Annotated in this window: 62 protein-coding genes, 1 tRNA gene and 1 pseudogene (1 of these 64 running past the window's edge); 21 read left to right on the forward strand and 43 right to left on the reverse strand. The window is 59.4% G+C overall.

Features of this window, described 5'->3' with window-relative positions; translation table 11 throughout:
* Positions 1-185: 185 nt before the first annotated feature.
* On the reverse strand, positions 186-803 hold the full coding sequence (gene thrH / locus HU767_RS18495; protein ID WP_186730177.1) for a bifunctional phosphoserine phosphatase/homoserine phosphotransferase ThrH: 618 nt from the start codon (positions 801-803) through the stop codon (positions 186-188).
* Positions 804-976: 173 nt separating this feature from the next.
* Here thrH and HU767_RS18500 point away from each other — a divergent pair, with 173 nt between their 5' ends.
* From HU767_RS18500 to HU767_RS18510, 3 genes are all read left to right on the forward strand, one after another.
* On the forward strand, positions 977-1,720 hold the full coding sequence (locus tag HU767_RS18500) for a phosphoadenylyl-sulfate reductase (RefSeq protein WP_186709680.1): 744 nt from the start codon (positions 977-979) through the stop codon (positions 1,718-1,720).
* A gap of 452 nt (positions 1,721-2,172) precedes the next feature.
* Complete coding sequence (locus tag HU767_RS18505) at positions 2,173-3,699, forward strand: NCS1 family nucleobase:cation symporter-1 (protein WP_186730178.1); 1,527 nt, start codon at positions 2,173-2,175, stop codon at positions 3,697-3,699.
* Between the two features lie 60 nt (positions 3,700-3,759).
* Positions 3,760-4,488, forward strand: a complete 729-nt coding sequence (locus HU767_RS18510; RefSeq protein ID WP_060741345.1) for an aspartate/glutamate racemase family protein — start codon at positions 3,760-3,762, stop codon at positions 4,486-4,488.
* Positions 4,489-4,634: 146 nt separating this feature from the next.
* On the opposite strand, the gene HU767_RS18515 is transcribed toward HU767_RS18510, so the two are convergent.
* On the reverse strand, positions 4,635-5,558 hold the full coding sequence (locus HU767_RS18515) for a LysR family transcriptional regulator (protein WP_186730179.1): 924 nt from the start codon (positions 5,556-5,558) through the stop codon (positions 4,635-4,637).
* 125 nt (positions 5,559-5,683) lie between these two features.
* On the opposite strand from HU767_RS18515, the gene HU767_RS18520 reads away from it, so the two are divergent.
* Positions 5,684-6,430, forward strand: coding sequence for a 3-oxoacyl-ACP reductase family protein (locus HU767_RS18520; RefSeq protein WP_186730180.1), 747 nt, complete (start codon positions 5,684-5,686; stop codon positions 6,428-6,430).
* Positions 6,431-6,516: 86 nt separating this feature from the next.
* Here HU767_RS18520 and HU767_RS18525 read toward each other — a convergent pair whose 3' ends face one another.
* From HU767_RS18525 to HU767_RS18555, 7 genes are all read right to left on the reverse strand, one after another.
* Positions 6,517-7,212: an HAD-IA family hydrolase gene (locus HU767_RS18525; RefSeq protein WP_186709688.1), complete on the reverse strand. Its 696-nt coding sequence runs from the start codon at positions 7,210-7,212 to the stop codon at positions 6,517-6,519.
* A 260-nt stretch (positions 7,213-7,472) separates the two neighbouring features.
* A complete protein-coding gene (locus HU767_RS18530; RefSeq protein ID WP_186709690.1) occupies positions 7,473-7,856 on the reverse strand; it encodes a hypothetical protein in 384 nt (127 codons plus the stop codon).
* 87 nt (positions 7,857-7,943) lie between these two features.
* Positions 7,944-8,147, reverse strand: a complete 204-nt coding sequence (locus HU767_RS18535) for a hypothetical protein (RefSeq protein WP_186730181.1) — start codon at positions 8,145-8,147, stop codon at positions 7,944-7,946.
* Between the two features lie 70 nt (positions 8,148-8,217).
* On the reverse strand, positions 8,218-8,391 hold the full coding sequence (locus HU767_RS18540; protein ID WP_162893857.1) for a hypothetical protein: 174 nt from the start codon (positions 8,389-8,391) through the stop codon (positions 8,218-8,220).
* Between the two features lie 390 nt (positions 8,392-8,781).
* On the reverse strand, positions 8,782-9,192 hold the full coding sequence (locus tag HU767_RS18545; protein ID WP_186709693.1) for a glycine zipper domain-containing protein: 411 nt from the start codon (positions 9,190-9,192) through the stop codon (positions 8,782-8,784).
* Between the two features lie 413 nt (positions 9,193-9,605).
* A complete protein-coding gene (locus HU767_RS18550) occupies positions 9,606-9,857 on the reverse strand; it encodes a hypothetical protein (protein ID WP_225917600.1) in 252 nt (83 codons plus the stop codon).
* 90 nt (positions 9,858-9,947) lie between these two features.
* Positions 9,948-12,137 carry a response regulator gene (locus HU767_RS18555; protein WP_186730182.1) on the reverse strand — a complete coding sequence of 730 codons (2,190 nt, stop codon included), beginning with the start codon at positions 12,135-12,137 and terminating at the stop codon, positions 9,948-9,950.
* 563 nt (positions 12,138-12,700) lie between these two features.
* Here HU767_RS18555 and HU767_RS18560 point away from each other — a divergent pair.
* Positions 12,701-12,979, forward strand: coding sequence for a short-chain dehydrogenase (locus HU767_RS18560; RefSeq protein WP_186709697.1), 279 nt, complete (start codon positions 12,701-12,703; stop codon positions 12,977-12,979).
* 174 nt (positions 12,980-13,153) lie between these two features.
* Positions 13,154-13,414, forward strand: a complete 261-nt coding sequence (locus HU767_RS18565; protein ID WP_186709699.1) for a hypothetical protein — start codon at positions 13,154-13,156, stop codon at positions 13,412-13,414.
* A 92-nt stretch (positions 13,415-13,506) separates the two neighbouring features.
* Here the strand turns inward: HU767_RS18565 and HU767_RS18570 are convergent, their stop codons facing one another.
* Positions 13,507-14,106, reverse strand: coding sequence for an ATP phosphoribosyltransferase regulatory subunit (locus HU767_RS18570; protein WP_186709723.1), 600 nt, complete (start codon positions 14,104-14,106; stop codon positions 13,507-13,509).
* Positions 14,107-14,444: 338 nt separating this feature from the next.
* Between HU767_RS18570 and HU767_RS18575 the strand changes: the two genes are divergently transcribed.
* The 3 genes from HU767_RS18575 (at position 14,445) to HU767_RS18585 (ending at position 16,915) form a co-directional block, all read left to right on the forward strand.
* Positions 14,445-15,122 carry a phytanoyl-CoA dioxygenase family protein gene (locus HU767_RS18575; protein WP_186709701.1) on the forward strand — a complete coding sequence of 226 codons (678 nt, stop codon included), beginning with the start codon at positions 14,445-14,447 and terminating at the stop codon, positions 15,120-15,122.
* 100 nt (positions 15,123-15,222) lie between these two features.
* A complete protein-coding gene (locus HU767_RS18580; RefSeq protein WP_186730205.1) occupies positions 15,223-16,281 on the forward strand; it encodes an alpha/beta fold hydrolase in 1,059 nt (352 codons plus the stop codon).
* 49 nt (positions 16,282-16,330) lie between these two features.
* Entirely contained in the window at positions 16,331-16,915 is a 585-nt protein-coding gene (locus HU767_RS18585) for an AAA family ATPase (protein WP_186709705.1), read from the forward strand.
* An 8-nt stretch (positions 16,916-16,923) separates the two neighbouring features.
* Here the strand turns inward: HU767_RS18585 and HU767_RS18590 are convergent, their stop codons facing one another.
* Positions 16,924-17,427: an Lrp/AsnC family transcriptional regulator gene (locus tag HU767_RS18590; protein WP_186730183.1), complete on the reverse strand. Its 504-nt coding sequence runs from the start codon at positions 17,425-17,427 to the stop codon at positions 16,924-16,926.
* A 131-nt stretch (positions 17,428-17,558) separates the two neighbouring features.
* On the opposite strand from HU767_RS18590, the gene HU767_RS18595 reads away from it, so the two are divergent.
* The 3 genes from HU767_RS18595 to HU767_RS18605 all read left to right on the forward strand — a co-directional run bounded on the left by HU767_RS18595 (position 17,559) and on the right by HU767_RS18605 (position 20,227).
* Positions 17,559-19,019 carry an L-lactate permease gene (locus HU767_RS18595; protein ID WP_186730184.1) on the forward strand — a complete coding sequence of 487 codons (1,461 nt, stop codon included), beginning with the start codon at positions 17,559-17,561 and terminating at the stop codon, positions 19,017-19,019.
* 119 nt (positions 19,020-19,138) lie between these two features.
* A complete protein-coding gene (locus HU767_RS18600; RefSeq protein WP_186730185.1) occupies positions 19,139-19,531 on the forward strand; it encodes a hypothetical protein in 393 nt (130 codons plus the stop codon).
* Between the two features lie 15 nt (positions 19,532-19,546).
* Positions 19,547-20,227: a hypothetical protein gene (locus tag HU767_RS18605; RefSeq protein ID WP_186730186.1), complete on the forward strand. Its 681-nt coding sequence runs from the start codon at positions 19,547-19,549 to the stop codon at positions 20,225-20,227.
* Between the two features lie 144 nt (positions 20,228-20,371).
* Here the strand turns inward: HU767_RS18605 and HU767_RS18610 are convergent, their stop codons facing one another.
* The 3 genes from HU767_RS18610 to HU767_RS18620 form a co-directional block, all read right to left on the reverse strand.
* Positions 20,372-20,809, reverse strand: a complete 438-nt coding sequence (locus HU767_RS18610) for a GNAT family N-acetyltransferase (protein ID WP_186730187.1) — start codon at positions 20,807-20,809, stop codon at positions 20,372-20,374.
* Positions 20,810-20,931: 122 nt separating this feature from the next.
* Complete coding sequence (locus tag HU767_RS18615; protein ID WP_186709712.1) at positions 20,932-21,333, reverse strand: GFA family protein; 402 nt, start codon at positions 21,331-21,333, stop codon at positions 20,932-20,934.
* Between the two features lie 241 nt (positions 21,334-21,574).
* On the reverse strand, positions 21,575-22,198 hold the full coding sequence (locus HU767_RS18620) for an SMI1/KNR4 family protein (RefSeq protein ID WP_186730188.1): 624 nt from the start codon (positions 22,196-22,198) through the stop codon (positions 21,575-21,577).
* A gap of 72 nt (positions 22,199-22,270) precedes the next feature.
* Here HU767_RS18620 and HU767_RS18625 point away from each other — a divergent pair, with 72 nt between their 5' ends.
* Positions 22,271-22,726 (forward strand): GNAT family N-acetyltransferase, encoded by a 456-nt coding sequence (locus tag HU767_RS18625; protein WP_186730189.1) that lies wholly within the window; start codon positions 22,271-22,273, stop codon positions 22,724-22,726.
* A gap of 33 nt (positions 22,727-22,759) precedes the next feature.
* On the opposite strand, the gene HU767_RS18630 is transcribed toward HU767_RS18625, so the two are convergent.
* A complete protein-coding gene (locus HU767_RS18630; RefSeq protein WP_186709717.1) occupies positions 22,760-23,575 on the reverse strand; it encodes a suppressor of fused domain protein in 816 nt (271 codons plus the stop codon).
* Between the two features lie 75 nt (positions 23,576-23,650).
* Here HU767_RS18630 and HU767_RS18635 point away from each other — a divergent pair, with 75 nt between their 5' ends.
* Positions 23,651-24,211: a nucleotidyltransferase family protein gene (locus HU767_RS18635; RefSeq protein WP_186709719.1), complete on the forward strand. Its 561-nt coding sequence runs from the start codon at positions 23,651-23,653 to the stop codon at positions 24,209-24,211.
* 235 nt (positions 24,212-24,446) lie between these two features.
* Here the strand turns inward: HU767_RS18635 and dapF are convergent, their stop codons facing one another.
* Together dapF and HU767_RS18645 are read right to left on the reverse strand one after the other, a co-directional pair.
* Positions 24,447-25,250, reverse strand: a complete 804-nt coding sequence (dapF, locus tag HU767_RS18640) for a diaminopimelate epimerase (RefSeq protein ID WP_186730190.1) — start codon at positions 25,248-25,250, stop codon at positions 24,447-24,449.
* Positions 25,251-25,362: 112 nt separating this feature from the next.
* On the reverse strand, positions 25,363-26,172 hold the full coding sequence (locus tag HU767_RS18645) for a helix-turn-helix transcriptional regulator (RefSeq protein ID WP_238349498.1): 810 nt from the start codon (positions 26,170-26,172) through the stop codon (positions 25,363-25,365).
* Positions 26,173-26,288: 116 nt separating this feature from the next.
* On the opposite strand from HU767_RS18645, the gene HU767_RS18650 reads away from it, so the two are divergent.
* Positions 26,289-26,618 (forward strand): DUF2834 domain-containing protein, encoded by a 330-nt coding sequence (locus tag HU767_RS18650; RefSeq protein ID WP_186707242.1) that lies wholly within the window; start codon positions 26,289-26,291, stop codon positions 26,616-26,618.
* A gap of 40 nt (positions 26,619-26,658) precedes the next feature.
* Here the strand turns inward: HU767_RS18650 and HU767_RS18655 are convergent, their stop codons facing one another.
* Complete coding sequence (locus HU767_RS18655) at positions 26,659-27,819, reverse strand: PDZ domain-containing protein (RefSeq protein ID WP_186707241.1); 1,161 nt, start codon at positions 27,817-27,819, stop codon at positions 26,659-26,661.
* A 202-nt stretch (positions 27,820-28,021) separates the two neighbouring features.
* Between HU767_RS18655 and HU767_RS18660 the strand changes: the two genes are divergently transcribed.
* Positions 28,022-29,137 carry a PDZ domain-containing protein gene (locus tag HU767_RS18660; protein WP_186707240.1) on the forward strand — a complete coding sequence of 372 codons (1,116 nt, stop codon included), beginning with the start codon at positions 28,022-28,024 and terminating at the stop codon, positions 29,135-29,137.
* A 34-nt stretch (positions 29,138-29,171) separates the two neighbouring features.
* Here HU767_RS18660 and HU767_RS18665 read toward each other — a convergent pair whose 3' ends face one another.
* On the reverse strand, positions 29,172-29,732 hold the full coding sequence (locus HU767_RS18665; protein WP_186730191.1) for a GNAT family N-acetyltransferase: 561 nt from the start codon (positions 29,730-29,732) through the stop codon (positions 29,172-29,174).
* A gap of 49 nt (positions 29,733-29,781) precedes the next feature.
* On the reverse strand, positions 29,782-30,363 hold the full coding sequence (locus HU767_RS18670) for a hypothetical protein (protein WP_186707238.1): 582 nt from the start codon (positions 30,361-30,363) through the stop codon (positions 29,782-29,784).
* A gap of 169 nt (positions 30,364-30,532) precedes the next feature.
* On the opposite strand from HU767_RS18670, the pseudogene HU767_RS28885 reads away from it, so the two are divergent.
* Positions 30,533-30,687, forward strand: a pseudogene (locus HU767_RS28885) (EamA/RhaT family transporter); the annotation flags it as partial.
* Between the two features lie 16 nt (positions 30,688-30,703).
* Here the strand turns inward: HU767_RS28885 and HU767_RS18675 are convergent.
* From HU767_RS18675 to HU767_RS18700, 6 genes are all read right to left on the reverse strand, one after another.
* Entirely contained in the window at positions 30,704-31,345 is a 642-nt protein-coding gene (locus HU767_RS18675; RefSeq protein WP_186707237.1) for an XRE family transcriptional regulator, read from the reverse strand.
* The gene (locus HU767_RS18680; protein ID WP_186707236.1) at positions 31,342-31,674 is read right to left on the reverse strand and encodes a type II toxin-antitoxin system HigB family toxin; all 333 of its coding nucleotides are present in this window, start codon (positions 31,672-31,674) and stop codon (positions 31,342-31,344) included. The genes HU767_RS18675 and HU767_RS18680 overlap by 4 nt, the downstream gene beginning before the upstream one ends.
* Positions 31,675-31,832: 158 nt before the next feature.
* The gene (locus HU767_RS18685; protein ID WP_186707235.1) at positions 31,833-32,060 is read right to left on the reverse strand and encodes a zinc ribbon domain-containing protein; all 228 of its coding nucleotides are present in this window, start codon (positions 32,058-32,060) and stop codon (positions 31,833-31,835) included.
* A 160-nt stretch (positions 32,061-32,220) separates the two neighbouring features.
* On the reverse strand, positions 32,221-32,715 hold the full coding sequence (locus HU767_RS18690; protein WP_238349497.1) for a nuclear transport factor 2 family protein: 495 nt from the start codon (positions 32,713-32,715) through the stop codon (positions 32,221-32,223).
* Positions 32,716-32,951: 236 nt separating this feature from the next.
* Positions 32,952-34,154, reverse strand: coding sequence for an MFS transporter (locus HU767_RS18695; RefSeq protein ID WP_186730192.1), 1,203 nt, complete (start codon positions 34,152-34,154; stop codon positions 32,952-32,954).
* 214 nt (positions 34,155-34,368) lie between these two features.
* Positions 34,369-34,458 (reverse strand) — tRNA-Ser (locus HU767_RS18700).
* Positions 34,459-34,765: 307 nt separating this feature from the next.
* Here HU767_RS18700 and HU767_RS18705 point away from each other — a divergent pair.
* From HU767_RS18705 to HU767_RS18715, 3 genes are all read left to right on the forward strand, one after another.
* Positions 34,766-35,455 carry a crotonase/enoyl-CoA hydratase family protein gene (locus HU767_RS18705; RefSeq protein ID WP_053180884.1) on the forward strand — a complete coding sequence of 230 codons (690 nt, stop codon included), beginning with the start codon at positions 34,766-34,768 and terminating at the stop codon, positions 35,453-35,455.
* Positions 35,456-35,812: 357 nt separating this feature from the next.
* A complete protein-coding gene (locus HU767_RS18710; protein ID WP_186730193.1) occupies positions 35,813-36,535 on the forward strand; it encodes a 1-acylglycerol-3-phosphate O-acyltransferase in 723 nt (240 codons plus the stop codon).
* A gap of 135 nt (positions 36,536-36,670) precedes the next feature.
* Positions 36,671-37,642 (forward strand): magnesium and cobalt transport protein CorA, encoded by a 972-nt coding sequence (locus HU767_RS18715; RefSeq protein ID WP_186707231.1) that lies wholly within the window; start codon positions 36,671-36,673, stop codon positions 37,640-37,642.
* Between the two features lie 83 nt (positions 37,643-37,725).
* Here the strand turns inward: HU767_RS18715 and HU767_RS18720 are convergent, their stop codons facing one another.
* The 3 genes from HU767_RS18720 to HU767_RS18730 form a co-directional block, all read right to left on the reverse strand.
* Positions 37,726-38,460: an amidotransferase gene (locus HU767_RS18720; RefSeq protein WP_186707230.1), complete on the reverse strand. Its 735-nt coding sequence runs from the start codon at positions 38,458-38,460 to the stop codon at positions 37,726-37,728.
* Positions 38,461-38,548: 88 nt separating this feature from the next.
* Positions 38,549-40,693 carry a 3-hydroxyacyl-CoA dehydrogenase NAD-binding domain-containing protein gene (locus HU767_RS18725; RefSeq protein ID WP_186730194.1) on the reverse strand — a complete coding sequence of 715 codons (2,145 nt, stop codon included), beginning with the start codon at positions 40,691-40,693 and terminating at the stop codon, positions 38,549-38,551.
* Positions 40,694-40,717: 24 nt separating this feature from the next.
* Positions 40,718-41,923, reverse strand: coding sequence for an acetyl-CoA C-acetyltransferase (locus tag HU767_RS18730; protein WP_186730195.1), 1,206 nt, complete (start codon positions 41,921-41,923; stop codon positions 40,718-40,720).
* A gap of 611 nt (positions 41,924-42,534) precedes the next feature.
* On the opposite strand from HU767_RS18730, the gene HU767_RS18735 reads away from it, so the two are divergent.
* Complete coding sequence (locus HU767_RS18735; protein WP_186730196.1) at positions 42,535-43,347, forward strand: cytochrome c; 813 nt, start codon at positions 42,535-42,537, stop codon at positions 43,345-43,347.
* Positions 43,348-43,475: 128 nt separating this feature from the next.
* Here HU767_RS18735 and HU767_RS18740 read toward each other — a convergent pair whose 3' ends face one another.
* The 14 genes from HU767_RS18740 to HU767_RS18805 form a co-directional block, all read right to left on the reverse strand.
* Complete coding sequence (locus HU767_RS18740; RefSeq protein WP_186730197.1) at positions 43,476-44,279, reverse strand: transglutaminase family protein; 804 nt, start codon at positions 44,277-44,279, stop codon at positions 43,476-43,478.
* Positions 44,276-45,226: an alpha-E domain-containing protein gene (locus HU767_RS18745; RefSeq protein ID WP_186707225.1), complete on the reverse strand. Its 951-nt coding sequence runs from the start codon at positions 45,224-45,226 to the stop codon at positions 44,276-44,278. Before HU767_RS18745 ends, HU767_RS18740 begins: the two co-directional genes overlap by 4 nt.
* Positions 45,227-45,235: 9 nt before the next feature.
* The gene (locus tag HU767_RS18750) at positions 45,236-46,645 is read right to left on the reverse strand and encodes a circularly permuted type 2 ATP-grasp protein (protein ID WP_186730198.1); all 1,410 of its coding nucleotides are present in this window, start codon (positions 46,643-46,645) and stop codon (positions 45,236-45,238) included.
* Positions 46,646-47,031: 386 nt separating this feature from the next.
* On the reverse strand, positions 47,032-47,373 hold the full coding sequence (locus HU767_RS18755) for a ribonuclease E inhibitor RraB (protein ID WP_003179463.1): 342 nt from the start codon (positions 47,371-47,373) through the stop codon (positions 47,032-47,034).
* Between the two features lie 201 nt (positions 47,374-47,574).
* Entirely contained in the window at positions 47,575-47,811 is a 237-nt protein-coding gene (locus tag HU767_RS18760) for a hypothetical protein (RefSeq protein ID WP_186730199.1), read from the reverse strand.
* A gap of 138 nt (positions 47,812-47,949) precedes the next feature.
* Positions 47,950-48,558 (reverse strand): START domain-containing protein, encoded by a 609-nt coding sequence (locus HU767_RS18765; protein ID WP_186730200.1) that lies wholly within the window; start codon positions 48,556-48,558, stop codon positions 47,950-47,952.
* Positions 48,559-48,611: 53 nt separating this feature from the next.
* On the reverse strand, positions 48,612-48,866 hold the full coding sequence (locus HU767_RS18770) for a YkgJ family cysteine cluster protein (RefSeq protein WP_186707222.1): 255 nt from the start codon (positions 48,864-48,866) through the stop codon (positions 48,612-48,614).
* A 148-nt stretch (positions 48,867-49,014) separates the two neighbouring features.
* A complete protein-coding gene (locus HU767_RS18775; protein WP_186707221.1) occupies positions 49,015-49,491 on the reverse strand; it encodes a translation initiation factor 2 in 477 nt (158 codons plus the stop codon).
* Between the two features lie 85 nt (positions 49,492-49,576).
* Positions 49,577-51,019, reverse strand: coding sequence for a PLP-dependent aminotransferase family protein (locus tag HU767_RS18780; protein WP_014339472.1), 1,443 nt, complete (start codon positions 51,017-51,019; stop codon positions 49,577-49,579).
* A 200-nt stretch (positions 51,020-51,219) separates the two neighbouring features.
* A complete protein-coding gene (locus tag HU767_RS18785; protein WP_186707220.1) occupies positions 51,220-52,029 on the reverse strand; it encodes an OmpA family protein in 810 nt (269 codons plus the stop codon).
* The gene (locus HU767_RS18790; protein ID WP_186707219.1) at positions 52,026-52,385 is read right to left on the reverse strand and encodes a DUF4398 domain-containing protein; all 360 of its coding nucleotides are present in this window, start codon (positions 52,383-52,385) and stop codon (positions 52,026-52,028) included. The genes HU767_RS18785 and HU767_RS18790 overlap by 4 nt, the downstream gene beginning before the upstream one ends.
* A 9-nt stretch (positions 52,386-52,394) precedes the next feature.
* Entirely contained in the window at positions 52,395-53,219 is an 825-nt protein-coding gene (locus HU767_RS18795; RefSeq protein ID WP_186730201.1) for a transporter substrate-binding domain-containing protein, read from the reverse strand.
* A gap of 76 nt (positions 53,220-53,295) precedes the next feature.
* A complete protein-coding gene (locus HU767_RS18800) occupies positions 53,296-54,225 on the reverse strand; it encodes an FAD-binding protein (RefSeq protein ID WP_053123770.1) in 930 nt (309 codons plus the stop codon).
* A 2-nt stretch (positions 54,226-54,227) separates the two neighbouring features.
* On the reverse strand, positions 54,228-54,677 hold the 3' portion of the coding sequence (locus HU767_RS18805; RefSeq protein ID WP_003179445.1) for an electron transfer flavoprotein subunit beta/FixA family protein. 300 nt of this gene lie beyond the right edge of the window; the window shows 450 of its 750 coding nt (coding positions 301-750); the start codon falls outside the window, past its right edge; it ends in the stop codon at positions 54,228-54,230.

The raw sequence follows: 54,677 nt of genomic DNA on the forward strand, positions 1-54,677 counted from the left end.
GAAACCTTGCAGAACCTCTAAAGCACCGCGGGCAAGCCTTGCTCCCACAGGTTGACCCTATACCCCCTGTGGGAGCGAGCCTGCTCGCGATGGCGTCGCATCAGTCAACATCAATGCTGGCTGAACCACCGCTATCGCGAGCAGGCTCGCTCCCACAGGTACGTGCCTGTCCAGGTCTAACTGGTTTACAGGCTCAGATTGCGGTTCGAAGCCTTGAGGAATTCCTGCTTCAACTCGGCAAACGTATGCACCGCCGGGAATTGCGGGAATTCACGAATCACATTCTCCGGCGCATGGAACAGAATCCCGGCATCGGCTTCGCCCAGCATCGTGGTGTCGTTGTAGGAATCCCCCGCCGCAATCACCCGGTAGTACAGGCTCTTGAAGGCCAGGACCGACTGGCGCTTGGGATCTTTCTGACGCAACTGGTAGCCGGTCACCCGCCCGCCGTCATCGGTAATCAGGCGATGGCAGAGCAAGGTCGGGAAGCCCAGCTGGCGCATCAGCGGTTGGGAAAACTCATAGAACGTGTCGGACAGAATCACCACCTGGAAGCGCTCGCGCAGCCAGTCGACGAACTCGATGGCACCGTCCAGCGGCTTGAGGGTGGCGATGACTTCCTGGATATCGGAGAGCTTGAGGCCATGCTCGTCGAGGATGCGCAACCGTTGCTTCATCAGCACATCGTAGTCGGGAATGTCCCGAGTGGTTGCCCTGAGGGATTCAATCCCGGTTTTTTCAGCGAAGGCGATCCAGATCTCCGGGACCAGCACACCTTCCAGGTCGAGACAGGCAATTTCCACAAGACACTCCCATTTTTTTGATGTTTATCGGTTGAGCGAACAAAAGGCCTGCCGACTCTAGCCATTCGTCGAAGCCCGCGCAACGCACAGGGACGCGCCAGCCCCGACAGCTTTTGTTACCATCAGCCCCATATAGAGCGCCCAGCGCCACCGACCTGTAGGAAACCGCCCTGATGAGCCCATCGTTTGACGTCGTGGAACTCGCCACGACCTATGCCAACAAGTCCCCGCAGGACATCCTCAAGCTGGCTTTCGCCGAATTCGGCGATGACCTGTGGTTGTCCTTCAGCGGCGCCGAAGACGTGGTGCTGGTGGACATGGCCTGGAAACTGAACAAGAACGTCAAGGTGTTCAGCCTCGACACCGGTCGCCTGCACCCGGAGACCTATCGGTTCATCGACCAAGTGCGCGAGCACTACAAGATCGACATCGAACTGGTGTCGCCGGACCACACGAAACTTGAACCCTTCGTGAAGGAAAAAGGCTTGTTCAGTTTCTACAAGGACGGTCATGGCGAGTGCTGCGGCATCCGCAAGATCGAGCCGCTGCGGCGCAAACTGACCGATGTCCGCGCCTGGGCCACCGGCCAGCGCCGCGACCAGAGCCCCGGCACCCGCAGCCAGGTGGCGGTGCTGGAAATCGACACGGCGTTCTCTACCCCCGAGCGCACCCTGTACAAATTCAACCCCCTGTCGCAGATGACCAGCGAAGAAGTCTGGGGCTACATCCGCATGCTCGAACTGCCTTACAACAGCCTGCATGAACGCGGCTTCATCAGCATTGGCTGCGAACCTTGCACCCGCCCGGTGCTGCCGAACCAACACGAGCGCGAAGGCCGCTGGTGGTGGGAAGAAGCCACGCAGAAAGAATGCGGGCTGCACGCCGGCAACATCATTGCCAAATCCAAGAGCGTCTAAGCGAGCGCCAGACTCTGTACACAAAAATGTCACCACAAGTGCCATTTTTGTGTGCACTTACTTCGTAACTGCCCCGAAAGGTTACACCTTCCCTCCCGCGTTATCTGTTCTCCCTTCTTCACTGGCGTTCGCCAAAAAATAAATACCTGTTTAAACGGTCAGTTTTAAATCACGGTATTTCAGCTAGTTATTTAAAACCCATAACAAAACGAAATTAGTGCTGCAACGGATAGATCCGTAAGTGGCATAAATATGGCTTGAGTCGATAAGTGTTTTGTATACAACATCTATAAAACATACACACACTTTAGATCCGCAAGCCTGAAGCGCCCTATCCCGTACAGGCTGCAGATGCCCCGTAACCAATGATGCTCGCCCGCCGCGACGAAGATTTGTCGAGCCTCGCGCTCATGCACAGTCATCGCAGCGCCGAGAATCAGGAGCCTGCCGGAATGCGTACAAGTCTCTCCAATAACATCGCGCTGGATCTGCCCTCCTCCACCCCCGCCCTCGAAGACCACACCGCGTCCCTGGCACTGAGCCCGAGGCTGCACAACAAGGACCTGGCGCCGACCAAGGCCGAAGGCCGCCGCTGGGGCCGCTACAGCATCTTTGCCCTATGGACCAACGACGTGCACAACATCGCCAATTACTCCTTCGCCATCGGCCTCTATGCCTTGGGCCTGGGCGGCTGGCAGATCTTGCTGTCCCTGGGGATCGGCGCGGCGCTGGTGTATGGTTTCATGAACCTGTCCGGCTACATGGGCCAGAAAACCGGGGTGCCGTTCCCGGTGATCAGCCGGATCAGCTTCGGCATCCACGGCGCGCAGATTCCTGCGCTGATCCGCGCGGTCATCGCCATCGCCTGGTTCGGGATCCAGACCTACCTGGCGTCCGTGGTGTTCCGCGTGTTGCTGGTGGCGATCCACCCGGGATTCGCCGACTACGACCGCGACTCGATCCTAGGCCTGTCGAGCCTGGGCTGGGTGTGTTTCGTGGCGATCTGGTTCGTGCAACTGGTGATCCTGGCCTACGGCATGGAGATGGTGCGCCGCTATGAAGGCTTTGCTGGCCCGGTGATCCTGGTGACCGTCGCGGCCCTCGCCGGGTGGATGTACACCCAGGCCGACGCCACCATTGCCTGGTCAATTCGCGAGCCGCTGACCGGAGGCGAAATGTGGCGCAATATTTTTGCCGGTGGCGCGCTGTGGCTGTCGATCTACGGCACCTTGATTCTCAATTTCTGCGATTTCGCCCGCTCCTCGCCGTGCCGTCGGACCATCATCGTCGGCAATTTCTGGGGCCTGCCGGTGAACATCCTGGTGTTTGCCGGGATCACCATCCTGCTCTGCGGCGCGCAGTTCCAAATCAACGGGCAAATCATCGAAAGCCCGACCCAGGTCATTGCCTCGATTCCCAACACGTTTTTCCTCGTGCTTGGCTGCCTGGCCTTCCTGATCGTCACCGTGGCGGTGAACATCATGGCCAACTTCGTCGCCCCGGCCTTTGTCCTCAGCAACCTGGCGCCCAAGTACCTGACCTTCCGCCGCGCCGGGCTGATCAGCGCCGCGATCGCCGTGCTGATTCTGCCGTGGAACCTCTACAACAGCCCGCTGGTGATCGTGTACTTCCTGTCCGGCCTCGGCGCCCTGCTCGGGCCGTTGTACGGGGTGATCATGGTCGACTACTGGCTGCTGCGAAAAGGCCGCATCAACGTGCCGCAACTGTACAGCGAGGACCCAAACGGTGCGTATTTCTACAGCAACGGGGTCAACCTGCGTGCCGTGGCGGCATTCATTCCGGCCGCGCTGATCGCCATCATCCTGGCCCTGGTGCCCGGTTTTGACGCAGTATCACCGTTTTCCTGGCTGATTGGCGCTTCGATTGCAGGGTTGTTGTACCTGATCATCGCCAAGCGCCAGCCGTATTACGAGGACGTCAGCGGTGAGTCCATCGCTGTGGATAACGTTCATCATTGATCGCCCGAACGGCCCGCCCGGTTCGGGCCGCTTACTTTTGTGTGTTAAGGAGGACAGCTCATGCGAATTCTCGTGGTCAACGTCAACACCACCGAATCCATCACCCAAGCCATCGCCCGCCAGGCCCAGGCCGTCGCCGCGCCGGGCACCGAGATCGTCGGGCTCACGCCACATTTCGGCGCCGATTCCATCGAAGGCAATTTTGAAAGCTACCTGGCGGCCATCGCGGTGATGGACCGGGTGATGTCCTACGACCAGCCGTTCGATGCGGTGATCCAGGCCGGCTATGGCGAACACGGTCGTGAAGGCCTGCAGGAACTGCTGAACGTGCCGGTGGTGGACATCACCGATGCGGGCGCCAGCACGGCCATGTTCCTCGGCCATGCCTATTCGGTGGTCACCACCCTGGACCGCACCGTGCCGCTGATCGAAGACCGGCTCAAGCTGTCCGGCCTTTTCGACCGCTGCGCTTCGGTAAGGGCCAGTGGCCTGGCGGTGCTGGAGCTTGAGCAGGATCCGCAGCGGGCGGTTGAAGCCATCGTCCGGCAGGCCGAGCTGGCAGTCAGCCAGGACAAGGCCGAGGTGATCTGCCTGGGCTGTGGCGGCATGGCCGGGCTTGATGAGCAGATCCGCCAGCGCACCGGGGTGCCGGTGGTCGATGGGGTGACGGCGGCGGTGACCATTGCCGAATCGCTGGTGCGGTTGGGGTTGTCGACGTCGAAAGTGCGCACCTATGCCACGCCGCGGCCCAAGACCATTATTGGCTGGCCGGGGCGGTTTGGGCGGTGAGTGCATGACTTTAGACCGAGGCGCCCCCTTCGCGAGCAAGCCCGCTCCCACAGAAGATCTGTGTCGTACACAAATCTTTTGATCAATACAATCAAATGTGGGAGCGGGCTTGCTCGCGAAGGGGGCGACTCGGTCCGAAGCCTGGCTCAAACCGCACTAAACCGCCGCGCCAACCCCTGCTCGGCAAACTGCTCGATGATGAAATCCACGAACGCCCGGGTCTTGCCCGGCAGCAACTTGTGCTCGGCGTAGTAGATGGAGATGTTGCCATCATCGACGTACCAGTCCGGCAATACCCGCTGCAGCGCCCCGGATTCCAGAAAAGGCATGGCGATCGGCATGCTCACCAGGCCGATACCAAGGCCTTGGGCCGCGGCCGCGCAGTCGGCTTCCGAATCGCTCATGGTCATGCGCGTCTTGAGCGTCAGCGGGCTGTGTTCGCGGCTGCGGCTGGTCAACTGCCAGGAACGCACGCGCCCGGTTTGTGGCGAACGAATCAGAATGCCCTGATGCTGCGCCAGATCTTCCGGCTCTTTCACCACGGCATGGGTTTGCAGGTAGTCCGTAGCGGCAACCAGCACCCGATGGGCCACCGTCAACTTGCGCGCCACCACGCCTTGGGGCAGCTCGAAACCGCCGCCGATGGCGGCATCGAAGCCCTGGCCGATCAGGTCCACTTGGCGATTATCGAAATGCCAATCCGGGTTGATCGCCGGGTAGCGTCGCAGAAACGCCCCCAGCAATGGCACGACATACAATCGACCGAACGCCGTGCCCATGCTCACCTTCAGCGTCCCCGCCGGTTGCCCACCAGCGCTGGCCAGGTTGGCGACAGCGTTCTGGATGGTGTTGAAGCTGCTGCCGACCTCCGTCAAGAACAACTGGCCGGCTTCGGTCAGCCGCAGGCTGCGGGTGCTGCGCTGGAACAGGCGTACGCCCATTCGCGCCTCCAGCTTGGCGACGCTTTTACCCACCGCCGCCGGGGTCACGCTCAAGCGTCGCGCCGCCTCGGCAAAGCTGCCGACTTCGGCGCTGCGCACAAAGCATTCGATACTGTTAAAGGTCTCCATGGGCGCCACTCTAAACTTTTGGTTTAGACAGACTATAGCAACGACGGTCTACACAGCCCATGACCGCTTCTTGATACTCGCTCCATCACCGCGGCATCTCGCCCCGGCACACTTTGGAGAACATCATGAGTAACCCAGCACTGAACGGTAAAGTCGCCTTGGTCCAAGGCGGTTCGCGCGGCATCGGCGCCGCCATCGTCAAACGCCTCGCGGCAGAAGGCGCCGCCGTGGCCTTCACCTATGTCAGCTCCGGCGCGAAATCTGAAGAACTGCAGAACAGCATCACCGCAGCGGGCGGCAAGGCCCTGGCAATCAAGGCCGACAGCGCCGACGCCGACGCCGTGCGTAACGCCGTCGCCGCCACGGTCGAGGCGTTTGGTCGGTTGGACATCCTGGTCAACAATGCGGGCGTGCTGGCCATGGGACCGCTGGAGGAATTCACACTCGAAGATTTCGACCAGACCCTGGCCATCAACGTGCGCAGCGTGTTCGTCGCCACCCAGGCGGCGGCGCGGCACATGACCGAAGGCGGTCGCGTCATCAACATCGGCAGTACCAATGCCGACCGCATGCCCTTCGCTGGCGGCGCCACGTACGCCATGAGTAAATCGGCACTGGTCGGCCTGACCAAAGGCCTGGCCCGTGACCTGGGCCCGCGCGGCATCACCGTCAATAACGTGCAGCCCGGCCCGGTGGACACCGACATGAACCCGGCCGACAGCGACTTCGCCTTGAGCCTGATGTCGCTGATGGCCGTCGGTCGCTACGGCAACGTCGATGAAATTGCCAGTTTCGTCGCCTACCTGGCCGGGCCGGAAGCCGGTTACATCACCGGTGCCAGCCTGACCATAGACGGTGGTTTCGGCGCCTGATCCAGGCATGGAAAAACGCCGGTCATGGCTTCATCCCATGGGGCGAGGGAGCTTGCTCCCGCTGGGCCGCGCAGCGGCCCTCTTTTTCAGGCCCATTCCAACTCCGGCAAACCACAAAGGCTTGGCTGGAACATCCTCAAGGAGCGGATGATCCCGTCGGCATGGGCGTATTTTTCGTCCGCCATGGCCGAATCCGGAATGGCAATGGCGGTCATGCCAGCCGCTTTCGCGGCCGTCACGCCGAACGGGGAATCCTCGAACACCAGACAATCGCGCGGCTCGACACCCAGGCGCCGGGCGGCGGTGAGGAAGATATCCGGTGCCGGTTTTGCCGCGCCGACTTCGGGGTCATCCGCCGTCACGATGCAATCGAACAGCGCGAACCAGTCCCGGTGCAAGGTGGTTTTCAGCTCGAACGTAGGGCTCGACGAACTGGTCCCCACCGCTATCGGAATGTTGTGGGCCTTCAGATGCCGCACCAGTTCCTCGGCGCCAGGCATGCCCAGGGCGTGAGGAAAACGCTCGCGCATCAAGGGCTCGCGAATGGCCAGGAATTCCTGGGGCGTGATCGGTAATTCCAGCGCCTGGACGACGTAATTGGCCAAGTCCACAGCCCCGCGTCCGATGATGTTCTGTTTGACGCTCCAATCGAACGTGCGCCCATAGCGCTCGGCGATGATGGAAGTCACCTCGGTGTAGATCCCCTCGGTGTCCAACAACAGCCCGTCCATGTCGAAAATCACAGCCTTGATCGGGCCAAACTCTTTCAGCGGTGCATTCATCGCATCTGATCCGTTATCAACACAACATTCCAGGGATGGCTCAGGTGCGCCAGGGTAGCGTGTTCGCCTTAAAGGATTCAGCAGGATAACGAAGGGGGCTTGGAACCGGCAATGGGAAATCCATGGACGGGTTTTGTGGCGAGGGCGCTTGCTCCCGCTCGGTTGCGCAGCGACCGTAATATCGTGGGGCTGCTTCGCACCCCAGCGGGAGCAAGCTCCCTCGCCACAAAAGCGGATCGGTTTGGATGACGATGCAGCGGTTATTGACCCGAGCTGCCGGAGCCGCCCGATCCCGAGCCGCTGCCGCCCGAGCTGCCACCGCTGTCGCTGGTACCGGTTCCTCCGCTGGTGCCACCGCCGGCGTCGGCGCCGCCCATCGTGCTGCCGCCACTCATCGAACCGCTGCCGGTGCCGGGGCTGGTGCTGCTGCCGCTGGCATCGCCGCCATTGCCACCACCGACGGAGCCTGGGGGCAAGGCGTTACCGCTGGCACCGGACGTTGAGCCAGCCTCCATTTCCGAAGAAGGTGGCATCCCGCCCTTGTCCACGGGAGGCGTGCCGCTGGAAGATTGTGCGAAAGCGGCCAACGAACTGACCGAAAGAATCCCGGCGAGTGTCAGCGCTGTCATGTTGGACTTCATCATGGTGAGTCTCCTTTTCAAGGTACTTACCTGATGTGTGGCATGCGTGAAGGGTCGATGGTGCCACTGGATCGACGGGCGGGCTGTCGATCAGCTCGGCTTGCCGGAGGCATCATCACCAGCGATATCCGGGTCATCCGGGGTCGCCTCGACATCCTCGTCGTCGCTGGGCACTTGCTCGACGCCCGCTTCGTCATCGGGCGGCAGCTGGTCGCGGCTCAGCGGGTTGGTGGGCGACGGCAGCGGGTATTCGGGGGTTTCTTCGTCGTCGCGGGCGGGCGAATGGGCAGTCATATATAACCTCCTGGCAGGTGAACGCACCTGTTCTGCAGCTTAAAGAACCGGGCGATCCGTTTGAGCGCTTTCACTTGTAGGATTCGTCCTCAAGTTCAGCGTCCTCATCGTCGAGCAAGGGCACTTGTGCGTCGTCCATCAGCGAACCGGGGTCTTCATTGCCTGGGTCGTTGGGGCCTGGGTCATTGATGAAGGGAACGCCCGTCGGGCCTTTTTCTTCCTTGCCTTCAGTTTCCGGCGTCATGACACACCTCGCGATTGCTGATGGATGTATGAATTTGAGGCGGGGGGGCGGCAATCGTTCCCCTGTGTGGGAGCGGGCTTGCTCGCGATGGCGGTGTCACAGTCGATGACGATGTTGGATGTGCTGGCCTCTTCGCGAGCAAGCTCGCTCCCACAGTTTTTTTGTGTCGTACGCAGATGTTACGAACACCCCAAATCCCCTGTGGGAGCGAGCCTGCTCGCGATGGCGGTGCCGCTGTTACATAGCGGCTGGCGCTGTTTGTTGCCCTTGCTTTAGGCATCAAAAGAAGCCCCAAAAAAAACGGCGCTTTTCATTTCTGAAAGAAGCGCCGTTTTTTCCAGTTGAACAGCATCACGGCATGAGGCCGGATCCATTCATCCAAGCATCCGCTTAGCGGTGCTTTCTCTTGTGCTTGTGCTTCTTGCCACCGGAGTGACCGTCGTTGTCATTGGACAGGTTGCTGCCCAACGCGCCGCCCGCCGCGCCGCCGATGCCTGCGCCGATAGTGGAGCCGGTGGAGCCGCCCAGGCGGTTACCGACAATCGAGCCACCGGCCGAGCCCAGGCCACCGCCGATGGCGGCTTCCGTGCGGCTGCCTTTGCGCGCGCCCACGGCGCTACCGGCTGCGCCGCCGACACCGGCGCCAATCGCGGCGCCTGTGCTGCCGCCCATCTGCTGGCCGACCACGTTGCCCAACACACCGCCCAGACCACCGCCGACCGCGGCGGTACCGTCGCCGGCAGCCATCGCGCCCTGGGCAACCACTAACCCCAGTAACAAGGTGGACAAAGTCAAACGCATGATAGAAACCTCAAGAATGCCGCATCGGGGAGAAATGGCCGATGCGTGCGGGCGCGAGTTTACGCCACACAACGTCAGCCATGACGGTTGGACAACGAAACGGCGGATTATTTTATGACAGGCAAAAAAAAGCCCGCTGGGGAAACGGGCAGGTACTGCTTTCTAACGGATGAGCTCAGAGTACGTACCTGCTTGTGAAAGAAACGTGAAAGAAACCGCGGTTTGAGAAAAGATGAAAAATATTTATGTAAAGACCGGGATATCCCTGTAGGAGCTGCCGAAGGCTGCGATCTTTTGATCTTTCGCTTGAGACTCAATTGTCAGAGGAAAGATCGCAGCCTCGTTGCACTCGACAGCTCCTACACAGCTCCTGCGCAGCCCCGGCGGGAACGATCTCTGGCAACGACTCGTCGTCATTTCTTGACCGGAACCCTGGGCAAAAACTTGGCCTTCTCCCCTCGCTCCACCTTGGCCACCTTCGTCCTGATGGACTTGATCGGCTCATCGCCAAAGTCTGCATGGTAGGTCGACTGGCCACACTGCAACCCTTCATTGATCGGATATGCGGCTCCGTGCTCCTCGCTGTACGGTGTTCCCATTGCCTTTCCCCTTTCATTGAGGTCCATACCGGCAACAACCGGTTGCCTGACAATATCGACCTTCACGACAGTGAGACTAGTCGGTCATCAACAGACTGTTGATTCAACAGCGCCCTTCGCCGACGAATGGAACTCACTGTTTCAAAAAGGAAACACTCATTCAGCACCCAGCATCGTCCGGTTCAAAACCCGGGAAACCTGATCGGCGGAATAGGGTTTGGACAAGAACTCGAAGCCCTCATGACCGCTGTGGGCCAACTCTTCGCTGTAACCAGAAGTCAGCACCACCGGCAGGTCCGGGCGACGCTGGCGCAGTTCTCTCGCCAGGGCAATCCCGCTGATGCCGGGCATCACCACGTCAGAAAATATCGCGTCGAACGCCATCGCATCCGGGCCGACCATCTCCAGCGCTTCTTCGGCGTTGGTCGCCCAGGCGGTTTCGTAGCCCAGGTCCTGGAGGATCTGATTGGCAAAACGCCCCACCTCCAAATTGTCTTCCACGACCAACACCCGACGCTTGCCCTTTTCCAGCACCAGGGGCGTGTGTTCTTCCTTGACCGGCTCGTGGTTTTTCTCGGGCTCCACTTCCGGAAGGTACAAGGTAAACACCGTCCCTTCGCCCACCACGGTGGAAACATCGACGTTGCCACCGGACTGCTTGGCGAAGCCAAACACCTGGGACAAGCCCAACCCCGTGCCCTTGCCCACTTCCTTGGTGGTGAAGAAGGGTTCGAAGATGTGCTCGAGCACTTGCGCGTCTATACCCGTACCCGTATCGGCCAAGGCGATGGCGGCAAAGGATTGCCCGGCCCCGGCATGACCACGGATCGGCGGCATGCCACCGCCACAGCTGAGCCGCAGCCACAGCGTGCCCTGGCCATTCATGGCATCCCGCGCATTGAGCGCCATATTGATCAGCGCCGTCTCGAACTGGCTCAAATCCGCACGGATGTAACAGGGCCGATCGCACAACTCGACGTTGACCTGGATCCGCGCCCCCGTGACGGTTTGCAGCATGTCCCCCAGGCTCTGCACTAGCTTGCCCACGTCAATGACTTGCGGCTTCAAGGGCTGGCGCCGGGCAAACGCAAGCAACTGGCTGGTCAACTTGGAGGCGCGCTCCACCGTTTCGGACACCGCCGTCATGTAGCGTTGCCGGCGATCGTCGGACAGGTTGGGCATGCGCAGGAAATCGACCGAAGAACGGATGATTGTCAGCAAATTGTTGAAGTCATGAGCCACGCCGCCAGTGAGCTGGCCGATGGCTTCGAGCTTTTGCGACTGGCGCAGCGCCGCTTCGGTCTGTTTCAACCGCGTGGTGCGTTCCTCGACCCGTTCCTCCAACGTCGCGTTCAACTCGGCCAGGGCCGCCAGGCCTTCGCGCACAGCGGCGTCGGCACGGGCGCGCTCAATGTGGGCCCAGGAGCGCTCGGTGACTTCCATCAGCAGCGCCAGATCGTTGGACGACCAGATCCGCGGCGTCTTGTCGTGAATAGCCATCAGCGCGGTCAATCGCCCGCCCTTGATCAACGGCACGCAAATGGTCGCCGCGATGCCAAGGGCCTGGAACGCCGCCGCTTCCTCCGGCGGCAGCTCCTTGAGATTATCGTTGAGCACCAGCGGCTTGCCGGCCCGCAGATTCGTGACCGCCAGTCGGCCAAAATCAGCCAGCCGATAGTGCCCAAGAATATGCGGCGAGCCCACCCGGGCCCAATCGCCGCGAATGGTGAAACCGTCCTCGTCCTCATCCATGTCGGCGTAGGCACAATTGGACAGGTTCAAGTGCGCCGCCAGGATCCGCGTGGTGGTCGCCATGATGGCCTGCGGGTCGGTGGCGTTTGCCACGGCGGTGCCGATGGCATCCAACACCGCCAGCCGCTGGGTCATGAACACCGTGGAAGTGGTCTCGGTGACCGTGTCCAGCATGCCCACCACCTTGCCGAACTGGTCACGGATGGGGCTGTAGCAGAACGTGAAATAGGCCTGCTCAGGACCGCCGCCGCGCTCGATGATCAGGGGGAAGTTCTCTATATAAGTGGCTTGCCCCTCGAAGGCGGCCTGCACGATTGGCCCGATATCGCGCCAGACCTCCTGCCACACCTCATCGAACCCTCGCCCCAGCGCCTCGGGCTTGCTGCCAAGGATCGGCAGGAACGCATCGTTGTACACCGTGATCAGGTCCGGGCCCCAGACGATGGCCTGGGGAAAATGCGAGGCCAGGCTCAGCGCCACGGTGGTCTTCAACACATCGGGCCACTGGCCTGGCGGCCCCAACGACGTGCCCTCCCAAGGATGGCGGCGGACCCGTTCAGCCATTTCTCCGTAGCTCTGGAGCCAATCTGTCATGCGTTCGATCCTTCTGAGACGCCAATACCAACGAGGGGAAAGCTTGTGACCCCAGGCAGGGCCGTATTATCCCGCGCGGGGTGGGAATGCGCGATTGGAATGTGGGATGCGTCGGGGGGTAAATGGGGGGTAACGGGCAGATATGGGCGATGAGGCTACAGAAATATCCTACAAATCGTTGTGTTTTGGCCGGATGTACGTGAGGGGCTTGCCTGGTTGTAAGACATACAGCTCAGATACTCAGGGCTATGGCAACGTCCTACATATGATTGGGAATCCCCTTCCCTATCAATCCCTTGCGTATTTTTTGCGGTGGCGACTATAGTCTTGGCGTCGCCCAAATGGCGGCCGGGTTTGGCGACTCGATTGACACAAGTGCAACGGTGCTTTCTGCTGTGGCAGAAGCACACTCGTGCTCACAGAAACTGCTTTATGGCAGCTGTGCGCGGGAGACCTTCGGGTCTGCCGGCTCCTTGTGTCACCGGTTCGCCAACCTGCGTACAGCTGTCACCCTTTGTTTGGCGACAAAGTGTGGCAGTTCATTCATGACACAAGGAATTGATATGAACCGATATATGGGCCTCACCAGCAACGCCGACGACCAACCCCTCTACGTCGATACCACCGCCCCACTACACATCCTGCTCGACTCAGCCGCCTACCGAATCCGTGCCGCCACCCAGTTCCTGGAGAACTTGGCGATGCGTGATGAACTGACCATCGACCCCGCAACCCTTCAGGACCTGGCACAACTGTGCTGCATCCCACTGCGTGATGGGTGTGACGTGATGGATGTGATTGCCCGACGATTGGATGCAGCACCGGCCGGTTCCACTCTATAAGCCTGCCCGCCGAATAAGCCTGCTATCCGACAACCTGTGGCGAGGGAGCTTGCTCCCGCTGGGCTGCGCAGCGGCCCCTTTTGTGAGCGCTGCGCACTCAAGCGGGAGCAAGCTCCCTCGCCACAAAAGAAAACAGCTCCATGTCATGGTTTGGCTGTAGTAGAGGACTCCCCAATGACGCACACCGCTACCGACAGTGTCGCAACTCAGGTCCGCAGGCTTGCTGAAACCCACAATGTTACTGCTGAGCTTGACGCCATCAGTCGTATGGCCGCGACCATTACCCGTCTGACCGGCGACGTCGTCGAACTGGATAACGTCGAACAGTTGCTCGTCAATCTCAAGAGAAAAGGCATTCTGAGCAAGTCTGAGATCCTGACGCTCCAAGGTGAGTACCTTCAAGAAAGAAGACGCGCCAAGAAACGTAGCGCATGAGTGTTGATCCGCTCAGTGATTCCGAAACCGCAGGTTATCTTCAAAATTTACTAGTTGGTTTGAAAAACGCCTCCTGACGGAGGCGCCTTGAGTCAAGAACTCCGAGTCATCTCAGAAGCAAGCACTAACCGCTCAAGACCGATGCCGAATCCTGCCCCCTCTCGATAGGCTCCACCGCCGACAACCTGCTGCTGTGCCCCTAACACCGGACAACGCACCTCAAACCCATTCCCTTCAAGGTAATAACTTAATCCACGCTTCACTGATAGATTGAGTTCGTATTCGAGCCCCAGCGAGTCAAGAAAACCGATGCAAATTGCTTGGCTACGCTGTAATGCCAGATTCGGCGTGGGGCTAAGAATTTCCAGTCCCAGTTGAGTGAACTCGCGATACCGACCCGCTTGAGGTCGCTCATACCGGTAACAACGCGCCACGTAAAAAAACATCGCTTCTTCTCGTGATCCGAGAAGTAAATCATTGCGCTCCTGAAAAAGCGCGGTGGCCTCTGGGATGAGGCAACAAGAACGTCCGGCCTTGTCGTCAAAAGCCCACATTTGCCCGATTATTTCACTCCCGCCGGCTTTCTCTATAAACGTGTCCTGGCCCCACAACGCAGGAACTATGGCCTCCTCAGCCCCTGCATCGATGAAGATAGCTCCGAAAGCGCCCCTCCAGCTCTCGCATGAGTACAGCTTCTTTTCCAGTCACTATTCGGGTTCCGCGAAGCATAGTCATTTTTCCGATCTCACTTTTTACAACCAATAAAAAAGGCGCCGTCGGCGCCTTGGTTTGTTTCATTGATGGGTCAGAATGGATGTTTCGAATTCTGATCAATCGATGAGTATGAGCAACCGCGGCACTCTGGGTGAGGTCCGTGATGATGGTGATTGCTTGGAATAAATTGAGTCATAGCCGATCCTTGCACAATTCAGGGGGCGCTTACAAGGTACGGCTCTTCGTGCTGATTCGTTGCCCGTCAATCGCTCGGGACTAGCCTTCCAGATATCTACACAAGAACGTCGAGAAAACCATGCCTGACCGCAAACAACTCCATCAGGACGGTTACGCCCTGCTACGCCAAGCGATCCCGGCCGAGTGGCTGGCTGACTTGCGCAGCGTGTTCGATGCCGGCGTGAAACCGTCGGACCAATGGCCAGTGCCCCGCGGCATGGACTGGCGCTATTCGATGCTGGACGACGATGCAACAATTCAAGCCGTGTGCCGCCTACCCCAGCTACTGGCGGTGGCAGGAGAATTGATCGGCGAGCGGTTCTTCCTCTCCCAAGTGGAAGGACGTGAACCCCTTGCCGGTAACGGCCACCAACAATTGCACCGCGACTTGTCAGCCCAACGACCAGGCGACATCGCTGTCGCCTTGGCTTTCTTCGACGATTACGGCCCTGAGAACGGCGCGACACGGATCGTCCCCGGCAGCCACCGCCCCGAGCCGGGCGCCCCACCTTTCGACTTCAATGACGAGTCACGCGCCGTGCAGCTTTCAGGCAGCGCCGGTGACATCCTGGTGTTCGATGTCGATCTGGTGCACGCGGGCAGCCTGAACGTGATCGGCGCACGCCGTCGCTCCACCCTGATCAGCTATTTCTCGGAATCGCTCTACGCCTCACACCTGGAAACCGTGGCGCTGCGCAATATTCGGATGGACACCCGCGACCGATTCGCTCCCTCGGATTTTGCTTTTGGGGATTAGATTTCCGGGTCGATAAAAGTTATGCACTGCGGTTCGAATCTGAGCTTTAATGCCGGGGGTTATCAACAGCCCCCCTCGTCTAATCAAGGAAGAAACGACATTGAAAACAGCTCTCGGCGCTCTGCTGTTGGCCTGCCTGACAACCACCGCATTCGCTGACGAAAACCCCATCGGCTTCCAATCCTCCACCCTGCCGGATCCGCACAATGGCCGCGCTCTGGAGATGGTCGTTTGGTACCCCAGCGCAACCACCGCAACCGCGCAACTGATCGCCGATAACGCGGTATTTGTCGGCGCCTCCGCCGTGCGTAACGCGCCGCCAACGGACGGCGAACATCCACTGGTGGTGCTCTCCCACGGCTACAGGGGCAACTGGAGCAACCAGATCTGGCTGGCCAGCGCCTTGGCCCAGAAGGGTTACATCGTCGCCGCCATCAACCACCCCGGCAGCACCACCCATGACCGCAGCCCGCAAGCAGCGGCGCAGCTATGGCAGCGGCCCGTTGACCTGCGCCGGGCCATCGATGCGGTCACGGCTCAACCGGAAAAATTTGGTCGGGTCGCCAACGGCCGAATTGCAGCCGTGGGCCATTCACTCGGCGGCTGGACTGCCCTGGAAATCGCCGGCGCGCGCTTCGACCCAGAGCGCTTCGCCCAAGACTGTAAGGCTCATTCGCAGCTAGCCAGTTGCACCGTTTACGAACAGATGAACCCCGCCAGTACCGCTGAAGCGAAGGCCGAGCTGGCCGCTGATTGGCGCGACAAACGCGTCACTGCGGTGGTGACATTGGACCTGGGGCTTTCGCGGGGCCTGACCGATGAGAGCCTGGCCGCCCTTCCTGTACCCGCCCTGGTGATTGCGGCTGGCGTACCGTCGCGAGAGCTTCCCGCCGAGTTGGAGTCCGCCAACCTGGCGAAACGCCTACCCCCAGCGACAAGCCGTTACGTCGGGATCAGCGACGCGAGCCATTTCAGCTTCATGTCGATGTGCAAGCCTGGTGCGCAGAAGATCCTCGAAGAGCACGTGCCGGGGGATGGCATTATTTGTCAGGATGGGGATGGCGGTCGTGCTCGGGGGGTGGTTCAGCAGCAGGTTGTGTCGCTGGTCGCGGAGTTTCTGGCGCAATCCACTGGAGAGCTTGAGAAGGAGGCTAGATGACGATCACACGCCCAGGATTATCGGGATATTTAACGAGTAGGGGCGCCTAATGCAGCGCGTCATGATTATCGGTCAGCCTGGCTCAGGAAAAAGCACGCTGGCTCGGGAAATGGGCAAACATACCGGATTGCCAGTCATTCATATTGACACTATTCATTGGCAGCCCGGTTGGATCGAGCGAAACCCGGACGAGAAGACGCGGCTTTGTCACGAGGTCGAGGCACGCGAACAATGGATTTTTGAAGGCGGTCATTCTGCCACTTGGGACAACCGAATTGCGCGAGCCGATCTTTTGATATGGATTGATCGCTCATCGGTACTTCGGTTCTGGCGTGTGCTTCTCAGAACGTTAACCCAGCGAGGCCGCCCACGCCCCGATCTTCCAGAGAATTGCCCAGAGCAGCTAGGGAACCTTCCGGAGTTTTTCAGATTTATGTGGGCGACCCGTAAATCGGCGCGTGCAAAGATGAAGCAACTTGTAGCAACGGCCCCATCGACATGTCGCGTTATCTGTCTGCGGTCCAACCGCCAGATCCAACTGTTTCTGTCGAATATCGGAGAGGAGGCACCTAGCGTAGAACCGCCGCAAAAAGTCGAAAAAAACGACAACGTCGTTTTATGGAAGCAAGAATAAATCCCCCTCTATTCCATCCCTTTTCCCACCGGCGTGCTCGGCACATCAAGCCCGACTTTCACCCGGTCCAGCGCCACGATTGTCTTGAACCAGGTCACATTGGAATTTTCGGCAAACAATCGCCGCGCCAAAGCCTGGTATTCGTTCATGCTGGCAACGGTTAACACCAGGACGAAATCCACTTCGCCGGTGACGTAATAACACTGCTGAACTTCGGGCACCGCGAAGTGTGCCTTCATCGCCTCCAGCGCCTCGATGCTGGTGCGCTCTGCCATCACTTCCACAATGATCGTGATCGGCCGTCCTACGGCGATGGGATCCACGATGGCGACGTTGCCCGTGATGACGCCCCCCGCTTCCATCCGCTTGATACGGCGCTGAACGGCGGCCGTGGAAAGATTGACCTGCTCGGCCATGAGGCGCAGCGGCATCGTGTTGTCGCGCTGGACGAGGTCCAGGATGGCACGGTCGAATTTGTCCAACGATTCAAGTGCGGCGTCGCTTTTTGCCATGGTAAACCTGTGAGAAATTTTCTCGAAAACTAACAGAAAACTGCGCCCCTTTATCTACCCTGGAGAAATATTATCTTGCCAGCAGTCTGCGTACGCAGCCTTGGTCGCAACACACACAGGATATTATTGGCATGCTCGCACTGTTCCATCTCTCCCCTGTCCTGTTGGTGACAGCCATTCTCGTCGTGCTGCGCCGGCCACCCGTGCACGCCGCCATTGCAGGTACTGTATGGGTCATGGTGCTCTGGCTCGCCGGCGCTGCCGACGCGTGGCGCCTGGGCAGCATGGTGGCCGCTGCTCAAGATACGGCCGTGCTGTTTGCAAGTACGGCTTTCGTGATCGTTCCAGGCCTGGTTTTTGTGATTTTTATCGAGCGCATGGGTGTCAACCTGGCGCTTAGCCAATGGGTGCGGTCACTGGGGCTTGGGCGCGGCGATCAAGTCGTGTTTATCGTTCTTGGACTGGCACCGTTGCTCGAAGCGATGACCGGCTTCGGCGTGTCGTTGATCGCCACGGTGCCCCTGCTGCTCAGTCTCTTCGAACGTCGGGTCGCGCTACGGATAGCACTGACCGGCATGGCAATCATGCCTTGGGGAACGCTGGGCCTGGCATCGGTCATTGGTGCTTCGTTGGTTCACCTGGACGCAACCGCGCTGGCAGCGACCTCGGCATTGACCAGCGCACCGGTTTTTTTGGTCCTCAGTGCAATCGCGCTATCGCTTGCAGGCGTTCGTGATTCGCGGGAATGGAGGGCGTTGGGCGCTTTCTGGCTGCTGTTCGTGGGCGTGCTTTACGGTGCCAGTCGGTGGCTGGGGCCGGAAGTGGCCGGCGTGGCAGCAGGCCTGGTGACGGCTGCTGCGGTACTCTCTGCTGGGCTGTGGCGCCTGCGCCGCAACGACAGCGAGCGCGGTGCGGTGCAATGGCCGCGTCAGGCATGGCCATATCTGGTACTGATCGTCTGCATTGTCGCGTTGAAGACGGTGTGGACGATCACCGCTTGGCCAGATCACTGGGTTGTACAGGGCGCCCAGGTCACCTGGAAACCACTCGCCTCACCCGGCCTGGCACTGGTTCTGGTGCTGATCGGGATAGGGTTTCACACGCGCCGCACACAACGCCAGACAGCACTCGACGTCAACTTGCCTGCTGCGCTGGTGGCGCGGGCGAAGCGGCCACTGTTGACCATTTTCTTCTTCCTGGCGATGTCGCAGATGATGGTGAAGGCCGGCTTCCTCGCGGGTTTGATGCAACTGCTGGCGGGCCTGTCACCCGCCGCCGCGACGTCGCTGGTGGCCCTGTTTGGCGCGCTGTCAGGCTACATGACCGGGTCGAATGTTGGCGGCAACGCGATTTTCATGCCGGCCATCGCGATGTTGCCGGAATCCTCTCGCCTGTTGCTGGCTGCCGTCCAGAACAGCTCGGCAGGGCATGCTGCGCTGGGCTCGCTGTCGGTTGTCATGCTGATCCTGGGACTTGCCAAGACCCAGGCCAAGGAAGAAGGCGAACTGGTAAGGTTTGGCTTCACGCTGGTCTGTCTCAATACCGCGTTAGTCGCGTTGGGCGCGGCGTTGCTGAGTGGGTGGTTTGGATAGTGGAGTGTTGGCAAGTGGAGCCCCTTTTGCACTTTTTCCAACCCCTTGGGTTCATGTCTCTTTCCCAATAGTTTCTGACTTAACTATCCTACGCCTCCACCCCAAACGGATTCGCCACGATGTATCTGCGTTCAAGCATCTTGTTGTGCCTGTGCCTTTTCAGCAGCCTGAGCCAGGCCGCTGTTAACTGTTCGGCCCTGGCGGAAAAGATCTCCGGGACGGTGCCGGAGTTTCATCCGTCGGTGCAAGGCAAAGTCATTGGCACCGGACGCCTGCATTTCCACGAAGCGCCCGATGAAGCCTGTTCCAATAAGAAGATTTTTGTCATACCCGGCGACTCCCTCACCGTTTACTCCAGCCTTGAAGACGAATCATGGCTGGAAGTGAACTTCATCGCCAAGAGCGGCGACGACTTTACCGGTTGGGTAAAGGCTGATCGGGTCGAGATTGGCGCACCTTACGGAGCGCCAGCAGACGATACCGACGACGCGCCAGCGAGTGATGCTCAATAAAGGGGAGAAGAAACGATGACGAGTCCACCAGACGGGAACGGTCTATTCCCGGCCACTACACACGACAATGTGGCTGATGGCATCGGTTTCGCCGCCTGGGCTCGCGCCTGGGAGGCGCTTGGCGTCAGAGACGCGTCACGAGAAACGTACGAAGAACTCCTTCGACACTACGGCGAGCCGCACCGCGCCTACCACAATCTCCAACATCTGAAGGAATGCCTTCAGGTGCGCCGATACATCAACGCGGCCTGCCAGGCCTCCGCTGAAGTCGACCTCGCGTTATGGTTCCATGACGCGATCTACGATCCCCTTCGCAGCGACAACGAGTTGCGCAGTGCGCAATGGTTGGACGACGTGGCACACGATAGCGGCCTGGACGATGAAACGCGACGCAGGCTTTACGACTTGGTGATGGTGACGCGACACGACGGTGCCCCGGCAACGGCAGACGAAGCGGTCTTGGTGGACACGGATCTGGCGATCCTTGGAGCATCGTTCGAGCGGTTCGAGGAATACGACCAACACATTCGCCGCGAGTACTCGTTTGTGCCTCTGCCTGTGTACCGCCAGAAACGGCGCCAGGTCCTTGAAGGCTTCCTGGCGCGTGGACGGATCTATACGACCGCAGCGTACTTCGATGCATTTGAGCAGCAGGCGCGCGCCAATCTTGCACGCGCCATCGAACGTCTCGACTGAAGGCTGGATTCAAGCGGCGGAGGGATATTCAAATTCGCTGGCGCTCGATCACGGTGACCGTCGTCGTTCGGGAAATCGGGACTCAGCCATCTAATCAAGCTGCGAATCTTGATCAAGGTGACGTGCTCGTCGAATTTAAACTTACTATGCCCCGGAAGAATCATACCGTTTGACAAACCGACGCTCGTCGACCGCGTAACCTTGCTGCTGATAAAAAATGTGAGCCTGCATTCGGTGGTCGCTGCTAGTCACCTCAGCCCGGACGCAAAGTTGTTCTATAAAAAATGCATCAGCAGCGGAAACTAGCATTGCCCCTACTCCTTGTCCTCGGGAGTCTTCATCGATGACAAGCGAGGTAATGCGTCCGAGCCTACCCGGCTGATGAAACAGCTCAAGTACATGTAAGCTTATGACACCGATAATATTTTTACCGTCTTGTGCCAACAGCACGGTATCGCGAGCGCTAAGTTCTAATGCTTCAAGCTTATCTCGGATTAACTTCGGCGAGGCTTGGTAGCCTAACTGGCCCAGGAGTCTGGACACAGATTCTGCATCGGTTAGTAAGGCTTTTCGAACTTTCATGTTGTTCTCAACTGGGTATTGCACAGGCTTGTCCACCCTTTGAATTCGACTTGACCTATCGTTTGCATCGGACTTAACCAACACGCTGGGTGACTGAGACCGGCAGAAAGCGATCAGAGCCGTCAGTCGACCTGAGAACACAGGTTAGATGACTTGAACCAGAGGACTGCGGAGTCGACATGAACATGCTTCTGCTTTTGAGGCAGGAAGGGTGTATCAAGCGTGCCCAACGCTATCGAGACCCAGTCGGAGAATTTACCTTCAGATCGAGACCAAAACAGAGTCGAACCGCAATCGATGCAGAACTCACGTAATACGGCCTCTGACGAAGCATAGCTTTTGATGTTGGTGGAACCGCGAAGTACTCGAAGCGCGCTACGGGGAATGCTGCCGTACGATGCGAATGCTGCCCCGTGCCCCTTGCGACACTGGCTACAATGACAATGACTCACTGCTTTTGGTGAGACGAGTAGCTCGTAACTGACGGCAGCGCATAAGCAGCTTCCTTGGTATAGCTGTGTCATAGGCCTTTCCGTACAGATAAGAAACCCCAGCGTAACTGTCCCAGTCCAATCAGTCGACCGACCGTTATTTGCCGTCTGCTGCCTGCTACGACGCAGCTATCGAGCCAAGACCCCGAAGCATCGGGGACAGACCGATATGGATAACGCTGAGAGTCCATAAAGAGTCGGCTGCAGCCCCTTCAGGCATAGTCGACCCAAAGGAGCCTGTATACATCCAAGGATGTCACTCACCGGCAAGTCATCAAATCAACCGATCCAAAACCCGCGCATTCCACAACTCCCGATACCGCTCCCGCCACCCCGGGCTCCCCTTATCCAACCACTCCAACGTTGCCTCAACACTCTCAGGGCTGATCATGAAGTGATTGATATGCTCCTCGATCCGCTCTTCCGATAGATGCAGCAAGTCCAGATAACCATTGAAAGAATCCGCCAACACCACGTACTCATCGCCCTGCTGACGACGCCCGGTCCAGGCCGGTAAACCCGCCACCAGCGCCGCCACGTCCTGGCGCCCTTCCCGCACATCAAGCAGCAAGATACTCGCGCCGCCGTCGCGACCGATCGGCAGCAATCCCGTTGCGGGGAAGCCGGGCTGCGCCCGCAGTTGCTCCAGTTCATAGGGGTTTGATTCATACTCTTTGTCCGGGTCCAACCCGTACAGTGAAAAACTAAGTAGCTCCTCGTCGCCATTGGCGAGCGTGGCCAACACATCGTATTCCACGTAGGCGCCGTTGCAGGTCTTGAGGAACTGGCGATAGTCGTCCGGCAGGCGGGCACCCAGGCTGGCTTCCAATTGTGCGATGGCACGGTCGGTGGCGCCTTCACGGGTGTCTTCGAGAATGAGTCCGCGGTAATCAGTCATTGCGCCTTCCGTTTTGGTCAGTGAAGCCGAATCCTTCTATGCTCAAGCGACTATGCGCAAGGAGCTACCTTGATGGATTACCTGATTCGAAACGCTATGGCCACCGATGCCCCGGCCATCAGTCAAACGATCATCAATGCCTTGCGCCAGTCCAATGCCCAAGACTACTTACCCGAAATTATCGATCAAGTGGCGCAAAATTTTTCCCCGCCGGCAATTCTTCAATTGTTGGCTCAACGCCAGATACTTGTAGCAACAGTCGACAATCATATCGTTGCAACGGCGAGTCTCGATCAGGACGTGGTCCGAAGCGTGTTTGTCGACCCGAGCTATCAAGGGAAGGGTCTCGGGAGACACCTGATGGCGAGGATTCAATCGATCGCCATCAACGCAGGCCTGAAGCTGCTGCGGGTTCCCTCTTCAATCACCGCAGAAGGCTTTTATGCTTCGCTTGGCTTTGAAAAAGTCCGGGATGAGTTCCACAAATCAGAGCGCACGATCATCATGACGAAAACCTTGGACCTGTAGCACTGCAGCGTCCAAGAAGGTACCCCTGCGCCATCACACCACGCTCGCCCGATGCAGACTGCTCAAATGCCCAACCCCCGCCGCCTGCAAACGACTCACCAGATCCTCCCGCGCCGCTCGCCCACCCGAACGCACGTACTCCAGCTCCGCCGCGGTGATCAATACCACCGGCACCAATCTGACCGGCGACAACGGCATGTCATCCAGTAGGGTCGGGAAATCCGGCGCCGGGGCACCGAGCAGAACGCCGGTGGAGTCGTCATCGGTCACGAAGTGTTTGGGCAATTGGTCGCTCATGTGGTGCGATTGGCTGAGCCCGGGAAGTTCAAGGGACAGCGCCCCATACTGGTCGAGTTGGTGGGTAATGCCGCCCGCGTCGGCCACCGTCTTGGCGACGTGTTCCACCAGTTCGAATGCCCAACTACCCTTGAAAGGATCGACCTCGCCCACGGGGCCATGGGCGTGTTCGGGGATGTCCGCGGTTTCGACGAACAACTCCATTTCGAAACCGTTGCCCATGCCTTCCGTATCATCGAATGGATCGGACAGGCCTTCGGTGGCGAGGATGATCGTGTCGCCACGGCGAACCACGCGATAGGCCTGGCGAGTCGAAGGCCAGTACGGGCCACCGGAAAAGGTCGGGCTGATCAAGTAGGCAAGGACATCCCGCTCGACCGTGCCGACAGCACTCCAATGACGATCCAGGCACGCTGCGCCGGCTTCCCGGACGGCCAGACTGGCGGCTTCAGCCTCAGTCAGGTCGACAAGCTCAGGGGATTGCGGCGCGGGCTGGTCGTGTTGGGTTTCAGGGGCTTTTGATGAACCGAAGAGCTTCTTGAAGAAATTCATGGGCGTTCCTATTCGAAAACTGCAGTTGATGTATCGTTCAGTTACTGCGCCTGGACCGATTTCCAAAGGATGAACATGACATTGACGGTCGAAAGTTTGGTCAGGATAGCAATGACTAATCCAATCAACGCACAAATCACTCCGCGCTTGCCTGCACTCGGTTTAAATCAATGCATGCTCACGGCTGGCTGCCTGTTCCAAGCCGTCTGGAATCATCAAACGCAGCAACCGTCCTCTTGGGGCGTTAAGGATTACGATGTTTTTTACTTTGACCCGGACCTGTCTTGGGAAGCCGAGAACGAAGTGATCAACGCCGCCCAGCGACTCTTCCAGGACCTCGGCGTCAACATCGAGGTCAAGAATCAGGCCCGCGTCCACCTTTGGTACGGTCAGCGGTTTGGCAAGCCTTATCCTCAGCTTCAGTCGGCCAAGGATGGCATTGATCGTTACCTGATTGCGGGCACGTGTGTTGGGCTGGATGTTGAAACCGGCGAGGTCTATGCGCCCTTTGGCCTGGACGATATCGAACAAGGCTTTCTGCGTATCAATCCAAATAATCCTCAGCCGGATTTGTTCGATGAGAAGGCGAAGAGTTATCAGGCTCGCTGGCCGTGGCTCAGGATTGTGGAGAAATGATGCCAATCTCGATAATCCCGTGGCGAGGGAGCTTGCTCCCGCTGGGTGGCGAAGCCGCCCCAAAGTAGTTTTCAGAAAAAACGGGGTCAATGGTCTACGACGGCTACGCCGCCGAGCGGGAGCAAGCTCCCTCGCCACGGAGTACCTTTTAGAACCATGTATGGAATTTGCTGCCGCCTTCGCGAGCAAGCTCGCTCCCACAGGAGGTCGGCGGTGGGAACCCGTTCTGTGGGCCTCAACCTTGACTCATCGCCCCCGAAAAACTTGCCTCCACCGGCCCGGTAAGAACGACCGCACCCACGCCATTCCACTGAACCGTTACGCTTCCGCCATCACATTCAACCTCGACGGTGCTGTCCAACAAACCACGACGAATGCCGTTAACAACCGCACCGCACGAGCAGGATCCCGAACCTAGCGCAATACCCGCCCCACGTTCCCAGATCCGCAGCCGTATATGGTTGCGATCAATGATCTGGACGAAATGAACGTTGGTCTTGAGCGAAAACAGGGCGTTGGTTTCGATGGCCGGACCGATCGTCGCGATATCAACGCTGGCCAGATCATCGACAAAATAAGTGCAGTGCGGATTACCCATGCTGCACGCGGCGGGACTGCCGGCCAGTGGCAAGGCGGCGGTGTCCAGTTCTTGCGCTAAAGGAATGTCCGACCAGCCGAAAAGCGGCACGCCCATGGCGACGGAAATGTCGCCGGTTGGAGTACGCTCGCAAGTCAGCAGACCGCGGTTGGTGCGCAGTACCAGCGAAGTAGCATTTGCTTCGCGCATCAGCAGATCCGCCGCTCCTCGCGTCGCGCTGCCGCAAACATCCAGCGGGGAGCCATCTGCGTTCCAGAACATCACACGCGCATCGGCATCGTCGCAATCGAGCAACACCGCGAGCTGGTTGAAGCCCACGCCCCGGTTCCTATCGCCCATACGCCGGGCCAGGGCACTTGTCACTGGGCTGGCTGCATTGCGCGAGTCGACAATAATGAAGTCGTCGCCATTGGCATGCATCTTATGAAAGCTCAGTGGCATGCAAACGCTCTGCTGGAGATGGAATTACCGTAGTAAAAATTGCAGGTTGCCTGAGCGTTCCGGACATACAACATGATTCGATTGAGTGACGGTTGCATGTATTCATCCTTGATCAGTGTGAGTGTTGCGTCTTCTTATATGCCGTCGTCATGACCTCCCAAGTTCTAGTGTCGGCAGGAATCAGATGCTCGATACGCAATGAGCTCATCGTGATATCGAGCGGCATACCGAAGGTGGTGAACGTCGACATGAACCTCAGCTCCCCCTGGGAAGAGTCGACTCGCGTCAGCAGCAGCGGAGGCAGTTCGTTAGCCAGCGCAGCGCTGTGTGGGGCCGGCAGGCTCTTCAGGATCTCAGCCAGCGCCGGATTACTCAAGGCTTCCCTGGATGCGCGCTGCCAAGCCACTAACCTTATTTCCTCGGCGTTACTCAAATGATCGCCCAAGCCGCCGGGTTGCAGCAGTGTCACCAACAGGTTAAGCCCCTCTGCCGCTTCTCTGGCAAGCCCCACCAGATCGAACAAGACTCCCGCGCTGGCGTTGGCGGCAAGGATGTCCCATTGAGCATCCAAGACAATTGCTGGGGCGGGGTTATTGGCGTGAAGGATGTGATCAATGGCAGCACGCACCACCTCCATTGTCGATGATGTGAGCGGCGTCGTTTCGTAGCGAGGGGCGTAGCCGCTGGCGAGGAAGATGTCATTGCATCGTTCCAAAGGTACATCCAGGGCAGTCAATAAGTTATGCAGGGTGCCGGGACTTGGCTTCGCGCGTCCCGTCTCGATGCAACTGAGGTGACGCTGAGATAGCCCTGTCATCAGCGCGCAGTCCAACTGACTCAGCCCGGCCTGTTGGCGCAAGTGACGCAGTTGGGCACCGGCCGAGGTTGGCGGCGTTGTTCGAGAGAAAGGTCGACTGGTCATCCGTTGACTCTGGCATTGCGGGTGAACGGCGTCGATGACCTCAGAGGTCATTGAAACCATGACGGTCAAATCACTAGCCTACCTCCCTGATCAACGAACTTGTCCAGGGAGGCAACTTGAAGAAACCTTACATCGCACTGGTGACACTGCTGCTTTTTTCCGTGTACACGGCGAGTACTTTGTTTCTCGCCGAGCAATCGCTCCTGGCGTTCGGCCTCGGGCTCATGTCGCGCCCAGACACCGCGCAGGTTGTCATCGACCTGTATCTGCTCGCTTGCATGGCGTGCGTCTGGATGTACCGGGACGCACGTTCGAAAGGCCGGTCGCTCACATCGCTGCTGCCTTACTTCCTGATCACGGCCATCTTCGTATCAGTCGGTCCGCTGTTGTACATCGTCGTCAACGGATTTGGACACCAACCGTCGCTGACAGGTACTCATGATTAGCCAGTTCCTCAACTCATGCACCGCAACGGACAATCACAGCTCACGGCCAATCAACAAGCACCGCTTTCGGATCCCCCTGACGCATCTGGGCCAGTTCAGCATCCGCCTTGGCTTGCGTCGCGTGGCAGAACTCGAAGGCGTTCTGGGTCTTGCCGGTCGGCCCCTTGGCTTCGGCCATGCACACCACGGCGCCCGGTGTGCAAACGGCGCTGTTGAGTTTGAAATCACCCCAAACGCCGGGCTGTTCCTGCTTCACCTTGGCGATGTAGCTTTTGAGCGAGGGTTGCATGTCGCTCGCGGCACCGGCAATCAATTTGACCGGGCTGACCGCAGCGCCGTACGTATGCTGGGTGGACAGTACGGCGGTGCAATACATGGCTGCGGCCGGGACCACCGCCGTGGCACCGTTGGCCATCACCGTAGGTGTCATCGCGACTTGCGTCCCACCAGGCCCCACCAGAACCGGAACGATGCTAAACGCGTTGTTTCGCCAGACCTTCAGGTTCACCCGCGAGCCGATTGGCGCTTTGGCAACGGCCACCCTGAAATCGATTGAATCGGCGATAAGCCCGTTATCCACGGCCACGATCACGTCTTGAGGCAAGATCCCGGCCTGTTGCGCACCGCTGCCCGGAACAGTCCCCTGCACCACAACTCCGGCGGGAGGCGCTGACAGCGCCATCGCCCGCTTCGGATCGATGGTCTCGATGCTGGCGCCGATCCTGCCGCGAGGTAAATTGGCCGGCTGGCAGCCTTTTTCAAGCCAGACCTGGCTGGCCGCTTCTTTTCGAGCCGTGGCGACCTGCTTCAGGATGGGCTCAGCGCTCGCCTGGTACATCGGCACCTCGCTGAGGGACATTTCGATGTATTCGCAAGATTTGGAGCGATACCGGTCAGGCGTTTCCCGGGTCACCAGCTTTTGCAAGTCAATGGGTGGCAAGCCTTGGGGGGCGGCAACGGTGGAGGTTGCGGGGGAGACGCTGGCAGAGTCCGCACTGGCAACCGATGAGACCACGTAGGCACCGGCCGCAAGGCCTGCTGCACTGGTCATCATGCTGGTATCGACGCCTCCCATGGGCAGCAGCATCGCACCGACTACCGCCGCCTCACCGAGACCGCCATCAGAGGCACAGCCAGCCAAGGCAGTGAGCGAAAGTGCAACGGCAAGCCTGGTGCTTGATTTCAAGGCAGATGCGGACATTTCGCTACTCAGTGATTGATTCGAGTGGATCGTGCCGCATCATGGCAAAGTGCCTTTCAGTTGTATATCGAATGCACATTTGCCCAGATGCCACCCGTCTCAATCACCACGGCAGCGAAGTGCCTGGTTGAGGTTGGACAGGATGATGGCCAAATAGTACCTTGCCTGGACCTGCCTAAACGCCACGACCTCAGAGAAGCCCATGTCGACAAAATGCCTTGCCGCACTACTGGTGCTCTCCCCTCTCCTGGCGTCTTGCGTCAACCCGATGTACAGCTCCGCCGAGCGAGCCGAAACGGCGGAATACCTGCGCAAGATCAAAGATCCGGCGACCTACTACGCCATGGATTGTGAAACGTTCCTGGCGACCAAACAGGGCTGGGAAAAGCATCCGAGCATGGCGGGCGACCCCGTTAACCTGGTGATCCAACAAGTCGCCAGACAACGCGATTGTTCAGCCGGTAGCGCTCCAGCACCAGTTGCCGCTGCGGTGTCACCGACGCCCGGGATGTCCGCGGCAATGCCCGCATCGGAACCTAATCAGTCTGGGGGCTTGGGCCTGCACATCACCAGCGTTACACCGGCGATGGCTCAGCAATTTGGCTTAGCCGCAACCAGCGGCGTATTGGTCGTGAGGCCAGTGCCAGGAACAGGCGCGGAAAAAGCCGGCATGTTGGCCGGCGATATCGTTTTGCAAATTGCCGGGACTCCGGTCAACAGCCCTGCCGAGCTGACCGCTGTCGCCAGTCGTATTCGACCTGGCTTCGCGGCGCCGTTGAAGGTGTGGCGCAACCGGGCACCCATCGACGCGTTGGTGGAAATAGGCGACTCATCGGGCTTGGCACCCTCGGTAGCGCTTGCACCTGCGGCAGCCGCCGCGCCGACGCGCCCCCTCGCCGCTCCCGTTACATCGCCAGCAAGCAATAGCGCGGCCAATACTTCGTTCTGTTTTGCCCTGTTCGAGGCCAGACAAGTCCAGGGGCTGAGCGACTATCCATCAAGGGGCCTCATCACCGCCGTCTGGCAAGGCCCGGCACTGAGCGGCACACCCGCTCGGCTCGCTATGCCGGAGTTCCAGGCATTCACTCGGTCCCAAGGCTACGACGTGAAAATGCAACCGATGTTTTGCCAGCCAATCGGTACCAGCGAACAGTGCCAGGCGCTGGGGTCGGAGAGTTTCATGCTGACCGAGCGCAGCTTTACCGCGATGGTCAATTGCACAGAAACCTTGCAGGGCGTAGAAACAACGCGGGGTCTACTGTTTAAACAGTGGCCTTATCTGCAGACCACCGCGTGGCGTCCGTTGGCGAGTCAGTAACTGTCTCGATGGGTGGCTCTGGCCGGCGCGGGAATCAGATGTTCGATGAAGCTTTCGCTTTAAGCCACGCCTCACGCGTCATTTCCCAGACGTCTTTAAGCAACGGCCCACAGACAAATTCCCCCTGCTGCGTCCCGATCATGCGCATGCCTTCGCGCTCCGACACCCTGCGCGAAGCCAGGTTGCCCACGGCCTTGGGCACCTGCATGACGGGGCGTTCCAGGGTTTCGAACCAATAGGCATTGATCGCTTCGCACGCCTCGCGCATATAGCCTTTCCCCTGCCATTGCGGCGCCAGCCAGAAACCGCGGTTGTTGCCTGGCTGATCGTAGAGGCTGATGCTGCCGATACGCTGTGCCGGGGCCTCGGCAATACGGATCATCCAGTGCCACTCGCGCCCGGCGGCGACAGCGGGGAGCGCATGGTCGCGCACATAGGTCAGCGCGCCGTCATCCGGGTACGGCCAGGGCACGCGGCTGTCCAGGTAACGGACCACTTCCCAGTATGGGAATAATCGTTGAATCGCCGGTGCATCCGCCAGTTCAAGGGGGGTGAGGATGAGGCGGCAGGTTTGGAACGTGGGGATAGGGTCCATGATGAAGATTCCTTTTCAAACGTTATGGCGTCCTTGAAAAGTTTTCACGCTACAAGTTATCCGTGATCCTGCACAGCTTGCTGTCCTCCAAGGATAAAGGGGGAAGCTCGGTCGTTTTCACGGACAGTTGCTTGAGGGTGACCGTGCACTTGAAGCGCCCCGCAGCCTCCAGTTGGTAATCCGCCCCTGCTTTAGGGACAAAGCGGAACATGTTGTAGCATTGAGCACCGATGTAATGAAAAGCGATGGGCTGTCCGGCAGGCACCAGCAGCTCAGTCATTACCGTGGAAGATGAATGTTTGTCGTCGTCTGGCATGCCCAGTCGTTCGCCGTTGCGATTGGCGTAGCCATCCCGGAACGCCACCATGACGCCCGCGCCCGGCAGGCGGAAGTCCACACAATCGGACTTGGGTACGGCCCTGACCATGCCATCGCTGATCACCCGCAAGCGTGCGGTCTCGCCACCGTCAGGCGTGGAATAAGGGGTGGAGAAAGAGCGGACATCCGACAGCGCTCCGCAGCCGGTGAGCAGCGTCAATAAGATGAAGTTCAAGGCATGTCGCAGGACGCGGGAGGTAGTGCCCGGGCAAATATCAGCCTGGGAGATGAGGGGGTGTGGCGATTGGCTCACGATGATGCTCCATGCGGGTCAGATATCCAGGGCCAACAACGGTCAAGAGGAACGCGATGTCAGCGCGAGATTTTATAGAGGGTTCAGGGATTGGCTGCAATAGTCGACGTACCGGGGCGCACGCCTGATGATCCAGGCCCACTCAAACCTCATCACCGGATTGGCCCTCGCCGTGGTCGCGACGCTGAGCTGGGCTTGTGGTTTCATCATCGGCTGCCGACACTTCTGGAGATGTCAGGTCTTGCGGCTGTGCTGGTTGGGGTGGTCATGGGGGTGCGGATCATCCTCAACTCGCGTGGATCGACAACCAACGCCGCCCCTTGATCAGCAGATGATTGCCCTACCCCTTGTCCAGCCCTTTGGCTGTCTTTCTGCGACCCTTCGAAGTCACCACTTTGTATTCACCGGAACCGGCCTCTTCCACTGAATATGCGGTCAGGGCGTCCTCGTGCAAAACGTAATGGGTGGAAGTTTTACTGACAGGAAGAGGGACAGTTTCGATATGAGCGGCCACCTTTGCAGAGGCCGCTGGCAAGAAAGCACTCGGCTCCAGCGCAAACCGCTCTGCCAGCGCGTACGCCATCTTGTGACTGATCGGCCGATCTCCATTGAGCACCTTGGACACCGCCGTTTTATCACCGATTTCAGGGAGGTCTGAACCGGTGAGCCCGAGCGTCTCCATCAAGTCCTTGATCAACTGCACAGGCGTGCAGCTCGCCTCAAAGGCGGCATTCGATTCGCGAAATTGGTGGGAGTCGCGCTGATAGGCCAGGATTTCGTCCTCGAGCTCAACGAGAATCCTCTCCTCGGTCCTGCTCAGCTCTCGCCCGTCGGTAAGCGCATCGAGCAGGGCCGTCGCACGCGCATAGTCGGCAGGGGTCTTGATGCCATGCACAAACTCACCGCGCAGGCGATCCAGTACGGCGTGCAGCTCGCCAAGCGTCGCGATCACGGTTTGAAAGTCGTTCCGGGCTGCGCTCATCGTCTTACCCCTTTATTTCTTGCATACCAGCTGTTGGCAACGTCGTAATCGGCATGCGTGTAGATGTGTTTGACGTAGAACTTCTGCCGGGCATAGTTGACGCCGCCTATCACCCTGAGATTATTGCCGCCTACGTCGATCACCACCCAGTTCATTGCGGCCCTGGGCTTGAACAAGTCGACACCGTGCGTACCGAATAGCTTTTGCAGGTCGGCGAACGCCTTGGGGCGCGCCATCGTCAGAATGCGCAGGCATCGATCAAGCCCGGCCTTGTCGTTGGGGTACAAAATCGCAGCGTCGTCAAAACGTGATGGCGTGAGTATATCCATGGGCTTCCTTGTCTTTGAGCCGATGGTACTCTGGTTGTGTTTTTTCACAACTCCATTTTATTGGCGATGGCGGGACTCATGCTGTGGCGAGCCGGCGATTTGGCCGGAAGCATTGGGCCAGATGAGCCAGGACATAAGCCAGCGATCACGGAGACCGATCACCGTAAGATCAACACCGCCGCCACCGCAATCACGGCCACCACGCCAAAGACCATCCGCGCGACCCACGGCGCGGTGAGCCAGACGCCGGTTACCCCGGCAATCTGCCCCACGTTCTTCTCGGTCAGGCGGAAACTCGGCTCCCGGAAAGGATTGCCGCAATGTGGACAGGCGTAGGCCTTGTCGGAAATTCGGGATGCGCATTCAGGGCAATCGATCAGACTCATTGCGTGACCTCAGGAAGAGACGAACTTGGGGTACTGACAAAGACCATGCCTTTCCGGTTTTTGTTCTGAGTCGAGTGAACCTTTTGAAAAGCACACGACGGAAAAGCGAACTGCTTCACAGCCAACAAGATAGCCCAACGCAATTGTTTCGGCCGAACCGCTACTGTGCAGGTTTTACGCGCCGAATAAGGTCGTCCAGCACGTAGGTGTCCAGAAAGGCTGTGACTTCAATGATCTGACCATTCTTGAAGGTCATGTGCCACAGGTAGGTGTTGTTGTAGGGTTTATGATCAAGCGCCGTGGCTGTTCCGTCCCACATCACAACCACGACATCATCCTGAGCAACGATGTTCTGCACCGTGGGGACAATCGGTGTTGCCAGCCGAGCGGTAATCGACCGCACGACATGGGCCAGCTCAGCCTTGTTGTTATAGACACCAGAAACAGGACTCGTCCCGGCCACGGTCCATTTCGCATTGGGCGCCAGCAGATCGAATACAGTGCCTTTGCCTTGTTGCCAATTCGCGAAGGCCTGGCGGACCAGATCCGTATTGGCGTTTTGAATAGGTTCCGAAGCCCAGACGTTACTCGTGACAAACACTAAAAACAGTGCAAGAGCCTGGACGCGCCAAGCCAAATTCATCCATATGGTCATGATGTTCTCTCACAGCAATGCAGTTGATAAGACGCTCTTCCAAGAGAACCTTAACGGCGTGTACCCGGAAACTTTTGCCCGATACTGCTGTGAGGTTGCCCGATGCTGTTCACTGGAGAGGTGCAACGACCAGCCGCTCATCAAGCAATTTTTTTCCTTCAGCGTAACTACCTTCATGCCCTTATGCTCAGACTTCTAGGTCACCGGAAAACCACCGCACGCTAGAGGAAAATGTTTCATTCCATGAGAGAGGCTGGTTTCCAGAATCGCCCGGCCAGCCAGCGACCGACACTCAAGGCCCAGGCCAACATAGCGATCAATCCGACACTAAGCAGCATCCCATTCACGCCCGTGCTGCTGATGAGCTTGCCGGCGATAAAGGGAAACCCGAATACGCCAATGAAGTAGGACAGGCTGAAAAGCAGCAGTGCCTGGGCGGTCAGTCCAGATGGCGCCTCGTTGGCAGCCAAGCCATTAATGACCGAATAGTTGAGACCATAACCGACCCCAAGCAATGCCGCCGTCAACCCGTAACTCAGGCTGTCATGAACCCACACACCCAACCCCGTCACGGCGACCAACATCAGCGTGGTCAACAGGCAAGAAGTCGCAAAGGGGTCACGGCGGACCACCCACCCGGCAATCAACAACCGACAAGCGATAGCCGCCCCCATGAAACCGACGAAAAACAGGGAGTAATCAAGCCCCTGACTGGCTGCATAACTGGTCTGGAAACTGCCCAGACCGCCGAAGATCGCGCCCCCCAGCCCCACCATCAAAATGGACAACGCTGAACGTGAGCGCAGCACATCCGTCGCCGACCTCAGCCCCATCCGTGCCTTATCGCCAGACCGGCGCTCCACTTCGGCAAAGCCCGTTCTCAGCCACCAAAAATACACCCCACCCAGCAATGCCGCGGCGGCGGCAAAGAAGAAAGCCGTCTGGATGGGTAGCCCGAAGGAACTGGCCAGCTTGCCTGAAAGAGGGCCACTACCGATCCCCGTCAACATGCTGCCCGACAAAAGCGCGAAGCAATGAGTCCGCCTGGCTGGCTCGACCATCGCTGCGACCATAATGGGCCCAACCGTGTAAAACAGCCCCCACCCAATCCCCAGCATCAAACCACAGGCCAACAAACCGAGGCCAAGGCCCGATAGCAGCGCAAACCCCATGGACGCAATGATCAGAAATCCAGCGCCAAGGGCCATGCACAGTGCTGCACCTATGCGCTGCATCAAATGCCCCGAGGCGACCACCGCGACCAGGGTACTCGTCATGGCAACGGCAAAGACTTGCCCCGCATCGCGCTCATTTCCCCCTAGGGAGGACACCAGCAGCGAGACCAGGAAAGTGGCGCCATAAGAAATGGACAGAAGGAAACTGGCTACGCAAAACAGGCCGAAGCGATTGGAGGGCTTGCCGTTGGAGAGCGGTGACATCGGTGTTTTTCCACGCGCTGAACAGGTCTTTTTGTAGCACGGCTACAGGCGGGGATAGTCGTTTGGGTGGCGGAGTCAAGGTTAGGAAGTTTGCAACTTTGCGCTGACGGCGTATCACCTGGGCCATTGCCCCTATCGTCATGTTTTTAAGACGGCAGAAACCACAAAACCCCTGGCTTTCTTGGAAAACCAGGGGTTTTGTGTGTATCGAATTTGGCGGTGAAGGAGAGATTCGAACTCTCGATACAGTTTCCTGTATACACACTTTCCAGGCGTGCTCCTTAAGCCACTCGGACACTTCACCGTATCTCGCTAAACTGTTCAGTCTGTCGAGGCGCGCTAATGTAGTCGAAAGCTTTTCCGATGGCAAAGGTTTTTTTCAGAATTTTCATGCGGTTAAGCTTCGTCGGGTATTCAAACGCGCCTGGGCAGGGCAAACCGGCCAATCTTCGGGGTTGCGTGGGTACTGCCCTATAGATGAAGGCGTGGCGGGATGGGCGGGCCAGGCTGTTTGCGAGGTTGGGGGCTGACCGGTGAGTCAGTCACGGCGCTTTACCTGGCCTTCGGCGGTGGGTAACGTCTGCGACACTTCTCTTACAAGGAATAGCGTCATGAGCGACTTGATTGCCTACCATCTCGAAGACGGTATCGCGACCCTGACCTTGAACAACGGCAAGGTCAATGCCATCTCGCCGGATGTGATTGCCGCGTTCAACGCAGCGCTGGACCAGGCGACGGCGGATCGGGCGGTGGTGATCATTACCGGGCAGCCGGGGATTTTGTCGGGTGGTTACGACTTGAAAGTGATGACTGCCGGTCCCAAGGAAGCGGTGAGCCTGGTCACGGCCGGCTCGACACTGGCCCGTCGCCTGCTGTCGCACCCCTTCCCTGTCGTTGTCGCTTGCCCTGGGCATGCGGTAGCCAAGGGCGCGTTCCTGCTGCTGTCGGCGGATTACCGCATTGGTGTTGAAGGCCCGTTCAGCATTGGCCTGAACGAAGTGCAGATTGGCATGACCATGCACCATGCCGGTATTGAGCTGGCCCGCGATCGCCTGCGTAAGTCGGCGTTCCACCGTTCGGTGATCAATGCCGAGATGTTCAATCCCCAAGGCGCCGTGGATGCCGGTTTCCTCGACAAGGTGGTGTCGGCCGAAGAACTGCAGGGCGCAGCCCTGGAAGCAGCGCGTCAGCTGAAAAAAATCAACATGTCGGCCCACAAGAACACCAAGCTGAAAGTTCGCAAGGCGCTGCTGGAAACGCTGGACAGTGCGATTCTGCTGGATCAGGAGCATATGGGCTGACGCTCACAAATCACTCAAACATCATTGTGGCGAGGGAGCTTGCTCCCGCTCGGCTGCGCAGCAGTCGTAAAAAACTGCCAGCCGTTTTTCCTGATACACCGTGTGGAATGGTTTGGGGCTGCTGCGCAGCCCAGCGGGAGCAAGCTCCCTCGCCACGGATTTAAGCCCCTCCCCTAGCGTTGGGCTTTTTCCTACATGGGCCGCTTAAAAATCTCCAACCGCTCTAGGACGCTTCTGGCGCACTACTTAGAAACATGCGCTTAAACATCGTCCATTTCCTACCTCTATAGGGGCAATTGCTGAAAACAGTGCACGTCCGTACACTGCGCCACCTTTTGTCCCGATGGGGCCCTGTAGATGCTGTTTGTATTGCGTATGTTGTTGATGGGCCTGCACTTTGTCCTGGCGGGTGTGCTTGGGGTGATTCTGGGCCTGTGCCGGCCGTTCAATCCGGACAACAGTCGTTTATGCGCCAGGCTGTACGCGTTGCCGGCCATGTGCATTTTGCGCCTGCGGGTCCGGACGCAGGTCGACACGCTGGTGAATAAGCCCAACGGCTGCGTGATCATCGCCAATCACCAATCCAACTATGACCTGTTCATGTTCGGCAACGTGGTGCCGCGCCGTACCGTGTGCATCGGCAAGAAGAGCCTGAAGTGGGTGCCGCTGTTCGGGCAGTTGTTCTGGCTGGCGGGCAATGTGTTGATCGACCGCGGCAACGCGATCAAGGCGCGACAATCGATGCTGACCACCACTCATACGTTGCAGCATGAGGACACGTCGATCTGGGTCTTCCCGGAAGGCACGCGCAACCTGGGCGAGGACCTGCTGCCCTTCAAGAAAGGTGCATTCCAGATGGCGATCGCCGCTGGGGTCCCGATTATTCCGGTGTGCGTCAGCAGCTACATCAAGCACATGCGCCTCAATCGCTGGCGCAGTGCCGACATTCTCATACGCTCGTTGCCGGCGATTCCTACGGCCGGATTGAGCATGGATGACATGCCGCGGCTCATCGCCGAATGCCGCGAGCAGATGCGCGAATGCATCGCGACCATGGACCGGCAGTTGCAAGCCGCGTGAATGGAAAACCCGCCCTACGGCGGGTTTTCTTTTACCGCCGAACTCTGCAGATTTCACTGACTCTCAAGCAACAGGGCGCGTTAAGCTGAACGCTGCCTGCCACTGCCATTTTCCAATAAGAAGTGAACCACCATTATGGGTAGAGTCGTTGCCGCTGCGGTTTACAGCGCCGGTAAGAAAGTCACCAATATCACCCTCGACGAAGGCAGCGCCTGGGCTGCCAAACCGGGTCACTTTGTATGGATCGGTCTCGAAGAGCCCAGCACGCTGGAGCTGACCAACCTGCAGCGTCAATTCAACCTGCACGAACTGGCGATCGAAGACGCCATGGAGAAACACAGCCGCCCCAAGCTGGAGACCTTTGGTGATGCGCTGTTCATCGTCACGTATTCGCCGATACGCAAGGACGGCAAGCTGGAGTTCATCGAGACCCATATCTTTGCCGGCAAGGGCTACGTCATCACCGCTCGCAACGGCCATTCAGCGTCCTACGCCCACGTCCGACAGCGTTGTGAGGCACGTCCCCTCTTGCTGAAGCATGGGGAGGATTTTGTCCTCTACGCCATCCTTGATTTCGTGATTGAAAACTACCAGCCGGTAGGTGAAGCCATTCATGCCGAAATCGACGAGCTGGAACGTAACGTGTTGTGCAGCTCCCTGAACGAGCGGGATATCCAGAACCTGCACAGCTTGCGCCGCGACGTGTTGCGCCTGCGTCGCTATGCAGCCCCCATGGTGGAAATCAGCGAAGAGCTGCAGCGACTCGACTTCCCCTTCATCGACAAGAACATGGGCCCGTACTTTCGCGATGTGCAGATTCACGTGACGCGGCAAATGGAAGACCTGGCGACCCTGGCCGACATCGCCAGCCAGACCATTGAAGTCGGCGTGCTGCTCGAAGCGTCGCGCCAGAGCGTGGTGCAACGCAAGTTCGCCGCTTGGGCGGCGATCCTGGCGTTTCCCACGGCCGTGGCCGGGATCTATGGGATGAACTTCGAAAATATGCCGGAGTTGGCCTGGCACTATGGGTATTTTCTGGTGCTTGGATTTATCGGGGTGGGGTGCACCGCTTTGTGGGCGAGTTTCAAGCGGTCGGGGTGGTTGTAGGCGAGCATCATCCGGTGGGATTTGTGTGGCGTCCATCGCGAGCAGGCTCGCTCCCACATTAAGTCCTGCTCGGCGTGTGACCTTTAGGCTTGGCTGGTTTCAACCTGCGGCTTGTGAGCCACAAAACGCATCATCCACTCCGCCACTGTGGTGCCGTGGTGCTCATGGGCCAGGCTTGCCACGCCCTGGCTGTAGATCTGCTCGCCGAGGTGTTGCTGGCGAATCTCCAGCAAGGCCCGGGAGTAATCGTGGATGAACTCCGGGTGGCCCTGGAAGCACAGCACCTGGTCGTTGATGTGGTAGGCGGCGAAGGGGCAGAAATCGCTGGAGGCGATGACGGTCGCGCTTTCGGGCAGTTCGGTGACCTGGTCCTGATGGCTGATCAGCAAGGTCAGTTCTTCCATCACCGGGCTCATCCACGGCGCCTTGGCCGCGAGTTTGTAGCGATGGGTGCCAACGCCCCAGCCTTGGGTAGCGCGCTCGGTCTTGCCGCCCAGCAACAACGCCAACAGTTGATGACCGAAGCACACACCGAGCAATTTGTCGCCGCGCTGGTAGCGCTCCAGCAGGTAGGTCTTGAGGGTTTGAATCCAAGGGTCGGTGCCAAAGGAGTCCGCCTTGCTGCCGGTCACCAGGTAAGCATCGAACGCCTCGTCATCGCTGGGGTAATGCCCCTCCATCACGTTGTACACGATGAATTCGGCCGCGATGGGCTGCTGTGAAAAAAGCCGCTGGAACATCTGCCCGTAACCCTGATATTGGTCGACCAGTTCAGGACGCAGGATATCGGTTTCCAGAATGCAGATGCGTAGCGACATAAAAAATACCTGACACGTGATGGGAATATTGCACACCCCAGAGCCTGCCTTGAAACACGGTCCCAAGGCAAGCCCCTTCCCTGGTTTGTCAGAACAGTTCGTGCCGGGCGGCTTTCTCCAACAACAAGGCCGGCGGTGAGAAGCGTTCGCCGTATTGCTCGGCCAGGTACTGGGCACGACCGATAAAGTCCGGCAGGCCGTATTGGTTGATGAATTGCAGCGCACCACCGGTCCAGGCCGCAAAGCCGATGCCAAGGATCGAGCCGACGTTGGCGTCGGCCGTCGAGGTCAGTACGCCCTCCTCCACGCAGCGCACGGTTTCTAGGGCCTGGATGAACAGCAGGCGATCCCGGATATCCTGCGGGGAAATCTGCCCGTCGACTTTCTCGAAGCGGCTCTTTAGCTGTGGCCAAAGATACTTTTGTCCAGTGGCCGGGTATTCGTAGAAGCCGGCGCCAGCGGCCTTGCCCGGACGCTTGTATTCGTTGAGCAGCAAATCAATCACGGCGAACGCAGGGTGCTCAGTCGGCGTTTTCCCTTCTGCACGCAGGTCCTTGGCGGTTTGCGTGCGGATATGGCTCATCAGGCCGAGGGAAACTTCGTCAGAGATCGCCAGAGGCCCGACCGGCATCCCGGCCTTGCGCGCTTCGGTTTCGATCATCGGCGCGCGCACGCCCTCGCCGAGCATGGCGATGCCTTCACTGGTAAAGGTGCCGAATACCCGCGACGTGAAGAAACCGCGACTGTCGTTGACCACAATCGGCGTCTTGTTGATCTGCAGGACAAAATCGAAACCCCGGGCCAGGGTCGCGTCACTGGTATGAGCGCCCCTGATGATCTCTACCAGGGGCATTTTTTCCACTGGGCTGAAGAAGTGCAGGCCGATGAACTTCGTCGGGTCCGGCACGGCCATGGCCAGGCCGGTGATAGGCAAGGTCGAGGTGTTGGAAGCGATCACCGCATCATCTCCCGCCACTGCCTGGGCGGCGGCCGACACGCTGGCTTTCAGGGCTCGATCTTCAAATACCGCTTCGATGATCAGGTCGCAACCGGCCAGGTCCGCGTTGCTGTCGGTGGGGTGAATCCGCGCCAGCGTGGCTTCGCGCTGCTCGGCAGTGAGTTGTCCGCGGGCGACCTTTTTATCCAGCAACGCCGCCGAACGGGCCTTGCCCTTCTCGGCTGCCGCCAGATCGACATCTTTCAGCACCACCGCAATGCCAGCCGCGGCACTAACGTAAGCAATACCTGCCCCCATCATGCCCGCACCGAGCACGCCGACTTTTTTCGTCAGATATGGCGCCAAACCTTGTGGGCGAGAGCCGCCGGCCTTGATCTCGTTGAGCTGGAACCAGAAGGTGCCGATCAGGTTCTTTGCCACCTGGCTGGTGGTCAGTTCGGTGAAGTAGCGGGTTTCGATCAGGTGGGCCGTGTCGAAATCCACCTGGGCGCCCTCCACCGCGGCGCAGAGGATCTTCTCCGGTGCCGGCAGGCAGCCCTGGGTCTTGTTGCGCAGGATCGAGGGGGCGATTGCCAACATTTGCGCGACTTTCGGGTCGGACGGCGTGCCGCCCGGCAGCCGATAGCCCTTTGCGTCCCAGGGTTGCACGGCGCTGGGGTTGGCGAGAATCCAGGCCCGGGCCTTGGCCAGCAGTTCGTCACGATCCTTCGCCAGCTCATCGATCAAACCTGCCTGCAGCGCTTGTTGCGCATTGACCTTCTTGCCCTCGAGCAGGTAGGGCAAGGCCTTTTCCAAGCCGAGCAGGCGCACCATCCGCACCACCCCGCCGCCGCCCGGCAACAGGCCGAGGGTAACTTCCGGCAAGCCGAGCCGCACCGATGGCAGGTCCAGCGCCACACGACGATGGCAGGCCAGGCAGATCTCCCAACCACCGCCAAGGGCCGCGCCATTGATAGCCGCCACCACGGGCTTGCCCAGGGTTTCCAAGGCACGCAACTGTGCCTTGAGCAGCAGGACCATTTCATAAAAAGCCTTGGCCTCGGGCTTGCCGACCTTGACCAACTCGTTGAGGTCACCACCGGCAAAAAACGTGTGCTTGGCCGAGGTGATGATCACACCGGCAATCGAGTCCTTTTCAGCTTTCAAACGGGTGACGCAAGCGGCCATGGCCTCGCGGTAGCGCGCGTTCATGGTGTTGGCGCTCTGGCCCGGCATGTCCAGGGTCAGGACGACGATCCGGTCCTGGCCGGTTTCGTAACGGATGGCATCGGTCATGAAAGGTGTTCCTTGAAGTCGGGCTCAGAGGCGTTCGATGACGGTGGCAATGCCCATGCCGCCGCCGACACAGAGGGTCGCCAGGCCATAGCGCAGGCGACGCGCTTCCAACTCGTCGAGCAACGTGCCCAGGACTGCGCAGCCGGTGGCTCCCAAGGGATGTCCCAGGGCGATGGAGCCACCGTTGACGTTGACCTTGGCGGGATCGATGGCCATGTCCCGGATGAATTTGAGCACCACCGAGGCGAAGGCTTCGTTGACTTCGAACAGGTCGATGTCCTCCACCCGCAGCCCGGCCTTGGCCAGGGCCTTGCGGGTGGCCGGTGCCGGGCCGGTGAGCATGATGGTCGGGTCGGTGCTGGTGACGGCCGTGGCGACGATTCGCGCCCGTGGTTGCAGGCCCATGGTGCGCCCCTTGGCTTCGGAACCGATCAACATCAGCGCCGCACCGTCGACGATGCCGGAACTGTTGCCCGGCGTGTGCACATGATTGATTCGCTCGACATGGCTATACACCCGCAGCGCCGTGCCATCGAAGCCCATCTGGCCCATGGCTTCGAAACTCGGCTTGAGCTTGCCCAGGCCGTCGAGCGTGGAGTCGGCGCGGATGAATTCGTCGTGGTCCAGCAGCACGATGCCATTCTGGTCCCGCACGGCAACCAGGGATTTATCGAACGAACCGTCAGCCCGGGCGCGCGCGGCTTTTTGCTGGGAATGCAGTGCATAACCGTCGACATCCTCGCGGCTGAAGCCTTCCAGGGTGGCGATCAAGTCCGCACCGATGCCCTGGGGAATGAAGTGGCCGTGCAGGTTTGACTGTGGATCCAGCGCCCACGCACCGCCATCGCTGCCCATGGGCACCCGGGACATGGACTCGACGCCGCCGGCCACCACCAGGTCTTCGAACCCGGAACGCACTTTCATGGCCGCCAGGTTCACCGCTTCCAGGCCCGAGGCGCAAAACCGATTGAGTTGCACGCCGGCCACGCTGACATCCCAATCGGCCACCAGCGCAGCCGTCTTGGCGATATCGGCGCCCTGCTCGCCCACCGGCGTCACGCAACCGAGCACGATGTCGTCGACCTGGCTGGTGTCCAGGTCCATACGTTGCTGCAAGGCACTGAGCAGGCCGCCCATCAGGTTCACCGGCTTGACGCTGTGCAAGGCACCATCGGCCTTACCCTTTCCGCGAGGCGTGCGTAATGCGTCGAAAATCAAAGCTTGGGTCATGACCATCCTCGAAACCACGGGCGTAATGCGATGCCTCAACCATAAGCCCAGCGGCGCCGGATTCAATGACCACAGCGCTCAATGACATTGACGACCACGCTCAGACGAACGGTAGCGAGCTATCGGGTTAACCGTTTCAGGAGGGCAAGCTGTCTAGCAAAAGGCCCAGCAGGAAGGTGGCAATCCGCCTCATATCATTTTTATAGCCACGAGCTAAAAGCTGATACGAATTGGATCTAAGCCAAGGCGGCCGCGGCCCCTAATGTAATCCTTGTACAAGTAAGTCGTCGGGTTTTGCCGAGGCGCTTGTCGGAACAGGAAGTGCACCACCAGCCGTCATGGATATGCAGGCTGGTTTTTAGGAAATAACAAAAAAGGCGGGTCAGCCATGTTCAAACAATCGAAAGTTCGCCAAGCCGGACTCATTCTCTTTGCCACGACGCTGCTGTTGATTTTGCCGAATATCACCAAGGTGATTGGCTGAAACCCTGCGCGTGGGCACCTGCATCATCCAATGCGTTGTATCGCCAAAAAATGTGATGGGTTCACTGTTCGAGCTGCGATGGCTGTGCCAACCTTCGCGGCTCCCCTCGACATGGAAGGCGACCGATTTGAAAGCTCTCATTGTGTTCGGGGCGTTGCTGCTCAGCTCGCCCCTTTATGCCGCGCAACTGGTGCTGGAGTTGGGCGCGAGCACGCGCACCTGGCAAACCGAAGAACTGCTCAAGCACCCGGATGCGCGGACGGTCCAGATTGCCGAGGACGTTTCCTACAAGAAACCCATGAGTTATCGAGCCGTGCCACTGACTTCACTCCTGACGGGTATCCAGCCGGACGACCATCTGCAAGCCGTTGCCCTGGACGGCTTCGCTGCCGAAATGCCCGCGGCGCCACTCCTCGGCAAGAGCGGAGCCCGTGCCTGGCTGGCGATCGAGGACCCGGCCAAGCCTTGGCCGTCGCTGGGGGAAGGCAAGTCCAGCGCCGGGCCTTTTTATCTGGTCTGGACCGATCCGCAGGCGGGTCACATCAGCCCGGAGCAATGGCCCTACGCGGTGGCGAGCATCAAGCGCCTGTCGGCCGTGGCTGAGCGCTTCCCGGCCCTGCTGCCGGCGCCCAACCTGGCCAAGGACGACCCGGTCAATAAAGGTTTCGAGCTGTTTCAGAAAAACTGCCTGGCGTGTCATCGGCTCAATGGCGCCGGCGATGCGCAGTTCGGTCCTGACCTGAACGTTCCGTTCAACCCCACCGAATACTTCTCCGGGGATTTCCTCAAGCGCTACATCCGCGACCCCCAAGGCCTGCGACGCTGGCCACAGGGAAAAATGCCCGGGTTCTCCACAGCGGTGCTGCCGGACACAGAGCTGGATTTGCTGGTGGGTTATTTGAAGCATATGGCGGGACGCAAGCAGCCATCGGCCCCGTGAGATCGCTTTTTTGTGGCGAGGGAGCTTGCTCCCGCTGGGCTGCGTAGCAGCCCCTTATAAAGCTTGCGAGCGCTTCGCACTCGAGCGGGAGCAAGCTCCCTCGCCACAGAAGCTCGCTCATTAGATGATCATTGTTGTTGCACCGTGATCACCGGCGCCGCTGTCACCACCAGCTTGGCGTGCATCTGCTCGCAACCGCCGCCGCGTCGCATGCCTCGCACCGGGCAGGCGTCCAGGTAATCCAGGCCCACGGCCAGTTTCAGGTGCCGCTCCGGACGGGCCAGTTGGTTGGTCACGTCAAAGCTGTACCAGGCGTCGTCCAGCCAGGCTTCTGCCCAGGCATGGCTCGCCAGGTGTTCGCTTTCTTCGCTGAACAGATACCCCGACACATAACGCGCCGGCACGCCCAGGCTACGCGCGCAGGCCAGGAAAGCGTGGGTATGGTCCTGGCACACCCCGCTACGACCGGCAAAAGCCTGGGCCGCGCTGGTCTCGATTGCCGTCGTGCCAGGGGAATAGATCATGTGCTGGTTCAGCCCCAGCATCAGGTCGATCAGCGCCGTGCGATCGCGACGCTGCTGGCATTGCTGCGCGGCGAAGGTTCGGAGAGCCTCGTCCGCCTCGGTCAGCCGGGTGAAACGCAGGAACGGCAGCGCCGACTGGCTTTCATGTTCGGCTTCGCGCGACGGATCGATATCCACCTGCCCGCGGGCGCCGATGATCACCGTTTCGTGGGGCTCATCCAGGGTCAGTACGTGCAGGATGTTTCCGAACGGATCCAGTTGCGCCCGCACTGGCCGTGGCAAATCAAGCTGCCAGCTCAGCACGTGCTGGCGTTCGCTGTCGTGGGGAGTCAGGCGCAGATATTGGATGCTGGCGCGAACCTGGTCTTCATAGTGGTAGGCCGTTTCGTGGCTGATCGAGAGTCTCATATGACCTCCAGGTAGGAACTGTGAATGGCATTGCCCAGTTCACGGACCAGTGGGATGAATTCGGTGAGCCAGGCATGCAGGCCCCCGTCGAGGATTTCGTTGATGCCGGTGTAGCGCAGGCGTGCGTCCATTTCCGCCGCCAGCCGTTGTGCCTGCCGGCCGTTGGTGCCCGGCAGGCTGGCGAGGATCTGGTTGATTTCTTCGGTGCAGGCGCGCAGCGAGCGCGGCACGTCGGCGCGCAACAGCAGCAACTCCGCCACATGGCGAGCGCCCGGGGCCTCACGGTAGATCTCGGTGTAGGCCTCGAAGGACGACAAGGCCCGCAACAAGGCGCTCCATTGGTAGTACGCGTGGGCCGTGCCATCGCTGACCGCGTCGGCCTGGTCACCGGCCATTTCGTAGCGCGCATCGAGCAAGCGCAGGGTGTTGTCGGCCCGTTCGATAAAGGTCCCCAGGCGAATGAACCGGAACGCGTCGTTACGCATGATGGTGCCGTAGGTTGCGCCGCGAAACAGGTGCGAGCGCTCCTTGATCCACTCGCAGAAACGGCTCATGCCGTAGCGATTCAAGCCTTGCTCGGCGATACCGCGAATTTCCAGCCAAGTGGCATTGATGTTTTCCCACATGTCGGCGGTGATTCGCCCACGTACCGCGTGGGCACTGGCTCGCGCGGAGCCCAGGCAACTGTAGATGCTGGCCGGGTTGGCCGCTTCCAGGGCAAAGAAATGCAGCAGGCGCTCGGCGTGCAGATCGCCGTGTCGCTCCCGGTAATCGTCCAGCGTGCCGGTGATCAGCAATGGCATGGCCAGCTCGTGCAGGCCGTCGCCACGCCCGTCCTGGGGCATCAACGACAACGAATAGCTCACGTCGAGCATCCGCGCGAGGTTTTCCGCCCGCTCCAGGTAGCGCGACATCCAGTACAGGTCCGAGGCGGTTCTACTCAGCATGGCAGCTCCTCAATCCTCGACCACCCAGGTGTCCTTGGTACCACCGCCCTGGGATGAGTTCACCACCAGGGAGCCCTCGCGCAGCGCCACCCGTGTCAGCCCGCCAGGGACCACGCGGGTCTCGCGGCCGGCCAGCACGAACGGACGCAAGTCGATGTGGCGCGGGGCGATGCCATTTTCGACAAAGGTCGGGCAGGTCGAGAGCGACAACGTCGGCTGGGCGATGTAGGCGTGTGGCTTGGCCTTGATCCGCTCGCGAAAGGCATCGATCTGCGCCGTGGTCGCGGCTGGCCCCACCAGCATCCCATAACCGCCGGAACCCTGGGTTTCCTTGACCACCAGGTCGGGAAGGTTCGCCAGTACGTGGGAAAGTTCAGCGGGATTACGGCACTGCCAGGTAGGAACGTTCTTCAGGATCGGCTCTTCGTCCAGGTAAAAACGGATCATGTCGGTGGCGAACGGGTACACCGATTTGTCGTCCGCTACACCTGTGCCGATGGCATTGGCCAGCACCACGTTGCCGGAACGGTAGGAGGACAACAGACCCGGTACGCCGAGCATCGAATCCGGATTGAAGGCCAGGGGATCGAGGAACGCATCGTCGAGGCGACGGTAGATCACATCAACCGCTTTCGGGCCGTCGGTGGTGCGCATGAACACTTTGTCATCCCGTACGAACAGGTCGGCGCCTTCCACCAATTCCACGCCCATTTCCCGGGCGAGGAACGCGTGCTCGAAGAACGCGCTGTTGAAACGCCCCGGCGTCAGCACCACGACGCTGGGGTCGTCCAGTGGGCTGGAGCTTTTCAGGGTGTCGAGCAGCAGGTTCGGATAATGGTCAATGGGGGCGATGCGCTGGGCGGCGAACAGTTCGGGAAACAGGCGCATCATCATCTTGCGGTCTTCGAGCATGTAGCTGACACCGCTGGGCGTACGAAGATTGTCTTCGAGCACGTAGTACGTACCGTCACCGTCGCGCACCAGATCGACACCACAAATGTGCGCATAGATGTCACGGTGCAGGTCCAGCCCCTGCATCGCCAGTTGGTATTGCTCGTTGGCCAGCACCTGCTCGGCGGGAATGATGCCGGCGCGGATGATCCGTTGTTCGTGGTAGAGGTCGGCCAGGAACATGTTCAGCGCCTTGACCCGCTGGATGCAGCCGCGCTCCACCACCCGCCATTCGCTGGCCGGAATGCTGCGCGGGATCGTGTCGAACGGAATCAGGCGCTCGGTCCCCTGCTCGTCGCCGTACAGCGTGAACGTAATGCCGGCACGATGAAACAACAGGTCGGCTTCGCGCCTGCGTTGCGCCAGCAACTCGTCAGGCGTGTCGGCCAACCAGCGGGCAAACGCCTGGTAGTGCGGCCGGACCTGGCCGTCGGCGTCATACATTTCATCAAAACCGCTGCGGATCATGCCGTACTCCTTGTCACCCTGGCAGCAAGCTTCGCAAGCCCCGTGCCATCGGCATAAACGCTTTATGATCAACGGGTTGGATTCTCCACTTACAGGTCGCGCACTTTTATGGTGCGGCAAATCCCCCCAACCCGCTGCCCCCCGCTTCATTGCGACGCAGGGGCGTCGCTTTCATGAGCATAGTCGACTCTTTGACGGTGGTTGGCTGTGCCATCGCCATCGCGAGCAGGCTCGCTCCCACAAGGGATCCGTGGTGAATGCAGATTTTGTGACTGCTTGAGCTCAACTGTGGGAGCGAGCCTGCTCGCGATAGCGGTGGGTCAGATGCGCACATGAAAACGGCCGACACAAAGGTCAGCCGTTGCTGTGGTTGCAGTAAGTGATTGTCAGGCCTGCAGGCGCCGGATCTCTTGCTTGACGCCCCACCCTTCGATCACACCACCCAAAGGTTCGACGACGGCCTCGAAGTCTTGCTCGAAGTCGCCAATATCATCGTAAGTGGCGTACATCACCCGGCTCAGTTCCAATGACCAAGCCCCGTCGTCCCGTGCACTGATCTGCGCGTTCAACGACTCTCCCCGAAAATGACCTGCCGCCCTGCGCGCCCGCTCCTCGTCCGGGAAAATGGCGTAGAACTCAATGGGATGGAATCGGGAAAAATCGAAACCGCCTTCTTTCATGCGGCGCAATACGCTGGTGCTGATGTCTTCTTGATAGGCTGTGCTCATGAAACGTCCTCCTAAAACCGATGGATAGACTTTCCGTCTTCCCGTGCGTGAAGCCCGTAGGCTGCAAGCGATACGGCATCAAATGACCGTCGGGACACAAGCATGTAGCTGACAAGACCGGACCTTGGCGATCCTTTCGCTGATCTCAATTGCAGAGTAGCCGCAAGTGATGGCCACTGCCAAGCGAGACCAGGCAAGGTTTCATGAAATTGGTGTAATGCTGACGATTTCGATACTGTTCTGGGACTTGAGATTCTTGACCGTCGGGTCTTCGGTGCGGTTCTCCAAGTCGTTCATATCCAGCTTGTTGAGCACTGGAAGCAACCTTTCGCGAATCAGTTGGGCAGCCTGCTCCATGGTGGGCTTCTGGTCATAGTCGAACTGCTCGACGGTGGTTTCACCGTGATCGTCAATGAAAGTGATTTCCCACTTTTGCATCAGTGTCTCCTTGATCAATTCAGGACCTGGCTTACCTCTATCTCGACATTGGCGATGGGACAATCGTTCCGCTGGATGCTCGGACGGCACACATGAAAAGACCGCCTTGGGGGCGGTCTTTTCATCAGCGAATACTGTTTATTTTTCAGCGCGCTCTTTCAACGCTTTTAATGTATTGAACGGCGCATCCACCACGAACTTGTTGGCCACCATGGACGGTACGCTACCACCCGGCTCGGTATGGACCTGATAGATCACTTCGACCTGGTCCGCGCCCTTGGGGGTGAACGTCCAGAAACCGTCGACCTTGGTCACACGCACAAAACCCTTCTCCTCAGGCAAGTACTCAGGTAGGCCCTTGAGCTTACGGGTCAGGCTGCCATCGGCGCCCTCCTCGGTCGTGACTTCCAGCACCGAGTCCCGGGGCGTTACCGGCCATGGCGTATTGAACTGGGTGTACGTCCAGCTCTGACTGCCTTCGTGCTTGAGCAGTTTCTGGCTCTTGCACTCATGAATCCAAGCGCAGGCGCCCGCAACGTCCTCTTGCAAGCTGCGCAGCTTGGCCATGGAGGTTTTCATCACTGTCACGCCGCGATAAGCCTTGTACTCGGAGCCCGCTACTTCACTGAGGGAAACCTTGATGCCGTCCTTCTCCTTGGCAACCTGCCAGTCTTCTGCCTGAGCGGTGGCCGTTGCCAGCAACACGGTCAACCCACACAACACAGCCATACGATGCAGCGAACCCATAGTGTTTTCCTTATTGTCCAAGTTCGTTCATTTCGGATCCGTTCATTGACCCATCACGCTGCCGTGACTTGCTCCCACCAACCGATCAAGCGGATGGCCTCTTCACTGCTGTCGCCGCACACCTCGATGTCGGCTTCGAACGCCGAGCATACCGCCGGGCGCTCCGACTGGCCGAAGATCTGGCACAGGTTATCGACGGACAATTGCACGCACCGTTCTCCCGCAGGCTTGCCTTGGGGCATCCCGGGGATAGGCGAACTGATAGAGGGGGCGATGCAACAGGCACCACAGCCTTCACGGCATTTCACGACAACCACATCCTCGCGACAGGTAATGATGAGTAACAGAACACAGAGTAACGGCTAAAACACTCGTTTTAAATTACCGCCTGCGTGTTTTTTTGCCCTTGGCGAGATGACCGAACGGTCAGTGACGAGCGGCACGCCTGTGAGAGGCCTACTGCTTGAATTCAAACTCCAGCGCCGCACCTTCCACCTCATTGCGCTCCTGATTGCGCAGTGGCAGCTGCATTTCATTGCTCAACAACCGGCCGTTGAGCTGGAACGGTCCGGGCTTATCTCCAAACATTGACGGCAAGAGCGGTTCACGCTTGGGCGGCTGCACCTTACCCGGTGGCTGCAGTTCCTCGACCATGTCACGGGGCAGGCTCAAGTCCAGCTTGGCCGGCGGCAATGGGGTCTTGGCGACTTCATGGGCGGATTTGCTCTTGGAAGCGACGGGCGCGCGCTTTTTCTTCGCCGCAGTCGCCTTTTTAGGGGAAGGCTTCTTGGCCGCTGCGGTTTTTTTCGGCGCGTTCTTCGTGGCACTGTCGGCCGGTTTTTCCTGCGTTGGAGCCGCCACGGCAACGCCTCCCATTTGGAAGGCACTCAACAGGCCGATCAAAACCCAGGCAACAGGAACAATGGCTTTCATAGACACAACGGCACTGACGGCAGAGATCCCCATGCTCGCCTGATAATCAGGCGCTGACAAGCACATCAAGCTAAGCCGCTGATTTCTATAGGAACCCGTTGGCCGTCTCTTGGCACAATTGTGTCGCCAACAATCCCAGCGTCATCAGGGCCCGCTCTGCCTCGCGGTTCCAGGGTGTGCCGCAGTTCAAGCGAATGCAGTGGTTGAACTGCTCGGTGTTGCTGAAGATAAGCCCTGGCGCGATGCTGATGCCTTGTTGCAACGCCCGCACATGCAATTCCTGGGTATTGACCCGCCCCGGTAGACTGACCCACAGGATGAACCCGCCAGTGGGACGGCTCATTTGCGTGCCTTCGGGGAAATACTGTTGCACCGCCAGCTGGAAAGCGCTGAGGTTCTTGCGGTACTCCTGGCGGATATAGCGCAAATGTCGGTCATAGCCGCCGTTTTCCAGGTACGCGGCGATGCCCATTTGCGTGACGCTGCATGCCGAGTGCGTGCTGAAGGTCTGGAGCCGCTGTATTTCCTGCTGGAATTTCCCCGCGATCATCCAGCCGATGCGCACGCCCGGTGACAATGTCTTGGAAAAACTCGAACAGTAGATGACCCGATCCAGTCGGTCGTAGGCCTTGAGGGCCTTGGTGCGCCCCTGCTCGAACATCAGCTCGCCATAGATATCGTCCTCGACGATCTGGATATCGAAGTCCGACGCCAGGCGCAGCAACTGCTTTTGCCGCTCTTCGGGCATGGTGCCGCCGAGGGGATTGCTCAGGCGCGTGGTCAGCACCAACGCCTTGATCGACCACTGGTTGGCCGCCAACTGCAAGGCCTCCAGGCTCATCCCGGTAACCGGGTCGCTGGGAATCTCGATGACCTTCAGGCCCAACAGATCCGCCAGTTGCAGCAAACCGTAGTAGGTCGGCGACTCGGCAGCGATCAAGTCCCCCGGCCGCGTCAGCACCCGCAAGGACATCTGTAGCGCATCGACGCAACCGTGGGTGATCACCACTTCGGAAGGGTCCACCACGACACCGGCATCGCGCATGCGAATCGCCACTTGGCGCCGCAACGGCTCGAAGCCCGGGCTGAACATGTAGCTGAACGCCCTCGGGCTGTGGAAGCGCGTGACCTTGGCCAATTGCTGATGCAAGGCCCGAACCGGCAGATAGTCGACGCTCGGCACCGCCGCGCCCAGGGGGAATACCCCTTCGCGGCGCGACTCGACCAATACCTGCTGGATGATGCTGCTGCGCGTCACCAGCCCCGGACGCTCAACCCGGGCAATGTCCGGCGTCGGTGCGGTCAGGGCCGGCGTCTGGTGAACGTAGTAGCCCGATTGCGGCCGTGCGCGAATCAACCCCTGGTCTTCAAGGTTCGCATAGGCCTGCAGCACCGTGGCGTGGCTGACGTTGAGCTGCGAGCTCATCTTGCGCACCGAAGGCACGCGTTCACCAGGCTGATACACACCGCGTCGGATGTCTTCAGCCAGCTGTTGAGCAATACGTTGATAGAGCAGGAGGTTGGTCATGACGCAGCACTCGATTTCACGGGCATTTTATTCTTGTCGGAAACGATACCGGAACAGTTTAGAAGTGTACTGGGACAGTTGCCAGATTACTCGACAGTACAGTGGAGTGACAGCTCTAACTGTACTCATCCTGCATCGATTGCAGGGCCAAAAAAACCCGGCGCCTTTTACAGGGGCCGGGTTTTCCAGTGACGCAGCCCTTAGCGGGCGGCGCCGAGCTGGCCTTTTTCGTCGGAGAACACAATTTCCACGCGACGGTTCTGTGCCCGGCCACGCTCGGAAGCGTTGACGTCCACCGGATACTCATCACCGTAGCCTTCGACCTGGATGCGTTTTTCATCAATCCCCAAGTCCACCAGCACATCCGCCACCGACTGTGCGCGGTCGCGGGACAGCTTGAGGTTTTCCTGCTTGCCGCCGGTGCTGTCGGTGTACCCCTCGATACGCACCACGCGCTTGGGGTTGAGCTGCAAGAACTGCACGATCTTGAGCACGACCCGGTTGGCCGAATTTTTCAGTTCCGCTTCGCCGGTGTCGAACAGCACGTCACCCAAGGTCATCACCAAGCCGCGATCGGTCTGGGTGGTCGCCATCGCCATGATCTGTTCTTCGAGCCATTTGCCCTGCTGCTGCACGCTCAACAATTTGGACTCACGCAAGGCCAACTGCAGGCGCTGGCGCTCCAGCTCGAGCTTCGCCGCGCGCTCTTCGTTGAGCACCTGGTTGCTGTGCTCCCGGGCGATCGCACTGTAGCGCTGGCTCAGGTAGGCGTAATGCTGCACATCCTGACCGCTGCCCCAGTAGCTGGACAGGCGATCGGCACGGGCCAGGGACTCGCCAGCGCGGATCACATCCCGGGGCGCGGCACGCAATACATTGGCGTCTTCCTTGACCTTCTGGAAATCGGTGCTGGCCTGTTCGAGCGCCGCTTCGCTGCGCTGGCCGGCACAGCCATACAAGCTGGCAAGGCTGGCGAGGACCAGGCCGCCCAATACGTGGGAGTGCTTCATTGGGCATCCTCCCTCAATTGTTTGCGCAAGCGCTTGATGCGGGTGTCGAGCACGTTCAGTTGCTCCTGGCTCTTGAGGGTCAGCACCTTCGCTTCGGCCAGTCGGGCGTCGAGCTCAGCCTGTTCGGCCCGCATGCGCGCCTTCTTGTAGGATTCGTCTGCCATATTGGATTTGGCGCGGGCGAATTTCTCTTCAGCCAGTTTCAATTCGGGCACTTCGTCGACAGTGGCGCCAACGGCCCGGGCTTGCTTCAATGCCTGTTCGGTCAGGCGGATCTGTTCATTCGGCGCCGGATCGGCTGCGCAGCCCGCCAGAGCCAGAACGGCCAGGGCAGCGAAAAGAGGTCGAATAGTCACTAATGTTCCCTACTGTTTGGGGGCACTGACAGGTGGCTGCAACTGTGTGTTCCAACGCTCGAGATTGCGCTGCAACACAGCCTCTGTCAGACCGGACGCGGCCAATTCTGTCATCTTTTGCGCCAGCTGTCCGCGTAACCATGGGTCATTGCAGGCGGAGTTATGGGAAACCGCGAGGAACAGCCCGGGCTTGTCCACCGGTTGCGATACGGCTTGCAGGTCGCTGGCCATCCCCAGTGTCTGCGCCATCGCCAGGCCCGAATAGCGCCCTGCCAGGACATATTCCACCTCTCCCAGCAGCAATTTCTGAAAGGCCTGGGTCAGGTTGGGCGTGCGCACCAGGGATAATTTCTGCTCGGCAAAGACGCCAAATCCTTGGGTCATGCGAGACTTTTCCGACAAGGCGCCGGAGTGACCGTGAAGATCGTCGGGCTGGTTGATGACCAGGCTCGAGTCCTTGCGTGTCCAGACCAGGTAATCGTTTTCCAGCAAGGGCGGATGAATGTAATCCAGCGCGTCAAGCCCGGTGGGGGTCAGCGGAGCGTCGGTGAGCAGGTCCATGCGCCCACTGCGCACTTCGTCCAACGCCTGGGCGCGCTTGCCGGCATACAGCAGTTCGATCTTGATCCCCAGCTCCGCCGCGACGTGCGCCAGCAGATCGGCACCGGCACCGATCAGGTGCTTGGGGTCTTGAGGGTCTTGCCAGAGGTAAGGCGGTGCGTCCGGGCTGCCGGTGGCGATCAGTCGTTCACATTTGCCGGCGGCGAAAGACAGGCCCGGCACGAACGCCAACGCCCACAGCAACGACCAGCCGGTCAAGCGACGCAGATCCATGGCGATAAGCTCCTCTGATGCGGAAAATAAAAAGCCCGGCCAAAGGGCCGGGCTCTTTATAAGTGAAGATGCCGGATTAGACCAGCTTCTCCAGCTCAGGGATGGCTTCGAACAAGTCCGCTACCAAGCCGTAGTCAGCCACCTGGAAGATCGGCGCTTCTTCATCCTTGTTGATCGCAACGATCACCTTGGAATCTTTCATGCCGGCCAGGTGCTGGATCGCGCCAGAGATACCGACGGCGATGTACAGCTGTGGCGCAACGATCTTGCCGGTCTGGCCGACCTGCATGTCGTTCGGCACGAAACCGGCGTCGACCGCGGCGCGGGAAGCACCGACGGCGGCGCCCAGCTTGTCGGCCAGGGCGTAGAGGTGCTTGAAGTTGTCACCGTTCTGCATGCCGCGACCGCCGGAAACGACGATCTTGGCAGCGGTCAGTTCAGGACGGTCGGACTTGGCCAGTTCTTCGTTGACGAAGCTGGAGATGCCGGCGTCGTGAGCAGCGCCTACGGCTTCAACCGCAGCCGAGCCACCTTCGGCGGCAACCGGGTCGAAACCGGTGGCACGGACGGTGATGACCTTGATCGCAGCGGTCGATTGCACGGTGGCAATGGCGTTGCCAGCGTAGATCGGACGCTTGAAGGTGTCAGCGCTTTCTACCGAGATGATCTCGGAGATCTGGTCGACGTCCAGTGCGGCAGCAACGCGCGGCAGGATGTTTTTGCCGTTGGAGGTGGCGGCAGCCAGGATGTGGCTGTAGCCCTTGCCTAGCTCGGCAACCAATGGCGCAACGTTTTCCGGCAACTGGTGAGCGTAGGCGGCGTTGTCGGCCGACAGCACCTTTGCCACGCCAGCGATTTTCGCAGCGGCTTCGGCAACGGCGCTTGCGCCCTGCCCGGCCACCAGAACATGCACGTCACCACCGATTTTGGCAGCGGCTGCAACGGTGTTCAGCGTGGCCGGAGCCAGCGCTTTGTTATCGTGTTCGGCGATTACCAAGATAGTCATAGTCAGATTACCTTCGCTTCGTTTTTCAGTTTCTCGACCAGTTCAGCCACCGACTTGACCTTGATGCCCGCGCTGCGTGCAGCCGGCGCTTCGACTTTGACGGTCTTGTTGGTGGAGGCGGTGGAAACACCCAAAGCATCCGGAGTCAGCACTTCAAGCGGCTTCTTCTTGGCTTTCATGATGTTTGGCAACGACGCATAACGCGGCTCGTTCAAACGCAGGTCGGTGGTGACGATGGCCGGCAGTTTCAGGGAAACGGTCTGCGCGCCGCCGTCGATCTCGCGGGTCACGGCAACGCTGTCGCCGGACACTTCGACTTTGGACGCGAAGGTGCCCTGACCGTAGCCGCTCAATGCCGCGAGCATCTGGCCGGTCTGGTTGTTGTCGCTGTCGATGGCCTGTTTGCCGAGGATCACCAGCGATGGCTGTTCCTTGTCGACAACGGCCTTGAG

Source organism: Pseudomonas sp. SWRI179 (assembly GCF_014268705.1).
Lineage (GTDB): Bacteria > Pseudomonadota > Gammaproteobacteria > Pseudomonadales > Pseudomonadaceae > Aquipseudomonas > Aquipseudomonas zanjanensis.

Excerpts from the sequence above, each read along its gene's own strand:
- HU767_RS18610 (WP_186730187.1), bottom strand. The coding sequence starts at position 20,809 with ATGAAAGTTCGAAAAGCCTTACTAACCGATGCAGAATCTGTGTCCAGA.
- HU767_RS18590 (WP_186730183.1), bottom strand. The coding sequence starts at position 17,427 with ATGGCAAAAAGCGACGCCGCACTTGAATCGTTGGACAAATTCGACCGT.
- HU767_RS18755 (WP_003179463.1), bottom strand. The coding sequence starts at position 47,373 with ATGAGCACAGCCTATCAAGAAGACATCAGCACCAGCGTATTGCGCCGC.
- HU767_RS18775 (WP_186707221.1), bottom strand. The coding sequence starts at position 49,491 with ATGAAAGCCATTGTTCCTGTTGCCTGGGTTTTGATCGGCCTGTTGAGT.
- HU767_RS18560 (WP_186709697.1), top strand. The coding sequence starts at position 12,701 with ATGAACCGATATATGGGCCTCACCAGCAACGCCGACGACCAACCCCTC.
- HU767_RS18675 (WP_186707237.1), bottom strand. The coding sequence starts at position 31,345 with ATGAGCGCAGCCCGGAACGACTTTCAAACCGTGATCGCGACGCTTGGC.
- HU767_RS18715 (WP_186707231.1), top strand. The coding sequence starts at position 36,671 with ATGGGTAGAGTCGTTGCCGCTGCGGTTTACAGCGCCGGTAAGAAAGTC.
- HU767_RS18615 (WP_186709712.1), bottom strand. The coding sequence starts at position 21,333 with ATGACACAGCTATACCAAGGAAGCTGCTTATGCGCTGCCGTCAGTTAC.
- HU767_RS18500 (WP_186709680.1), top strand. The coding sequence starts at position 977 with ATGAGCCCATCGTTTGACGTCGTGGAACTCGCCACGACCTATGCCAAC.
- HU767_RS18595 (WP_186730184.1), top strand. The coding sequence starts at position 17,559 with ATGCTCGCACTGTTCCATCTCTCCCCTGTCCTGTTGGTGACAGCCATT.
- HU767_RS18720 (WP_186707230.1), bottom strand. The coding sequence starts at position 38,460 with ATGTCGCTACGCATCTGCATTCTGGAAACCGATATCCTGCGTCCTGAA.
- HU767_RS18745 (WP_186707225.1), bottom strand. The coding sequence starts at position 45,226 with ATGCTGAGTAGAACCGCCTCGGACCTGTACTGGATGTCGCGCTACCTG.
- HU767_RS18565 (WP_186709699.1), top strand. The coding sequence starts at position 13,154 with ATGACGCACACCGCTACCGACAGTGTCGCAACTCAGGTCCGCAGGCTT.
- HU767_RS18575 (WP_186709701.1), top strand. The coding sequence starts at position 14,445 with ATGCCTGACCGCAAACAACTCCATCAGGACGGTTACGCCCTGCTACGC.
- HU767_RS18585 (WP_186709705.1), top strand. The coding sequence starts at position 16,331 with ATGCAGCGCGTCATGATTATCGGTCAGCCTGGCTCAGGAAAAAGCACG.
- HU767_RS18525 (WP_186709688.1), bottom strand. The coding sequence starts at position 7,212 with ATGAATGCACCGCTGAAAGAGTTTGGCCCGATCAAGGCTGTGATTTTC.
- HU767_RS18545 (WP_186709693.1), bottom strand. The coding sequence starts at position 9,192 with ATGCGTTTGACTTTGTCCACCTTGTTACTGGGGTTAGTGGTTGCCCAG.
- HU767_RS18795 (WP_186730201.1), bottom strand. The coding sequence starts at position 53,219 with ATGGATCTGCGTCGCTTGACCGGCTGGTCGTTGCTGTGGGCGTTGGCG.
- HU767_RS18695 (WP_186730192.1), bottom strand. The coding sequence starts at position 34,154 with ATGTCACCGCTCTCCAACGGCAAGCCCTCCAATCGCTTCGGCCTGTTT.
- HU767_RS18785 (WP_186707220.1), bottom strand. The coding sequence starts at position 52,029 with ATGAAGCACTCCCACGTATTGGGCGGCCTGGTCCTCGCCAGCCTTGCC.
- HU767_RS18690 (WP_238349497.1), bottom strand. The coding sequence starts at position 32,715 with ATGACCATATGGATGAATTTGGCTTGGCGCGTCCAGGCTCTTGCACTG.
- HU767_RS18540 (WP_162893857.1), bottom strand. The coding sequence starts at position 8,391 with ATGACGCCGGAAACTGAAGGCAAGGAAGAAAAAGGCCCGACGGGCGTT.
- HU767_RS18520 (WP_186730180.1), top strand. The coding sequence starts at position 5,684 with ATGAGTAACCCAGCACTGAACGGTAAAGTCGCCTTGGTCCAAGGCGGT.
- HU767_RS18530 (WP_186709690.1), bottom strand. The coding sequence starts at position 7,856 with ATGATGAAGTCCAACATGACAGCGCTGACACTCGCCGGGATTCTTTCG.
- HU767_RS18635 (WP_186709719.1), top strand. The coding sequence starts at position 23,651 with ATGACATTGACGGTCGAAAGTTTGGTCAGGATAGCAATGACTAATCCA.
- HU767_RS18630 (WP_186709717.1), bottom strand. The coding sequence starts at position 23,575 with ATGAATTTCTTCAAGAAGCTCTTCGGTTCATCAAAAGCCCCTGAAACC.
- HU767_RS18780 (WP_014339472.1), bottom strand. The coding sequence starts at position 51,019 with ATGACCAACCTCCTGCTCTATCAACGTATTGCTCAACAGCTGGCTGAA.
- HU767_RS18555 (WP_186730182.1), bottom strand. The coding sequence starts at position 12,137 with ATGACAGATTGGCTCCAGAGCTACGGAGAAATGGCTGAACGGGTCCGC.
- HU767_RS18505 (WP_186730178.1), top strand. The coding sequence starts at position 2,173 with ATGCGTACAAGTCTCTCCAATAACATCGCGCTGGATCTGCCCTCCTCC.
- HU767_RS18800 (WP_053123770.1), bottom strand. The coding sequence starts at position 54,225 with ATGACTATCTTGGTAATCGCCGAACACGATAACAAAGCGCTGGCTCCG.
- HU767_RS18680 (WP_186707236.1), bottom strand. The coding sequence starts at position 31,674 with ATGGATATACTCACGCCATCACGTTTTGACGACGCTGCGATTTTGTAC.
- dapF (WP_186730190.1), bottom strand. The coding sequence starts at position 25,250 with ATGCCACTGAGCTTTCATAAGATGCATGCCAATGGCGACGACTTCATT.
- HU767_RS18750 (WP_186730198.1), bottom strand. The coding sequence starts at position 46,645 with ATGATCCGCAGCGGTTTTGATGAAATGTATGACGCCGACGGCCAGGTC.
- HU767_RS18740 (WP_186730197.1), bottom strand. The coding sequence starts at position 44,279 with ATGAGACTCTCGATCAGCCACGAAACGGCCTACCACTATGAAGACCAG.
- HU767_RS18730 (WP_186730195.1), bottom strand. The coding sequence starts at position 41,923 with ATGACCCAAGCTTTGATTTTCGACGCATTACGCACGCCTCGCGGAAAG.
- HU767_RS18665 (WP_186730191.1), bottom strand. The coding sequence starts at position 29,732 with ATGGACCCTATCCCCACGTTCCAAACCTGCCGCCTCATCCTCACCCCC.
- HU767_RS18655 (WP_186707241.1), bottom strand. The coding sequence starts at position 27,819 with ATGTCCGCATCTGCCTTGAAATCAAGCACCAGGCTTGCCGTTGCACTT.
- HU767_RS18620 (WP_186730188.1), bottom strand. The coding sequence starts at position 22,198 with ATGACTGATTACCGCGGACTCATTCTCGAAGACACCCGTGAAGGCGCC.
- HU767_RS18725 (WP_186730194.1), bottom strand. The coding sequence starts at position 40,693 with ATGACCGATGCCATCCGTTACGAAACCGGCCAGGACCGGATCGTCGTC.
- HU767_RS18710 (WP_186730193.1), top strand. The coding sequence starts at position 35,813 with ATGCTGTTTGTATTGCGTATGTTGTTGATGGGCCTGCACTTTGTCCTG.
- HU767_RS18535 (WP_186730181.1), bottom strand. The coding sequence starts at position 8,147 with ATGACTGCCCATTCGCCCGCCCGCGACGACGAAGAAACCCCCGAATAC.
- HU767_RS18765 (WP_186730200.1), bottom strand. The coding sequence starts at position 48,558 with ATGGGTTCGCTGCATCGTATGGCTGTGTTGTGTGGGTTGACCGTGTTG.
- HU767_RS18600 (WP_186730185.1), top strand. The coding sequence starts at position 19,139 with ATGTATCTGCGTTCAAGCATCTTGTTGTGCCTGTGCCTTTTCAGCAGC.
- HU767_RS18625 (WP_186730189.1), top strand. The coding sequence starts at position 22,271 with ATGGATTACCTGATTCGAAACGCTATGGCCACCGATGCCCCGGCCATC.
- HU767_RS18660 (WP_186707240.1), top strand. The coding sequence starts at position 28,022 with ATGTCGACAAAATGCCTTGCCGCACTACTGGTGCTCTCCCCTCTCCTG.
- HU767_RS18760 (WP_186730199.1), bottom strand. The coding sequence starts at position 47,811 with ATGCAAAAGTGGGAAATCACTTTCATTGACGATCACGGTGAAACCACC.
- HU767_RS18605 (WP_186730186.1), top strand. The coding sequence starts at position 19,547 with ATGACGAGTCCACCAGACGGGAACGGTCTATTCCCGGCCACTACACAC.
- HU767_RS18510 (WP_060741345.1), top strand. The coding sequence starts at position 3,760 with ATGCGAATTCTCGTGGTCAACGTCAACACCACCGAATCCATCACCCAA.
- HU767_RS18645 (WP_238349498.1), bottom strand. The coding sequence starts at position 26,172 with ATGACCAGTCGACCTTTCTCTCGAACAACGCCGCCAACCTCGGCCGGT.
- HU767_RS18685 (WP_186707235.1), bottom strand. The coding sequence starts at position 32,060 with ATGAGTCTGATCGATTGCCCTGAATGCGCATCCCGAATTTCCGACAAG.
- HU767_RS18705 (WP_053180884.1), top strand. The coding sequence starts at position 34,766 with ATGAGCGACTTGATTGCCTACCATCTCGAAGACGGTATCGCGACCCTG.
- HU767_RS18515 (WP_186730179.1), bottom strand. The coding sequence starts at position 5,558 with ATGGAGACCTTTAACAGTATCGAATGCTTTGTGCGCAGCGCCGAAGTC.